Annotated in this window: 51 protein-coding genes, 1 tRNA gene and 1 pseudogene (2 of these 53 only partly in view); 28 read left to right on the top strand and 25 right to left on the bottom strand. The window is 68.2% G+C overall.

From position 1 onward, the window contains the following. Together EKE94_RS04130 and EKE94_RS04135 are read left to right on the top strand one after the other, a co-directional pair. A protein-coding gene (locus EKE94_RS04130) for a DMT family transporter (protein WP_407940863.1) crosses the window boundary here: on the top strand, nucleotides 1–818 show its 3' portion. Its footprint begins 124 nt before the window's first position; the window shows 818 of its 942 coding nt (coding positions 125–942); the start codon falls outside the window, past its left edge; it ends in the stop codon at nucleotides 816–818. Between the two features lie 92 nt (nucleotides 819–910). Then, complete coding sequence (locus EKE94_RS04135; RefSeq protein ID WP_127905307.1) at nucleotides 911–2,014, top strand: OmpP1/FadL family transporter; 1,104 nt, start codon at nucleotides 911–913, stop codon at nucleotides 2,012–2,014. A gap of 207 nt (nucleotides 2,015–2,221) precedes the next feature. Here the strand turns inward: EKE94_RS04135 and EKE94_RS04140 are convergent, their stop codons facing one another. The 4 genes from EKE94_RS04140 to EKE94_RS04155 are packed head-to-tail and all read right to left on the bottom strand — an operon-like array spanning nucleotide 2,222 to nucleotide 5,365. Beyond that, complete coding sequence (locus EKE94_RS04140) at nucleotides 2,222–2,893, bottom strand: alpha/beta hydrolase (RefSeq protein WP_127905308.1); 672 nt, start codon at nucleotides 2,891–2,893, stop codon at nucleotides 2,222–2,224. Beyond that, nucleotides 2,890–3,525 carry a DNA-3-methyladenine glycosylase family protein gene (locus EKE94_RS04145; RefSeq protein ID WP_127905309.1) on the bottom strand — a complete coding sequence of 212 codons (636 nt, stop codon included), beginning with the start codon at nucleotides 3,523–3,525 and terminating at the stop codon, nucleotides 2,890–2,892. The genes EKE94_RS04140 and EKE94_RS04145 overlap by 4 nt, the downstream gene beginning before the upstream one ends. After that, complete coding sequence (locus tag EKE94_RS04150) at nucleotides 3,522–4,304, bottom strand: cobalt-precorrin-6A reductase (RefSeq protein ID WP_235855887.1); 783 nt, start codon at nucleotides 4,302–4,304, stop codon at nucleotides 3,522–3,524. The genes EKE94_RS04145 and EKE94_RS04150 overlap by 4 nt, the downstream gene beginning before the upstream one ends. Continuing rightward, entirely contained in the window at nucleotides 4,301–5,365 is a 1,065-nt protein-coding gene (locus EKE94_RS04155; protein ID WP_127905475.1) for a cobalt-precorrin-5B (C(1))-methyltransferase, read from the bottom strand. The genes EKE94_RS04150 and EKE94_RS04155 overlap by 4 nt, the downstream gene beginning before the upstream one ends. 381 nt (nucleotides 5,366–5,746) lie before the next feature. Between EKE94_RS04155 and cobA the strand changes: the two genes are divergently transcribed. From cobA to EKE94_RS04170, 3 genes are read left to right on the top strand one after another with little or no spacing between them, the layout of a single operon-like run. After that, nucleotides 5,747–6,622: a uroporphyrinogen-III C-methyltransferase gene (gene cobA / locus EKE94_RS04160; RefSeq protein WP_127905310.1), complete on the top strand. Its 876-nt coding sequence runs from the start codon at nucleotides 5,747–5,749 to the stop codon at nucleotides 6,620–6,622. A 5-nt stretch (nucleotides 6,623–6,627) separates the two neighbouring features. Continuing rightward, complete coding sequence (locus tag EKE94_RS04165; protein ID WP_127905311.1) at nucleotides 6,628–7,959, top strand: cobyrinate a,c-diamide synthase; 1,332 nt, start codon at nucleotides 6,628–6,630, stop codon at nucleotides 7,957–7,959. Nucleotides 7,960–7,987: 28 nt separating this feature from the next. Then, entirely contained in the window at nucleotides 7,988–9,211 is a 1,224-nt protein-coding gene (locus tag EKE94_RS04170; RefSeq protein ID WP_127905312.1) for an MFS transporter, read from the top strand. Between the two features lie 113 nt (nucleotides 9,212–9,324). Here the strand turns inward: EKE94_RS04170 and EKE94_RS04175 are convergent, their stop codons facing one another. The 4 genes from EKE94_RS04175 to EKE94_RS04190 all read right to left on the bottom strand — a co-directional run bounded on the left by EKE94_RS04175 (nucleotide 9,325) and on the right by EKE94_RS04190 (nucleotide 14,118). Then, nucleotides 9,325–10,083: a squalene/phytoene synthase family protein gene (locus EKE94_RS04175; protein WP_127905313.1), complete on the bottom strand. Its 759-nt coding sequence runs from the start codon at nucleotides 10,081–10,083 to the stop codon at nucleotides 9,325–9,327. Next, on the bottom strand, nucleotides 10,076–11,704 hold the full coding sequence (gene cimA / locus EKE94_RS04180; RefSeq protein ID WP_127905314.1) for a citramalate synthase: 1,629 nt from the start codon (nucleotides 11,702–11,704) through the stop codon (nucleotides 10,076–10,078). The genes EKE94_RS04175 and cimA overlap by 8 nt, the downstream gene beginning before the upstream one ends. After that, the gene (cysS, locus tag EKE94_RS04185) at nucleotides 11,701–13,095 is read right to left on the bottom strand and encodes a cysteine--tRNA ligase (protein WP_127905315.1); all 1,395 of its coding nucleotides are present in this window, start codon (nucleotides 13,093–13,095) and stop codon (nucleotides 11,701–11,703) included. The genes cimA and cysS overlap by 4 nt, the downstream gene beginning before the upstream one ends. Nucleotides 13,096–13,392: 297 nt before the next feature. After that, nucleotides 13,393–14,118: a GntR family transcriptional regulator gene (locus EKE94_RS04190; RefSeq protein ID WP_127905316.1), complete on the bottom strand. Its 726-nt coding sequence runs from the start codon at nucleotides 14,116–14,118 to the stop codon at nucleotides 13,393–13,395. Between the two features lie 116 nt (nucleotides 14,119–14,234). Here EKE94_RS04190 and dctP point away from each other — a divergent pair, with 116 nt between their 5' ends. The 12 genes from dctP to EKE94_RS04245 all read left to right on the top strand — a co-directional run bounded on the left by dctP (nucleotide 14,235) and on the right by EKE94_RS04245 (nucleotide 25,540). Beyond that, nucleotides 14,235–15,260, top strand: coding sequence for a TRAP transporter substrate-binding protein DctP (gene dctP / locus EKE94_RS04195; RefSeq protein WP_127905317.1), 1,026 nt, complete (start codon nucleotides 14,235–14,237; stop codon nucleotides 15,258–15,260). A 70-nt stretch (nucleotides 15,261–15,330) separates the two neighbouring features. After that, nucleotides 15,331–15,852 carry a TRAP transporter small permease subunit gene (locus tag EKE94_RS04200; protein ID WP_127905318.1) on the top strand — a complete coding sequence of 174 codons (522 nt, stop codon included), beginning with the start codon at nucleotides 15,331–15,333 and terminating at the stop codon, nucleotides 15,850–15,852. Next, nucleotides 15,842–17,158, top strand: a complete 1,317-nt coding sequence (locus EKE94_RS04205; RefSeq protein ID WP_127905319.1) for a TRAP transporter large permease — start codon at nucleotides 15,842–15,844, stop codon at nucleotides 17,156–17,158. Before EKE94_RS04200 ends, EKE94_RS04205 begins: the two co-directional genes overlap by 11 nt. 10 nt (nucleotides 17,159–17,168) lie before the next feature. Continuing rightward, complete coding sequence (locus EKE94_RS18600; protein WP_164870818.1) at nucleotides 17,169–17,330, top strand: hypothetical protein; 162 nt, start codon at nucleotides 17,169–17,171, stop codon at nucleotides 17,328–17,330. Between the two features lie 5 nt (nucleotides 17,331–17,335). Beyond that, entirely contained in the window at nucleotides 17,336–19,069 is a 1,734-nt protein-coding gene (gene araD / locus EKE94_RS04210; RefSeq protein WP_127905320.1) for an L-arabinonate dehydratase, read from the top strand. Nucleotides 19,070–19,078: 9 nt separating this feature from the next. After that, complete coding sequence (locus EKE94_RS04215; protein WP_127905321.1) at nucleotides 19,079–19,804, top strand: ribonuclease activity regulator RraA; 726 nt, start codon at nucleotides 19,079–19,081, stop codon at nucleotides 19,802–19,804. A gap of 214 nt (nucleotides 19,805–20,018) precedes the next feature. Further along, nucleotides 20,019–20,939, top strand: a complete 921-nt coding sequence (locus EKE94_RS04220; protein WP_127905322.1) for a DMT family transporter — start codon at nucleotides 20,019–20,021, stop codon at nucleotides 20,937–20,939. A 28-nt stretch (nucleotides 20,940–20,967) separates the two neighbouring features. Continuing rightward, a complete protein-coding gene (locus EKE94_RS04225) occupies nucleotides 20,968–21,840 on the top strand; it encodes an ATPase (RefSeq protein WP_127905323.1) in 873 nt (290 codons plus the stop codon). A 30-nt stretch (nucleotides 21,841–21,870) separates the two neighbouring features. Further along, nucleotides 21,871–22,800: a homoserine O-acetyltransferase MetA gene (metA, locus tag EKE94_RS04230; protein WP_127905324.1), complete on the top strand. Its 930-nt coding sequence runs from the start codon at nucleotides 21,871–21,873 to the stop codon at nucleotides 22,798–22,800. A 223-nt stretch (nucleotides 22,801–23,023) separates the two neighbouring features. Continuing rightward, nucleotides 23,024–24,001, top strand: a complete 978-nt coding sequence (locus EKE94_RS04235; RefSeq protein ID WP_127905325.1) for an alpha/beta fold hydrolase — start codon at nucleotides 23,024–23,026, stop codon at nucleotides 23,999–24,001. 59 nt (nucleotides 24,002–24,060) lie between these two features. Then, complete coding sequence (ppk2, locus tag EKE94_RS04240; RefSeq protein WP_127905326.1) at nucleotides 24,061–24,930, top strand: polyphosphate kinase 2; 870 nt, start codon at nucleotides 24,061–24,063, stop codon at nucleotides 24,928–24,930. Beyond that, entirely contained in the window at nucleotides 24,923–25,540 is a 618-nt protein-coding gene (locus tag EKE94_RS04245) for a TetR/AcrR family transcriptional regulator (RefSeq protein WP_127905327.1), read from the top strand. Before ppk2 ends, EKE94_RS04245 begins: the two co-directional genes overlap by 8 nt. 296 nt (nucleotides 25,541–25,836) lie before the next feature. On the opposite strand, the gene EKE94_RS04250 is transcribed toward EKE94_RS04245, so the two are convergent. The 6 genes from EKE94_RS04250 to EKE94_RS04275 form a co-directional block, all read right to left on the bottom strand. Further along, nucleotides 25,837–26,340: a GFA family protein gene (locus EKE94_RS04250; protein ID WP_127905328.1), complete on the bottom strand. Its 504-nt coding sequence runs from the start codon at nucleotides 26,338–26,340 to the stop codon at nucleotides 25,837–25,839. After that, a complete protein-coding gene (locus tag EKE94_RS04255; protein WP_235855888.1) occupies nucleotides 26,337–26,630 on the bottom strand; it encodes an antifreeze protein in 294 nt (97 codons plus the stop codon). The genes EKE94_RS04250 and EKE94_RS04255 overlap by 4 nt, the downstream gene beginning before the upstream one ends. A 26-nt stretch (nucleotides 26,631–26,656) precedes the next feature. Further along, on the bottom strand, nucleotides 26,657–27,082 hold the full coding sequence (locus tag EKE94_RS04260; protein ID WP_127905329.1) for a lysozyme inhibitor LprI family protein: 426 nt from the start codon (nucleotides 27,080–27,082) through the stop codon (nucleotides 26,657–26,659). A gap of 353 nt (nucleotides 27,083–27,435) precedes the next feature. Further along, nucleotides 27,436–27,741 carry an urease subunit beta gene (locus EKE94_RS04265; protein WP_127905330.1) on the bottom strand — a complete coding sequence of 102 codons (306 nt, stop codon included), beginning with the start codon at nucleotides 27,739–27,741 and terminating at the stop codon, nucleotides 27,436–27,438. 224 nt (nucleotides 27,742–27,965) lie between these two features. Beyond that, on the bottom strand, nucleotides 27,966–28,268 hold the full coding sequence (locus tag EKE94_RS04270) for an urease subunit gamma (RefSeq protein WP_127905331.1): 303 nt from the start codon (nucleotides 28,266–28,268) through the stop codon (nucleotides 27,966–27,968). A 126-nt stretch (nucleotides 28,269–28,394) separates the two neighbouring features. Further along, complete coding sequence (locus tag EKE94_RS04275) at nucleotides 28,395–29,192, bottom strand: urease accessory protein UreD (RefSeq protein WP_127905477.1); 798 nt, start codon at nucleotides 29,190–29,192, stop codon at nucleotides 28,395–28,397. A 283-nt stretch (nucleotides 29,193–29,475) separates the two neighbouring features. On the opposite strand from EKE94_RS04275, the gene pyrC reads away from it, so the two are divergent. The 6 genes from pyrC (at nucleotide 29,476) to EKE94_RS04305 (ending at nucleotide 35,537) form a co-directional block, all read left to right on the top strand. Beyond that, on the top strand, nucleotides 29,476–30,513 hold the full coding sequence (gene pyrC, locus EKE94_RS04280) for a dihydroorotase (protein ID WP_127905332.1): 1,038 nt from the start codon (nucleotides 29,476–29,478) through the stop codon (nucleotides 30,511–30,513). A gap of 61 nt (nucleotides 30,514–30,574) precedes the next feature. Continuing rightward, a complete protein-coding gene (locus EKE94_RS04285; protein ID WP_127905333.1) occupies nucleotides 30,575–31,252 on the top strand; it encodes an orotate phosphoribosyltransferase in 678 nt (225 codons plus the stop codon). Nucleotides 31,253–31,474: 222 nt separating this feature from the next. Further along, nucleotides 31,475–32,989, top strand: coding sequence for a replicative DNA helicase (locus EKE94_RS04290; RefSeq protein ID WP_127905334.1), 1,515 nt, complete (start codon nucleotides 31,475–31,477; stop codon nucleotides 32,987–32,989). 23 nt (nucleotides 32,990–33,012) lie between these two features. Then, complete coding sequence (locus tag EKE94_RS04295; protein ID WP_127905478.1) at nucleotides 33,013–33,405, top strand: VOC family protein; 393 nt, start codon at nucleotides 33,013–33,015, stop codon at nucleotides 33,403–33,405. A gap of 97 nt (nucleotides 33,406–33,502) precedes the next feature. Further along, entirely contained in the window at nucleotides 33,503–34,546 is a 1,044-nt protein-coding gene (gene alr / locus EKE94_RS04300) for an alanine racemase (RefSeq protein ID WP_127905479.1), read from the top strand. Nucleotides 34,547–34,766: 220 nt separating this feature from the next. Next, nucleotides 34,767–35,537 carry a DNA repair protein gene (locus EKE94_RS04305; protein WP_127905335.1) on the top strand — a complete coding sequence of 257 codons (771 nt, stop codon included), beginning with the start codon at nucleotides 34,767–34,769 and terminating at the stop codon, nucleotides 35,535–35,537. A gap of 100 nt (nucleotides 35,538–35,637) precedes the next feature. Here the strand turns inward: EKE94_RS04305 and EKE94_RS04310 are convergent, their stop codons facing one another. Then, nucleotides 35,638–37,257 carry a DUF6351 family protein gene (locus EKE94_RS04310; RefSeq protein WP_127905336.1) on the bottom strand — a complete coding sequence of 540 codons (1,620 nt, stop codon included), beginning with the start codon at nucleotides 37,255–37,257 and terminating at the stop codon, nucleotides 35,638–35,640. A 113-nt stretch (nucleotides 37,258–37,370) separates the two neighbouring features. Between EKE94_RS04310 and radA the strand changes: the two genes are divergently transcribed. After that, a complete protein-coding gene (radA, locus tag EKE94_RS04315; protein ID WP_127905337.1) occupies nucleotides 37,371–38,741 on the top strand; it encodes a DNA repair protein RadA in 1,371 nt (456 codons plus the stop codon). A gap of 15 nt (nucleotides 38,742–38,756) precedes the next feature. Next, entirely contained in the window at nucleotides 38,757–39,311 is a 555-nt protein-coding gene (locus tag EKE94_RS04320) for a CvpA family protein (protein ID WP_127905338.1), read from the top strand. Nucleotides 39,312–39,750: 439 nt separating this feature from the next. Here EKE94_RS04320 and EKE94_RS04325 read toward each other — a convergent pair whose 3' ends face one another. After that, the gene (locus tag EKE94_RS04325; protein WP_328590462.1) at nucleotides 39,751–41,541 is read right to left on the bottom strand and encodes an ABC transporter ATP-binding protein; all 1,791 of its coding nucleotides are present in this window, start codon (nucleotides 41,539–41,541) and stop codon (nucleotides 39,751–39,753) included. Continuing rightward, nucleotides 41,484–42,182 (bottom strand): tyrosine-protein phosphatase, encoded by a 699-nt coding sequence (locus EKE94_RS04330; RefSeq protein WP_164870819.1) that lies wholly within the window; start codon nucleotides 42,180–42,182, stop codon nucleotides 41,484–41,486. The genes EKE94_RS04325 and EKE94_RS04330 overlap by 58 nt, the downstream gene beginning before the upstream one ends. A 195-nt stretch (nucleotides 42,183–42,377) precedes the next feature. On the opposite strand from EKE94_RS04330, the gene EKE94_RS04335 reads away from it, so the two are divergent. Beyond that, nucleotides 42,378–43,586: a pyridoxal-phosphate-dependent aminotransferase family protein gene (locus EKE94_RS04335; RefSeq protein ID WP_127905341.1), complete on the top strand. Its 1,209-nt coding sequence runs from the start codon at nucleotides 42,378–42,380 to the stop codon at nucleotides 43,584–43,586. A 69-nt stretch (nucleotides 43,587–43,655) separates the two neighbouring features. Here the strand turns inward: EKE94_RS04335 and EKE94_RS04340 are convergent, their stop codons facing one another. After that, nucleotides 43,656–44,768, bottom strand: coding sequence for a pyridoxal phosphate-dependent aminotransferase (locus tag EKE94_RS04340; RefSeq protein ID WP_127905342.1), 1,113 nt, complete (start codon nucleotides 44,766–44,768; stop codon nucleotides 43,656–43,658). A gap of 329 nt (nucleotides 44,769–45,097) precedes the next feature. Next, on the bottom strand, nucleotides 45,098–48,220 hold the full coding sequence (locus tag EKE94_RS04345) for a valine--tRNA ligase (RefSeq protein ID WP_127905343.1): 3,123 nt from the start codon (nucleotides 48,218–48,220) through the stop codon (nucleotides 45,098–45,100). Nucleotides 48,221–48,370: 150 nt separating this feature from the next. On the opposite strand from EKE94_RS04345, the gene EKE94_RS04350 reads away from it, so the two are divergent. After that, complete coding sequence (locus tag EKE94_RS04350) at nucleotides 48,371–49,825, top strand: cobyric acid synthase (protein WP_127905344.1); 1,455 nt, start codon at nucleotides 48,371–48,373, stop codon at nucleotides 49,823–49,825. Nucleotides 49,826–49,846: 21 nt separating this feature from the next. Here the strand turns inward: EKE94_RS04350 and EKE94_RS18850 are convergent, their stop codons facing one another. The 3 genes from EKE94_RS18850 to EKE94_RS04365 all read right to left on the bottom strand — a co-directional run bounded on the left by EKE94_RS18850 (nucleotide 49,847) and on the right by EKE94_RS04365 (nucleotide 53,425). Further along, nucleotides 49,847–50,812, bottom strand: coding sequence for a hypothetical protein (locus EKE94_RS18850; protein WP_235855890.1), 966 nt, complete (start codon nucleotides 50,810–50,812; stop codon nucleotides 49,847–49,849). A gap of 442 nt (nucleotides 50,813–51,254) precedes the next feature. Then, nucleotides 51,255–52,592 carry a TolC family outer membrane protein gene (locus tag EKE94_RS04360; protein WP_127905345.1) on the bottom strand — a complete coding sequence of 446 codons (1,338 nt, stop codon included), beginning with the start codon at nucleotides 52,590–52,592 and terminating at the stop codon, nucleotides 51,255–51,257. 179 nt (nucleotides 52,593–52,771) lie between these two features. Further along, nucleotides 52,772–53,425, bottom strand: coding sequence for a protein-L-isoaspartate O-methyltransferase family protein (locus EKE94_RS04365; protein ID WP_127905346.1), 654 nt, complete (start codon nucleotides 53,423–53,425; stop codon nucleotides 52,772–52,774). A 529-nt stretch (nucleotides 53,426–53,954) separates the two neighbouring features. Between EKE94_RS04365 and EKE94_RS04370 the strand changes: the two genes are divergently transcribed. Continuing rightward, a tRNA-Cys gene (locus tag EKE94_RS04370) sits at nucleotides 53,955–54,028 on the top strand. Between the two features lie 126 nt (nucleotides 54,029–54,154). Here the strand turns inward: EKE94_RS04370 and EKE94_RS04375 are convergent. The 3 genes and pseudogenes from EKE94_RS04375 to EKE94_RS04385 form a co-directional block, all read right to left on the bottom strand. After that, nucleotides 54,155–54,334: pseudogene (locus EKE94_RS04375) on the bottom strand (transposase); the annotation flags it as partial. Nucleotides 54,335–54,511: 177 nt separating this feature from the next. Then, complete coding sequence (locus EKE94_RS04380; RefSeq protein ID WP_127905347.1) at nucleotides 54,512–55,696, bottom strand: DUF3644 domain-containing protein; 1,185 nt, start codon at nucleotides 55,694–55,696, stop codon at nucleotides 54,512–54,514. Between the two features lie 39 nt (nucleotides 55,697–55,735). Beyond that, nucleotides 55,736–56,531, bottom strand: the 3' portion of a protein-coding gene (locus EKE94_RS04385) for a hypothetical protein (protein ID WP_127905348.1). The gene runs 143 nt beyond the window's last position; 796 of the gene's 939 nt are visible here — the last part of the coding sequence; its start codon lies beyond the right edge, outside the window; the stop codon is at nucleotides 55,736–55,738.

The raw sequence follows: 56,531 nt of genomic DNA on the forward strand, positions 1-56,531 counted from the left end.
GCGAGGTGTCGTTCGAGCTCGATACATTCGAGACGATGACCTACCGCTCGGTGATCGGGCTGGCGATCATCTGCACCGTGCTGGTGTTGACCGGGCGCACGGGCGAGGTGCGCAGCCGGTATCTTCCGATGCATGCGCTGCGCAATGTCTTCCATTTCACGGGGCAGAACCTTTGGTTCTTTGCGCTGACGGCGATTCCGTTGGCGCAGGTCTTCGCGCTGGAATTCACCTCGCCCATCTGGGTGGTCCTCCTGGCTCCGCTGTTTTTGTCCGAACGCCTGACGCGCCGCCGTATCGCGGTTGCGCTCGCGGGGTTCGTCGGCATCCTCATCGTCGCGCGCCCCGATCCGCAGCAGATCGACCCCGGTATCCTCGCCGCCGTCACCGCCGCCATGGGCTTTGCCGGGACCGCGGTGATGACCAAGCTGCTGACCCGTCGCGACACGACGCTGTGCATCCTGTTCTGGCTGACCGCGATGCAGACCGTCTTCGGCGTTGTCTGTGCCGGGATCGACGGCAACATCGCCCTGCCCTCGCCCACGACGCTGCCCCTGCTGATCATCATTGGCTGCGCCGGGCTTGCCGCGCATTTCTGCCTGACGACCGCGCTCGGGATTGCGCCTGCGACCATCGTCATGCCGATGGATTTTGCCCGGCTTCCCGTAATCGCGATCGTCGGCATGATCCTCTACGACGAACCGCTCGATATCATGGTCCTGATCGGGGCCGTTATCATCTTCGGTTCGAACTACCTAAACCTTAGGGCCGAGTCGCGCATGCAACCGGTGCGCGAGAGCCGCGATGCGACGACCCCGTGACACGCGACGCAACGTAACTAATTGACGCAACTCGGCCCCCGCCGCCAGCATATCGGCAGGGGCCCGCTCTTCCCGGGCCCGGGGAGGAAATCATGCAATACCTGTTCACGGGCCTTGCCGGCCTTGCGATCGTCAGTGCCGGTGCCGCCGGGGCGGCCGGCATCGAACGCGCCCGCACGCCCATCGACGTCCTTTTCGAAGAGGGCAACCACGTCCAGTTCAGCTTTTCCTACGTCGATCCGTCGGTCGACGGCACCTATGCCGCGCCGCTGGGCGGTGGCGACACGGGCGACGCGCTGGAAAGCTACCTGAACGCCGGGGTCGCCCTGAAATACCAGTTCAGCGATCGGCTGTCGGGCATGGTCGCGCTGGGTCAGCCCTATGGCGCCGACGCCAGCTATAGCGAGGGGATCTATACCGGCCTCGCGGCCGAGTGGGACTCGACCTCGCTTACCGGGATCCTTAAATACGAGTTCAACGACAATATCTCGGTCTATGGTGGCCCGCGCATCGTAAAGTCGCAGGCCGAAATCGACATCCCGCCCGCGCTGATCGGCGCGGCGACCGGGGTGCCCGTGGCCTATAACGCCGGCGGTGATCCCGACACCGACGTGGGCTATGTACTGGGCGCGGCCTATTCGCGGCCCGACATCGCCCTGCGCGTGGGTTTGACCTACGAATCCGCCATCACCCACGAATTCGACAGTGTCGAGACGGTGGGCGGCGTGGCCACCGACACCACGACCGAGGTCGAGCTGCCGCAGTCGCTGACGCTGGACTTCCAGACCGGCGTCGCGCCCAAGACACTGCTTTTCGGGTCGGTCCGCTGGTCCGAGTGGTCCGAGTGGCAGGTCGCCCCGCCGGTCTATCTCGGCGCCGCTGGCCAGCCCGTCACCGGCTTCGACCACGACGTCTTTGCCTACTCGCTGGGTCTGGGCCGCCAGCTGACCGACGACCTGTCGGTCTTTGCCCGCGTGGGCTACGAGACCTCGGAAGATACCGAGATGACGCGGCTGTCGCCCATCGACGGGCGCACCAGCTTCGGCATCGGCGGCAGCTACCAGGTGTCCGAGGCGACCGAGATCACCGCCGGCATCGAATACATCCGCCTCGGCGACGCCTTCGACAGCACCGGCACGACATACGAGGACAACTCGGCCCTCGGCATCGGTGTGCAGATCGGCATGAAGTTCTGAGCATCTGCCGGGCCGCAAGGCCCGGCTCCAACCCCGCGGTGCCGTGCGCAAGCTCCGGGACCCGGGGCCACTTCTGTTCGGGCTCTAACTCCCCGGGGGCCAAGACCGCGTCCGCCCGGTTCCATCCGGGCCTGAGCGGCTTCGGCCCTATGCGGTCGGGTGGCCCCGCGGACCCCGGGCCCGCCGGGCATTGCCCGACCGATCCCCTCAGTCCTCTTCCAGCCCCAGGCGATTGCGCATGAAGGCCAGCGCGACCTGAAGCCCGTCGGGCGCGATGCCGTGGGCCATGCCCTTCATCACGTGCGCATAGACGTCGAAACCGGCCGCCTGCAGGTGCTCGGCCGCCTCTGGCATGGCCGCTGGTGGCACGACCTCGTCCGAATCGCCATGCACCAGCAGCACCGGCGGGCGCGAGACGGCCTCGTCGGCCAAAAGCTCGGGCTGCAAAAGCCGCCCCGAGATGCCGACGATGCCCGCGACCTCGTCCGGCCGACGCGGCGCCACGAACAAAGCCATCATCGTGCCCTGAGAAAAGCCGAAGAGGATCATCCGGTCGGCGGTCAGGCCCTCGTCCTCGAGCACCTGGTCGAGATAGGCGTCGAGGTCCGACACCGCCTGCGCCATGCCCTGCGCCGCCGCCTCTTCCGAAGATCCGTCGATCCACGGGATCGGGAACCACTGGAACCCCATCGGATTGCCGACGCAGGCCTCGGGCGCATCGGGGGCCACGAAGACCGTGTCGGGCATGTAGTCGGTCAGCGGATCGGCAAGACTGAGCAGATCCGCCCCGTCGGCGCCGTAGCCATGCAGGAACACGACGACCTGCCGCGCTGTTCCTGGCGCCGGTCCGCGCCGCTTGGTTTCCAGAACCCGTGTCATCCGATCCCCTTCCGCCCGGTTTCGTGTCGGTAGTAGGCCCAGAGCGCCCGCGCCGCAACGCCCCGCCAAGGCGACCACGCCTGTGCCATGCGCCGCAACTCGGGCTCGCGCGGGCGATGCGGCAGGTCAAAGGCGCGGCGCGCGGCCTCCTGCAATGCCAGGTCGCCCGCCGCCAGCACGTCCGCACGCCCCAGCGCGAACATCGCGTAGATCTCGGCGGTCCAGCGTCCGATCCCCGGCAGCGCGGTCAGCCGGGCCACGACCTCGGCATCCGGCAGATCGCGCAGGGCGTCGTAATCCGGCGCCGCGGCCGCGATTCCCTGCAGGTACCGCGCCTTGGGCCGCGACACGCCGCAGGCGGTCAGCGCCTCTTCCCCGGCCGCGACGATCGCCACGGGGTCGAGCAGCCCCGCACCCTCAAGCCGCGCGCGGATCGCCGCCGCCGCACCGACGCTGATCTGCTGGCCCAGCACCGCGTCGGCCAGCGCACCGAACCCTTCGGGCCTGCGCCGAAGCGGCAGCGGTCCGGCACAGGCAAGTACGTTGGCAAAGCGCGGTTCGACGGCGACCAGCGCCGCAGCGCCCTCCTCCAGGCAGGCGGGCCCCTCGATCAGCCGCCCCACGGCGCTCATTCCCCCACCCCTTCAATCCATGCCAAGGCATCTGCCACGGTACCGACGCCGGGGCCCGCTGGCAGTGTTGGGCGGCGGATCATCGCGACCGGCAGCGCCATGTCGCGCGCGGCGGCAAGCTTGGCCGCGCTCGCCGCGCCGCCCGCGTTCTTGGTCAGCACCCAGTCGATGCCGAGGCGGGCGAACAACGCCGCCTCCTCGCCCGCCGTCGCGCCGGGGCGGCCCAGCACGTAGTCGCCGTCATAGGGAAAGGGCGTATCGGGCCGGGCGATCTGGCGCAGGTAGAGCCGCCGCCCCGGCAGCGCCGCCAACGCCGGCAACGCCTGCCGCCCCAGCGCGGCAAAGACCCGCGCGCCCGGCGGGATCACCGCCGCCGCCCCGGCCACGTCAGCAACCTCGTGCCAGCGGTCGCCGACGCCCGGACGCCACTCTGGGCGCAGAAGGCGCAGGCAGGGAAGACCACGCTCGGCCGCGATCAGGGCGGTGCGCTGCGAGATATGCGTGGCAAAGGGATGCGTGGCGTCGATGATCGCGTGGATCCTTTCTGCATCGAGGTAGGCGGCAAAGCCCGCGGCGCCGCCGAAACCGCCCCGCCGGGTGGGCAGGGCAAGGGCGGCGGGATCCTCGGTCACCCCCGCCAGCGACGCGACCGCCGCGATGTCGCGCGCGGCCAGCGCCCGGGCCAGGGCACGCGCCTCGGCCGTGCCGGCGAGCAGAAGGACCGGGCCGGGCAGCCTGGGACGCGCGTCGTCCCGAAGATCCGGCCGTACCACGGTCACGCCCCGGCCCGCGCGAGAATGGCGCCCCCCCGATCGCAGACCACGACCTCGGCCCCGATGGGGGCGTCGCCGATCATGCGCGACAGCTCGGCCAGCGCGCCATGGGCCACGGCCTCGGTCAGCGGCGGGCCCGCGATGCCGACCGCTTCGAGCACTGTGCCCGCGCCCGCCACCTCGGCCACGCCGCAGCGGCGCGCGAGGTCGGCAAAATCGACCTGCGCGCGTTTCGAATGCAGGTCGCGCGCCCCCTGGGCCAGCTTTGCCAGCTTCGCCACCCCGCCGCCCACGGTCAGTTGCGGCACGGGATGACGAACGAGGTACTTGACCATGCCGCCGACGAAATCCCCCATGTCCAGCATGGCATGATCGGGTAGCCCGTGCAGCGCCTGCACCGCGGCTTCGCTTTGCGCGCCGGTGCAGCCCGCGACGCGCGGCAGGCCCGCAGCACGCGCGACGTCGATGCCGCGATGGATCGAGGCGATCCACGCCGCGCAGGAAAAGGGCCGCACCACCCCCGTCGTTCCCAGAATCGAGATGCCGCCCTCGATCCCCAGCCGCGGGTTCCACGTCTTGCGGGCCAGCGCCGCGCCCCCGGGAACCGAGATCGTCACCCGGATATCCGGCGCGCGGCCAAGCGCTTCGGCAAGTCGCACGACCTCGCCCGCGATCATCTGGCGCGGGACGGGGTTGATCGCGGGCTCTCCCGGCGGGATCGGAAGGCCCGGCCGGGTGACCCGGCCCACGCCCTCGCCCGCCGCGAAGCCGACCCCGCCGGGGGCCGCGGCGACCCGCGCGATGATGAGCGCGCCATGCGTCACGTCGGGATCGTCGCCCGCATCCTTGACGACTCCCGCCTCGGCCCAGGCGGTGCCATCGTCGGCCTCCCCCGCATCGGCATGGGCAAGCGGCCAGACCGGGCGTTCGCCCCGCGGCAAGGTGATCGACACCTCCTGCGGAAACGCCCCGCCCCAAAGCCGCATCAATGCCGCCCGCGTCGCGGCGGCGGCGCAGGCGCCCGTGGTCCAGCCCCGGCGCAACTCTCTGGACGGCGCGTCCTTCATCGCGGGCCAGTATAGTCGCACGGCGGGACGGCGCCAATCGGCTGGCGCCATGGACGGCGCATCTTGGGTCGCACGTCTTGCACCGCATGGCTCGGGCGACCCTCCCACGGTGGGCCCGAGAGCGTACCCGGCGCGGCGGATCCGCGCGTCCCGGCCAGGCGTCCGGACCAGGCGTCGGGGGGAGGTCGCGGCGCGATCGGCACCGGCGGCAGCGTCCTCACCGGCGGGCCTGTCCCCCGGGCGGCATGACCTGCGCGGCCGGCCCCAGTGCTTGCCGGAATGTGCCTGCACGGATTTGCTTGCACGAATGCCGCAGCCGCCCGCCCCGCGGTCGCATCCGGGCTTTGCGCCCGAAGCCTCTGCGGGCATAAGCTATGGCTCATGTCAGACCGCCCGCCCGACTCGCCGCGCTTTCCCGATCGCCTGCCCGCCGGGCCCTGGCCCGAACTGCGCCCCGGATGGGTATGGCTGTGCGGCGCGGGGCCGGGCGATCCGGGACTGCTGACGCTGCACGCACTCAACGCCCTCTCGCAGGCGGACGTCGTGGTCTACGACGCGCTGGTGGAACCCGCGATCCTCGACTGGGCACCGGGGGCCGAGCACATCTATGCCGGCAAGCGCGGCGGCAAACCCTCGGCCAAGCAGCGCGACATCTCGTTGCGGCTGATCGAGCTGGCCCGGGCCGGTCGCCGCGTGCTGCGGCTTAAGGGCGGCGATCCCTTCGTTTTCGGCCGCGGCGGAGAAGAGGCGCAGACGCTGATCCAGCATGGCGTGCCGGTGCGCATCGTGCCTGGGATCAGCGCGGGGATCGGCGGGCTGGCCTATGCGGGCATCCCGGTCACCCACCGCGACGTCAACCAGTCGGTGACCTTCGTCACCGGGCACGACCAGACGGGCGAGGCGCCATCGGCGCTGGACTGGGCCGCGATTTCGAAGGGCAGCGGCGTGCTGGTGATCTACATGGGGATCAAGCATATCGCGCGGATCACGCAGGCCCTGCGCGATGCGGGCCGGCCCGGGGACGAACCCGTGGCCGTGGTCTGCGCCGCCACCACCCGCGACCAGCACGTGATCGAAACCACCCTCGCCGCCTGCGCGGAGGATATCGCCGCGCAGGGGGCCGAGCCGCCGGCGATCATCTGCGTCGGCCGGTCGGTTCTGATGCGGCAGGTGCTGGACTGGCAGGCGCTGGAAGCCGGCGCCGCCCCGCGCGACACCGATCCGCTGGGGCGCGACAGCACCTCTGCCAGCGCCTGAGCGTCATGCCCGGCCTGATCCTGTCCGCCCCCGCGTCCGGCAGCGGCAAGACCACGGTGACGCTGGGCCTTCTGCGCGCCTTCGCCCAGTCCGGTGCCGAGGTGCGTGGCGCGAAATCCGGGCCCGACTACATCGACCCCCGGTTTCACGAGGCCGCCTGCGGTCGACCCTGCCCGAACCTCGACGCCTGGGCGATGGGCTCCGCCCAGATCCGCGCGCTGGCCGCGGGGCCGGGCTTGCTGCTGATCGAAGGCGCGATGGGCCTCTTCGACGGCGCCCCGCCCGACGGACGCGGCGCGACGGCGGATCTGGCCCGCCAGCTGTCCCTGCCCGTCGTCCTGGTGATCGACGCGGGACGCATGGCGCAATCGGTGGCGCCGCTGGCCGCGGGCTTTGCCCGGCACGATCCGCAGGTCCGCGTGGCCGGCGTGATCCTGAACCGCGTCGGGTCGGACAAGCACGCCGCGATGCTGCGCAGTGCGCTTTCCGGTGTCGGGCTGCCGGTGCTGGGAGAGCTGCGGCGCGACGCGGGCCTTGCGCACCCCTCCCGCCACCTGGGCCTGGTGCAGGCGGGTGAGCGGCCCGACCTCGATGCCTTTCTCGACCGGGCCGCGCGGGCGGTCACGGCGGGGGTGGACCTTGCCGCCCTTACCGAGCTTGCGGGCCCCATGCCCGATCTCGGCTCCGCGCACTCGGCGCCTACTTCGGGGCCGACCGCGGGGCCGACCCCGCCGCCGCCCGCCCAGACGATCGCTCTGGCACAGGACGGGGCCTTTGCCTTTGCCTATCCGCACCACCTGGCGGAATGGCACGCCGCTGGCGCCGAGATCCGCCCGTTTTCGCCACTGGCCGACGATTTGGTGCCCGAGGCCGACCTGACCCTTCTGCCCGGCGGCTACCCCGAGCTGCATGCCCCCCGGCTGGCCGCCGCCACGACCTTCCTGTCCAGCCTGCGTCACGTGGCGGCGCGCGGGGCGGTCTACGGCGAATGCGGCGGCTACATGGTACTGGGCAAGGCGCTGATAGACGCCGAGGGCCGGCGCCACCAAATGGCAGGGCTTCTGCCCCTCGTCACCAGCTTCGAACGGCGCAGGCTGAGCCTGGGCTATCGCCGGGTGACGGCGGCGTCGGGGCCGATGCCCGGGGTCTGGCGCGCGCACGAGTTCCACTACGCGACCGAGGTCGAGGCCCGGGGCGCGCCGCTTTTCACCGCGCAGGATGCCGAGGGCACGGCCCTGCCGCCCATGGGCCTGATCCAGGATCGCGTCGCGGGCAGCTTCGCGCATCTGATCGCCCGCGACACCGGCGACCTTCCCTTTCCCGAGGCGGGGAACTAGGCCTTTGGGCGATACGAAAGGCCAGACCATGACGACCACGCCCGCCGACCCGTCCTCGGGGTCCAAGACCGCCCGCCGCAACGTCGCGATCCTCGTCACCGCGCAGGCGGTGCTGGGCGCGCAGATGCCCATCATCTTCACCATTGCCGGGCTTGCCGGGCAGTCGCTGGCATCGAATCCCTGTCTGGCCACGTTGCCGATCTCGATGGTGATCCTGGGCTCGATGCTGTCGGCGCAGCCACTGGCGGCGCTGATGCAGCGCCACGGGCGCCGCGCGGGGTTCTTTGCCGGCGTCACGGGCGGCGCCTGCGGGGCGGCGATCGGGGCGCTGGGGCTCTACCTCGGCAGCTTCGGCATCTTCCTCCTGGGGTCGCTTCTGACCGGGGTCTACCAGTCCGCGCAGGGGTTCTACCGCTTCGCCGCGACCGACACCGCCTCGGACGCGTTCCGGGCCAAGGCCATCTCCTACGTGCTGGCAGGGGGACTCGTGTCGGCGATCATCGGGCCGCAGCTGGTCAAGCTGACGTCGATGGCCTTCGTCGTGCCCTTTCTCGGCGCCTATCTGGCGGTGATCGCGATCAACGCGCTGGGCGTGCTGCTGTTCTGCCTGCTGGACATCCCCAGGCCGCCGGTGCCCGACAAGGACGCGCCGCGGGGCCGCAGCGTGGGGCAGCTTCTGCGCACCCCGCGCATCGCGGTGGCGATCATCTGCGCGATGGTCAGCTATTCGCTGATGAACCTGATGATGACCTCGACGCCTCTGGCGGTCGTGGGCTGCGGCTTTAGCCAGAACGACGCCGCCAACGTGGTATCGGCGCATGTGCTGGCGATGTTCGCCCCGTCCTTCGTGACCGGCCACCTGATCAACCGCTTCGGGGTCGAAAAGATCATGGGGCTGGGACTGGCCGTGCTGGCAGGCGCGGGCGCGGTGGCGCTGTCGGGGGTCGAACTGACGCAGTTCTACGGCGCGCTGGTCCTTCTGGGGATCGGCTGGAACTTCGGCTTCATCGGCGCGACGACGATGCTGGCCGGCGCCCACCGCGCGGAGGAACGCGGCCGGGTGCAGGGCCTGAACGACATGCTGGTCTTCGGCTGCGTCACCATTGCCTCGCTCGCGTCGGGGGGGCTGATGAACTGCTCGGGCGGGACTGCCGCCGAGGGCTGGTTCGCCGTGACGCTGGCGATGGCGCCGTTCCTGGCGCTGGCGGGCGGGGCGCTGATCTGGCTGGCCCTGCGCCCGCGCCGGACCTGAGGGGCCCCTGAATCCCGGAGCCCGGCGCGGGGGGGGGCGGGCCACGGGCGGGCGCCGGGCCGCAACTGTCCCGGGCTGCAACCGCGCTGACCGGTCATCGCGTCAGGTCGTGGCTACCGGCCGACCCAGGCGTAGCGTTGCAACCCGGCGCGGCGCGCGAACTCGGATTGCGCCAGCCGCCCCTCTTCGACCGCGGCTGGATCCTTTGCCGCCTGCCGCAACAGGGGCGACGCCCGCCATGCGGCCAGCGTCGCGGTGCGCGCGGCGCCGCGGGCCGCGCCGGTTCCGGCACGCTGCAGCCCCTCGCGCGCAAGCGCGGCGATGTCCGTGCCCTCGGGCAGCGGACGCTTTGCCCGGGCGCGCAGATCGGGAACCGCCATCAGGTAGTTGGCCAGCCCCATCGCCTGCCCGCGGGCCCTGACCATGGCCTCGGCCGCCGCATCCGCGCCAAGCGCCCGCGCCGCGGCCCAGAGCAGCCCGCCCCCGGTTGCATCGAGATAGGCCCAAAGGGCGCCCGTATCGGCAAAGGGCATCTCTTCGAGATCCGCGCGCCGCGCCTCGATCAGCTGGTCGAGCAGCTGCGCGCCCTCGGCGTCCAGCACCGTGGCCAGCGGCACCGTCACCTCGTGCCGACGCACGACGCCGCCCGAGGCGATTTCGTCCAGCGCATCGCGCCACCATTGCAGCCGCATCTCGGCGATCAGCGGCTCTTCGGTGACCCATGGCGCGCGCGCCACCTCGAGGTTCATGGCGAAGATCGGAAACAGCACCGGCCGCGCCGCGGGGGGCGCGGCCATCACCGCCAGGAACCGATCGGGATCGCCCTTGCGCACGATCTCGGCGGCCGCCTCGAAGCCCAGATCCTCAGCCATGCGGCACCGCGCCGTCATGCACCAGCTTCCATGTGATCGCGTCCAGAAGCGCCTCGAACGAGGCGTCGACTATGTTGGGCGACAAACCCACGGTCGACCAGCGATGGCCGCGGCTGTCTTCGCTGTCGATCACGACCCGGGTCTGCGCCTCGGTCCCCCCTTGGGTGATGCGCACCTTGAAATCGACCAGCGCCATGTCGTCTATATTCGCCTGGAACGGTCCGAGATCCTTGGCCAGCGCCCGGGCCAACGCGTTGACCGGCCCGCGATCCGACCCGCTTTCGTCAAGGTTCTCGCTGACCGACAGCATCCGGTCGGCACCCACGCGGACCACGACGACGGCCTCCGAGAAGGTGGCCATGCGCCCCGCGCTGCCCTGCCGCCGCTCCACCGTGACGCGGTAGCGCTCGACCTCGAAGAACCGGGGCAGCTGCCCCAGCTGCGCCCGCGCCATCAGCTCGAAACTCGCCTGCGCGGTGTCGTAGGAGTATCCCTCGGCCTCGCGCGCCTTGACCTCGTCGAGGATGCGCGACAGCGCCGGATCGCCCTTTTCAACCGCGATGCCCATGCCCGCGAGCCGGGCGCGCAGGTTCGATTGCCCCGCCTGGTTCGACATCGGCACGATGCGCGCGTTGCCCACCGCTTCGGGCGCGATGTGTTCGTAGGTCGTGGCATCCTTTGCGATGGCCGAGGCATGCAGCCCCGCCTTGTGCGCAAAGGCCGAGGCCCCGACATAGGGCGCGCTGCGCATCGGCACGCGGTTCAGGATATCGTCCAGCATCCGGCTGACCTGCGTCAGGCCCGCCAGCGCCTCTGCGCTGACCCCGATGTCGAAGCGCCCCGCATAGGCGGATTTCAGCAGAAGCGTTGGGATCAGCGTGGTGAGGTTCGCGTTGCCGCAGCGTTCGCCCAGCCCGTTCAGCGTGCCCTGGATCTGGCGGACGCCCGCGTCGACCGCGGCCAGCGTGCCCGCGACCGCGTTGCCGGTGTCGTCGTGGGTGTGGATGCCCAGCCGGTCACCGGGGATGCCCGCGGCGATCACTTCTTCGACGACCTGCCCGATCTCGCGCGGCAGCGTGCCGCCATTGGTGTCGCACAGCACGATCCAGCGCGCCCCGGCCTCAAGCGCGGCATGCAGGCAGGCCAGCGCATAATCGCGGTCGGCGCGGTAGCCGTCGAAGAAATGTTCGGCGTCGAACAGCGCCTCGCGCCCTGCACCCGCGCAATGCGAAACCGAGGCGGCGATGTTGGCCAGGTTCTCTTCGAGCGTGATGCCAAGCGCCCGGGTGACGTGAAAGTCGTGCGTCTTGCCGACCAGGCAGACCGCCGGGGTGCCCGCGTTCAGCACCTCGGCCAGCACCTCGTCGTTGGCGGCTGACCGTCCGGCCCGCTTGGTCATGCCGAAGGCGGTGAAGGTCGCGCGGGTTTGCGGAGCGGCGGCGAAGAAATCGCTGTCCGTCGGGTTCGCGCCCGGCCAGCCGCCTTCGATATAGTCGACGCCGAGCGCATCCAGAGCCGCGGCGATGCGCTGCTTCTCCGGCACCGAGAACTGCACGCCCTGGGTCTGCTGCCCGTCGCGCAGCGTCGTGTCGTAAAGATAGAGCCTCTCGCGGTCGCTCATCGCAGGGCCTCCAGCGCCGCGCGATCGAAGCCCGGCGCAAGCTCCCACTCCGCGCCGCCAGCGGTGTCCTTGACCACGACGCCCGCCGCCGCGAACCCGTCGCGCAGGGCGTCGGCCCGGGCGAAGTCCCTGGCCTTCCGCGCCTCGGCGCGTTCGGCCAGAAGTGTCTCGATCAGGTCCGAGACGGCAAGGTCCACCTGCGTGCCCGCCCAGTCCGGCACCGCCGCGCCCAGAAGACCCAGCAGCTGCATGGCCCCGGCCAAGTGGGCGAACCGGCCGTCGCGGTAAAGCGCGTGCATCGCCGTCAGCGCCCCGTGGCCATTGAGGTCGTCGGCCAGCGGCACGACCACCTCCTGCGGGATCTCGGCCGCCACGCCGTCGACGGCCTCGTACCATTTGCGCAGCACCGCCTCGGCCTCGGCGGCCTTCTCGGCGGTCCAGTCCATGGGCTTGCGGTAATGCGTCGACAGGAAGACGTAGCGGATCACCTCGCCCCGTATCCCCTGGTCCAGCAGGTCGCGCACTGTGAAGAAGTTGCCGAGGGATTTCGACATCTTCCGCCCCTCGACCATCAGCATCTCGTTATGCATCCAGATCTGGGCGAAATGTCCCTCGGGGTGGGCACAGCAGGATTGCGCGATCTCGTTTTCGTGGTGCGGAAAGGCAAGGTCGATGCCGCCGCCATGGATATCGAAGCTCTGGCCCAGAAGCTCGGCCGACATGGCCGAGCATTCGATGTGCCAGCCGGGCCGCCCCCGCCCCCACGGGCTGTCCCAGCCCGGCAGCTCGTCGTCCGAGGGCTTCCACAGGACAAAGTCCATCGGGTTGCGCTTGTAGGGCGCGACCTCGACCCGGGCACCGGCGATCATGTCCTCGACCGTGCGACCGGACAAGCGGCCATAGTCCTTGTAGGACTCGACCGCGAAAAGCACGTGCCCCTCGGCCACGTAGGCATGGCCGCGATCGACCAGGTCGGCGATCATCGCGACCATCGCGCCGATGTATTCGGTCGCGCGGGGTTCGTGATCGGGACGCAGCGCACCGAGGGCGTCCATGTCGTCGTGGTACCAGCCGATGGTTTCGTCCGAACGGTCGCGGATCAGATCCTCGAGCGTCCCGGGCGCCCCCGCCGCGCGGCGTTTCTGCGCGGTTTCGTTGATGCGGTCGTCGACGTCGGTGAAGTTGCGGGCATAGGTCACGGCCTCGGCCCCATGGACGTGCCGCAGCAGGCGGTAAAGCAGGTCGAAGACGATGACCGGCCGCGCGTTGCCCAGGTGGGCACGGTCATAGACGGTGGGACCGCAGACATAAATCCGCACATCCCCCGGCGTGAGGGGGTGGAACACCTGCTTTTCGCGGGCGGCGGTGTTGTAAAGCCGGATCTCGGTCATGTCTCGTCCTGTCGCGGGCTTGCCGCGGGTCCGAGGGCGTCTTCTGGATAGGATGACGAGGCCGGCCCGCAGCGAAGCGTGTCAGCGGATAATGCAGCAAATGGTCGGCGCGGTGCACGTCATGGCTCCGCCCCTAGCACGCGGCGCGGGGCACGGCAACGCCCTGCGGGCGCCCCCCGTTACGCAGGACGCCCACGGGGACCGGCCCGCCGCCTGCGCGGGCCCGGTGGCCCGTCGCTGGCCCGGCGAGGGTCGGCGAGGGTCGGCCAGAAGAATCTGGGCGAGAGGGGGCCTGGGTCAGAAGAAATCGGGATAGCGGGCGCGGATCCCTTCGACCTGCTTGAGCGTACCTGACAGGTGTTCGCGCACGGCGGCCTCTGCTTCGGCGGCCTCGCCCGCCCGAATGGCCGCCGCGATGCGCCGGTGAAGCTCGATGATCGAGGCCGACTTGCCCGGTTCGGGCAGGTTGAGGTTGCGCAGCCGATCGATATGGCCCGAGCGCGCGGTCACCAGGTCCCACAGGGCGTCGGCGCCGATCAGGCAGTGCAAGCGGCGATGAAAGGCGCGGTCGAAGCGGGTAAATTCCTCGACATCTCCAGCCTCGAAGGCGCGCGCCTGCCGGTCGATCAGGGCGTCGATGTCGTCGATAAAATTCCGTTCGGGCGCGGTGGCGAGCCTGCGCACGACCTCGAGCTCAAGCGACAGGCGCAGGAACTGCGTCTCCTTGGCGTGGGCGATGTCGATGCGCGCAACCTCGGTCTTGGACTGGGGAAAGATCCGCAACAGCCCCTCGCCCGACAGCCGCTGCATCGCCTCGCGCACCGGCGTCTGGCTGACGCCGTAGGTGTCCGACACCTCGGCCCGCGACAGGGGCTGCCCCGGCGCCAGATCCAGCGCGACGATCCGGGCCCGCAGGGCGTCGTGCACCTGCGCGCTGGCGGAAACACGGCGGACCGGAACCTCGGGCGTGATGTCCCGCAGCTCTCCGATCTCGCCCGGGTCGCTATGCGTCGGCCTCTGCATTGATTTCACTGATCTATCCAAATCTCTACCGCCCTCAGGATACAACGCGCTTGCCTGGCATGCACTAATATATTAGTACCTTACCTGCGGTCACGGCCGCTCAACGGGAGGACATCATGAAACTTAGCATCACGGCGCTTTTCGCCGCGACCGTCGCCTTGCCCGCAGGGCTGGCCTCGGCCGACACCCTGACCATCCAGACCTCGTTCAACGCGGGCGACTTCTCGACCCAGTACCTGACCGACACCTGGCTGCCCAAGATCGCCGAAGCGACCGACGGCCGGATCGAGATTTCCCTGACGCCGAACGGATCGGTGGTGCCGGCCAAGGAGACGCCCGAGGCGGTCGCCGCAGGGGTGCTGGACGGGGACTTCACCTCGGTGAACTACTTTTCGGGGCTTGAGCCGGCCTACGCGATCATGGGCGACCTGATCTCGGGCTACGACACGCCCGAACAGATGCTGGGCTTCTGCCGCGACGGCGGCGGCGAGGAGATGATGCAGAAAGCCGCGGATTCGGTCACCGGCGGCGAGGTCCATGTCGTGGCCTGCGGCCCCTACTCGCGCGAGGCACTGCCCGCCCGGACCCCGATCCGCACCTTCGAGGACCTCAAGGGCAAGAAGATCCGGTCGCCCGAGGGGCTGGCCGCGGCCGTGTTCCAGGCCGCCGGCGCCTCGCCGGTGTCGATCCCCTTCTCCGAGGTCTTCGGCGCACTGGAAAAGGGCATCGTCGATGCAGCCGACGCTTCGGCCTACGTCAACAACGACGCGACCGGCCTGCACGACGTGGCGCCCTACCCGCTTTACCCCGGCATCCACTCGATGCCGTCGATGCAGTTCACCATCAACACCGAAACCTGGGAGGCCCTGTCGCCCGAGGATCAGGACGCGCTGCGCACCTGGTGGTACGACGCGATGTTCGCCATGGCGGCCGAGGTGAGCAAGCTCGACCAGGAGCTGGCCGAACGCGATGCCGCCGCCGGCAAGATCGAGGTAATCGACTGGTCGCAGGAGGACCGGGACCAGTTGCGCGCCGTCGCCCGCGAGCAGTGGGAAGCCTACGCCCAGAAGTCAGAGCTGGCGCAGGAAGCGCTTGAGGCGAACCTCGCCTACATGAAGGAAATCGGGCTCTTCTCCGAATGACGCGCCCTGCGCCGCGCCGGTCCCCGGTGCGGCGCATCTCTTCCCTCGCAATCTCCTACCGGAGGGCCCCATGAGGAACCTTCTGGCCCGCTACGCCGATGGCATGGACCGCGTCAGCGTCTTCATCGGTCAGGGCTGCTCTGTCCTGTTCTTCGCCTGCATCGCGATATCGGCCGCCGAGGTCGTGTTTCGCTACGGCTTCGACCGGCCCACGGTCTGGTCGACCGAACTGGCGATGACGCTCTGCGCCACCGCCTGGGTGCTGTCCGTCGCCTTCGTCACCGAACGCAACCGGCACATTTCCATCACCATGCTGGAAATGCTCGTCGGGCCGCGTGTCTGGCGGCTGTTCCGGCTGTTCCAGCTGCTGATCGCCTTCGGTGCGATCTTCGTGCTCAGCCTCGCACTGTGGGGGCCGGCCCGGAAGGTCATGGAGCGCACCGAATACACCGGCACCGCACTCAATTCGATCCAGCCCACGATCTTCAAGATCCTGATCCTCTTGGGCTGCGTGCTCTACCTCGCGCAGCTTGCCTCGAACATCATCCGCTGGGTCCAGCATACCGAAAAGGACGTGACCGGTGGGCATTGAATACATCACCCTGCTGATCGTCGTCTCGCTTCTGGGCCTGATGGCGCTGGGGGTGCCGCTGGGCATCACCACCCTCACGGTATCGCTGGCGACGGCGCTTCTCTATTTCGGCGAACGCGCCGGGTTCTTCATCGTCGCCGCGAACGTGAGCGAGGTGCTGCACAAGTACGAGCTGATCGCGGTGCCGTTTTTCGTCTTCATGGCCAACGTGCTCGAACGATCCGGCATCGCTAAGTCGCTGTTCGATTCGATGGCGATCATGGGCGGGCGGTTCCGCGGGTCGGTCGGCGTGCAGACCTGCATCGTCGCCGTGGTGCTGGCCGCCATGTCGGGCATCATGGGCGGCGAAATCGTCATGCTGGGGCTGATCGCGCTGCCGCAGATGCTGCGGCTGGGATACGACAAGCGGCTGTCGATCGGCATCATCTGCGCCGCGGGCGCGCTCGCCACGCTGATCCCGCCGTCGGTGGTGCTGATCATCTACGGCCTTGCCGCGCAGGTATCGATCACCAAGCTCTTTGCCGCCTCGGCGGTGCCGGGGCTGATCCTGGCCTCGCTCTACGTCACCTACATCCTGGTGCGGGTGCGGCTGAACCCGGCGATGGCGCCGATCTACGACATCCCCGAAACCGGCCTGCCGTTCCTCAAACGCCTGCGCTACCTCAAGGGCGTGATCCTGCCCGGCGTGCTGATCGGCGCCGTGCTGGGGGTGATCTACTCGGGCATCGCCACGGTGACCGAGGCGGCGGCGATCGGCGCGGTCGGCGCGCTGGTCGTGGCAGCCGTGCGCGGCGAGCTCAGCTGGACCATGGCCCGCGACGCGATGCGCCAGACGGTGCTGACCGTGGGGTCGATCATCTGGCTGGTGCTGGGGGCGGTGTCTCTGATCGGGATCTACAACCGCATCGGCGGCGGCGACTTCCTGCGCGGCGTGCTGACGGGCCTCGATATCGCGCCGATCATGGTCATCGTGGTGATGATGCTGATCATCATGGTGCTGGGCACCTTTCTGGAATGGATCGCCATCATCTTCATCACGGTGCCGATCTTCGCCCCGGTGGTGATCGACCTGGGATACGACCCGGTCTGGTTCGGCGTGCTCTTCGCGATGAACATCCAGATCTACTACCTGTCCCCGCCGTTCGGTCCGGCCTGCTTCTTCCTGAAGTCGGTCGCGCCGAAGGAAATCGAGCTTCAGGACATCTTTGTCGCCGTCATGCCGTTCATCGGCCTGCAGGCGCTGGGCCTGTTCCTGGTGCTTTTCATCCCCGAGCTTGCGCTCTGGCTGCCGTCGATCATGGACTGAGGAGACCGCGATGACAGATCCCCACCTCACCCGCCAGGACGAGGATATCTCGGCCTCCGAATACGCCTCGGACTCGCAGCTTGAACCCTATGCCTTCGGCAACTGGCCCGAGGTCCTCGGACTGGCGCTGACGCTGCTGCTGGTTTGGCTCACCTTCGCATTGACCGGATAACGCCCGTGACACGAAAATCCCCCGCCGACCTGCGATCCGCGCGCTGGTTCTCGAAGGACGACCTGCGCAGCTTCGGCCACCGCTCCCGCATGATGCAGATGGGCTATTCCGAAGAGGAATTCCGCGACCGCCCGATGATCGGGATCCTCAACACCTGGTCCGAGCTCAACACCTGCCACAGCCACTTCCGCGACCGGGTCCAGGACGTGAAGCGCGGCGTCCTGATGGCCGGCGGCATCGGTGTCGAGATGCCGGCGCTGTCGGTCGACGAAAGCAATACCAAGCCGACCTCGATGCTCTATCGCAACCTTCTCGCGATGGAGACGGAAGAGATGATCCGCTCGCACCCCTTGGACGGTGTGGTCCTGATGGGCGGGTGCGACAAGACCACGCCGGGCCTGGTGCTGGGCGCGATCAGCGCGGGCGTGCCGCTGATCTACCTGCCCGCGGGGCCGATGCTGCGCGGCAACTACGCGGGCAAGATCCTGGGATCCGGGTCGGACGCCTGGAAATACTGGGACGAACGCCGCGCCGGCAACATCTCGGACGAGGAATGGCAGGGGGTGCAGGGCGGCATCGCCCGGTCGGCCGGGACCTGCATGACGATGGGCACCGCGTCGACCATGACGGCCATCGCCGATGCGATGGGGATCACGCTGCCGGGGGCGTCGTCGATCCCGGCGGTGGATTCCGGGCACCAGCGGATGTCGGCGGACTGCGGGCGGCGCATCGTCGACATGGTGTGGGAGGATCTGACCCCCGATCGCATCATCACCGCCGCCGCCTGCCGCAACGCGGCGATCGTCGCAATGGCAACGGGGTGTTCGACCAACGCCGTGGTCCACCTGATCGCGATGGCGCGCCGCGCGGGCCACGACCTGACGCTCGACGACCTCGACGCGCTGGGCCGCGAGACGCCGCTGATCGCGAATGTCCGACCCGCGGGCAAGGACTACCTGATGGAGGATTTCTACTACGCCGGCGGACTGCGCGCGCTGATGAAGCAGCTCGAGGAGCGGCTCGACACATCATGCATGACCGTGACGGGGCGGACGCTGGGCGAAAACCTTGCCGGCGCCGAGGTCTACAACACCGACGTCATCCGGCCGCTGTCGAACCCGGTCTACAAGGAGGGATCGCTGGCCGTTCTGCGCGGCAACCTCTGCCCCGACGGGGCGGTGATCAAGCCCGCCGCCTGCGACCCGAAATACTACCTCCACGAAGGTCCGGCGCTGGTCTTCGACAGCTACCCCGAGATGAAGGCGGCGGTGGACGACGAGGATCTGGACGTCACCCCGGACACCGTGATGGTGCTGCGCAACGCGGGCCCGCAGGGGGGGCCGGGCTTTCCCGAATGGGGCATGCTGCCGATCCCCAAGGCGCTGATCAAGCAGGGGTACCGCGACATGCTGCGGATCTCGGACGCGAGGATGTCTGGCACCTCCTACGGTGCCTGCGTGCTGCACGTCGCGCCCGAAAGCTATATCGGCGGCCCGCTGGCGCTGCTGCGCAGCGGCGACGTGGTACGGCTGGACCTCGCGGCAAGGCGGCTCGACATGCTGGTGGACGAGGATGAACTGGCCCGCCGCAGGGCGGCGTGGACAGCGCCCGAACGCCGCTTCGAACGCGGCTACGGACACATGTTCTCGCGCCATGTGACGCAGGCCGACCAGGGCTGCGACTTCGACTTCCTGCAAACCGATTTCGGACGTGCCGCCGGCGAACCCGACATCTTCTGAGGACCGATCATGAGCGACTACACACTTTCCGACGAAACCCGGGACCGGCTGAGGCGGATCTCGACCGCGTCTATCGCGACGCAGCTCTACAAGCGCGGGCTGCGCAACCAGTTCATCCAGGGCGTCGTGCCGGTGGCACCCAAGGCGCAGCGCATGGTCGGGCAGGCCTTCACCTTGCGCTACATCCCCGCGCGCGAAGATCGCAATACGCTCGACGTCTTCCGCAACGCCGATCACCCGCAGCGCGTGGCGGTCGAGACCTGTCCGCCGGGCCAGATCCTGGTGATGGACGCGCGCCAGGACGCCAGCGCGGCGACGGCGGGGTCGATCCTCGTCACCCGGATGGCGGTGCGGGGCTGCGCGGGCATCGTGTCGGACGGCGGGTTCCGCGACGCCGAGGGGATCGGCGCGCTCGAGATGCCGGCCTTCTACGCGGGGCCCTCGGCCCCCACCAACCTGACCAAGCACGAGGCGCTGGACATCAACGTCCCCATCGGCTGCGGCGGCGTGGCGGTGTTTCCCGGCGACGTGCTGGTGGGCGACCGCGACGGCGTGATGGTCATCCCCGCGCACCTCGCCGACGAGATCGCCGAGGTCTGTGCGGGCATGGAGGCGTTCGAGGACTTCGTGCTGGAAGAGGTGATGGCCGGGACCCCGATCATCGGCCTCTATCCCTGCACCAAGGAGGAGAACCAGAAGAAGTTCGAGGAGTGGCGCGACAAGACCGGCCGCTGAGCACGCGCCCCCCGGGGCCGCGGCGGCGCAGGCTCCCGGCCATGCGCCCGGGGGGCAGCCGTGAACAACGCCGCCAAGCTCAGACCGGGCTTGCGCGGGGCTGCGTTGCCCGTGCTGCCCGCGCCAAGTCGCAGGTCCGGGCCGCGGCAAAAGGTGCCGGGGATGCGCAAGCTTCGGGTCGCGCCCGGTCGTCATGGCGGCTAGAGCTTTGCGCATGGCACCGCAAAAGACCCTCACCCCCGCCACCTGGGGCCTTCTTGGCCTTCTCTCCCTGATCTGGGGCGGATCGTTCCTGTCGGTCCGTATCGCGCTGGACGAGATCGGGCCGCTCTGGGCCGTCGCGCACCGCGTCTTCTGGGCGGCGATCGTGCTTTGGGGTGCGGTCGCGCTGATGCGGCTGCCGATGCCGCGCGGGTGGCGTATCTGGGGCACCTTCGCGGTGATGGGCCTGCTCAACAACATCCTGCCCTTCGGCCTGATGGCCTGGGGGCAGTTGCACATCACCTCTGGCCTGACCTCGATCTTCAATGCGGCCACGGCGCTCTTCAGCGTGCTGGTCGCGGCGCTGGTCTTTGCCGACGAGCGGCTGACGCGACGCCGCATGGCGGGCCTCGCACTGGGGTTCGCGGGCGTGGTCTGCGCCATCGGGCCCGAGGCGCTGCACGATTTCGACCTGCGCTCGGCCGGGCAGATCGCGGTGCTGGCCGGCACCGTCTGCTATGCGCTGGCCGCGGCCTGGGGCCGGATTGCCATGACCGGCCTGCGCCCCGAGATCGCCGCCGCGGGAATGCTGACCGCGTCAAGCGTCATGGCCGTGCCGCTGGCCTGGGCGGTCGAGGGCGCCCCCGATGCCAGCCTTTCGGCCGCCACGCTGGGCGCCATCGCCTACTACGCGCTTGTGGCGACGGCCTTGGCCTATCTTCTGTATTACCGGGTGCTGGCCGCGGCGGGGGCCGGCAACGTGACGCTCTGCACCCTGATGATCCCGCCGGTGGCCATCACCCTGGGCGCGCTGGTGCGGGGCGAACGGCTGGCGCCGCTGGCCCTTGCCGGGTTCGGGCTGCTGGCGCTGGGGCTTTTGGTGCTGAACGGGCGGCTGCGCTTGCCCCTGTCCTTTCGCCCCCGCCCCCGCTAGAGACGGACGCGGCGAAAGGGAGAGCCGCATGAAATACGAGACCGCCGCCGACTGGCGCCAGGCCCGCGCGAAACACGTCTGCCTTTTCGGCATGTCGGGCCTGGGCAAGACGCATCTTGCCAACATCCTGCGCGGTTCGGGCGGCTGGTTCCACTACTCGATCGATTACCGCATCGGCACCCGCTACATGGGCGAGCACATCGCCGACAACTTCAAGCGCGAGGCGATGAAGGTCCCGCTTCTGCGCGAGCTTCTGTTGTCCGACAGCGTCTACATCGGGTCGAACATCACCTTCGACAACCTCGCGCCGCTGTCGACCTACCTGGGCAAGCCCGGCGACCCCGAGAAGGGCGGCCTGCCGTTCGACGAGTACCTGACCCGGCAGGAGCAGCACCGCGTCGCCGAAACGGCGGCGCTTCTCGACACCCGGCATTTCATAGACCGGGCGCGCGCGCTTTACGGCTACGAGAACTTCGTCTGCGACACCGGCGGATCGATCTGCGAGGTGGTGGACCCCGAGGACCCCGACGACCCGGTGCTGACCGCGCTGTCCCGCGACATGCTGCTGGTGTGGATCGAGGGGACGGATGCCCATGCCGAAGAGCTGTGCCGCCGCTTCGACCGGGCGCCCAAGCCGATGTACTACCACCCCGATTTCCTGCGCGAGGCCTGGGGCGCCTACCTTGCGCGCACGGGCGACGCACCCGGGGCGGTGGATCCCGATGCCTTCATCCGCTGGACCTACGCGCGCGCGCTGGCCCATCGCAGCCCGCGCTATGCCGCGATGGCGCGGCACTGGGGCGTGTCGGTGACGGCCGAGGCGGTATCGGGCGTGCGCGACACCGCGGACTTCGACCGCCTTATCGCCACCGCACTTGAGACCCGCGCCGCCAGCGTCTAGATCTCTCGCCTCCCTTCGAAGGTTCCGTACATGCCCATCAAGCTTCCCGCCGACCTGCCCGCCTACGAGGTGCTCAGCCGCGAGGGCGTGATGGTGATGGCCGACGCCCTGGCCGCCAGCCAGGACATCCGGCCGCTGCGGATCGGGCTGCTGAACCTGATGCCCAAGAAGATCCAGACCGAGACACAGTTCGCGCGCCTGATCGGGGCGACGCCCCTGCAGATCGACCTGCAACTGATCCGGATGACCGAGCACCACTCCAAGAACACCTCGGCCGAGCACATGGAGGCGTTCTACCGCCCCTTCCAGGAGGTGAAGGCCGACAAGTTCGACGGCCTCATCATCACCGGCGCCCCGATCGAGCACCTGCCTTTCGAAGAGGTGACCTATTGGGACGAACTGCGCGAGGTGATGGACTGGACCCAGACCAACGTGCATTCGACCTTCGGCGTCTGCTGGGGCGGGATGGCCATGATCCGGCATTTCCACAAGGTCAACAAGCACCTGCTTGAACGCAAGGCCTTCGGCTGTTTCCGGCACGAGAACCTCGCCCCGGGCAGCCCGTTCCTGCGCGGCTTTTCCGACACCTTCGTGATCCCCGTCAGCCGCTGGACCGAGATGCGGCAGGACGAAATCGACGCCGTGCCCGAACTGACGACCCTGCTGGGGTCGGACCAGGTGGGCCCCTGCCTGGTGTCCGACCCCGGGCACCGCGCGCTCTACATCTTCAACCACTTCGAATACGACAGCGATACGCTGAAGCAGGAATACGACCGCGATGCCGCGGCCGGCACGCCCGTGACGGTGCCTGTGAACTACTATCCCGACGACGATCCCGACCGACGGCCGCTGAACCGCTGGCGCAGCCACGCGCACCTGCTTTACGGCAACTGGATCAACGAGATGTACCAGTCGACGCCTTACGACCTGGCCCTGATTGGCACGCCCGCGGCGGGATAGGCTACGCATTTCGCGAGGACCTCATCCGAGGGGCCGGGGTTTCGCAAGACCCCCGGCTGGCCCGCCGGAACCGATCAGGGCGGGCCACGGTCGCCGGTTTCGCCCTGATGCCACGCGTCGCGATGCCGGACCTCAGGGCAAAGTGAGGGCCGCGTGCTGGTCCTCGCCGCCCGTGCGGTTATATCGGGCAGAGTTACGCCCCAAACTTCCGGAAGTCGTTTTCATGCAGACCTATGCCTTCGCCCTCCTCGTCCTCGTCGCGGGGCTGTCCGGTTGCGGTCTTATCGTGGATCAGCGCGCCGACAGGCGCGAGGCCGAGGCCGAGGCCGCCTATCCCCCCGAAGGCGAGTTCGTGATCGTGGGCGACCGCCGCGTCCACTACGTGCAGGCGGGCACCGGGCCGGACCTCGTGCTGATCCACGGCGCGTCGGGATCGACGCGCGACTTCACCTTCGACTTCCTCGGGCGGGTCCAGGACGACTACCGCGTCACCATCTTCGACCGTCCGGGGCTGGGCTATACCGACCGCGCTGCCGATTTCTACGGCGGCGCCTTCGACGAACGTGCCGAAAGCCCGCAGGTGCAGGCCGATCTGCTCAAGGCCGCGGCCGACCGTCTGGGCGTGCAGCACCCCATCGTGCTGGGCCAGTCCTACGGCGGCGCCGTCGCGATGGCCTGGGGCCTCGACCACGATCCGGCGGCGCTGGTCATCGTGTCGGGTGCAACGCAACCCTGGGACGGGTCGCTGTCGGCCACCTACCAGACGACGGCCTCGTCGCTGGGCGGGGCGGGGCTGGTGCCGCTGATCACCGCCTTCGCGACGCAGGGCCAGATCCATTCGGCGCTGGAAGGGATCTTTGCCCCGCAGGACATCCCCGAAGGCTATGAGGAGTATATCGGCGCGCCGCTGTCGATCCGGCGCGAGACGTTCCGCGCCTCGTCGCGGCAGGTCAACACGCTGAAGCCGCACCTGAAGGAGATGGCGCCGCGTTACCCCCAGCTCGACATCCCGGTCGAAATCCTGCACGGCACCGCTGACAGCATCGTCCCCTACGAGGTGCACGCCCTGCCGCTGTCGCGCCAGTTGCCCGACGCGAACCTGACGCTGATCGAAAACGGCGGGCACATGATCCACCACGTCGCGGCCGAACAGGTGGTCGAGGCGATCGACCGCGTCGCAAAGCGCGCCGGATTGCGCTAGCGCCCGGCGGCGACTAGCTTCGTAAATCCCAGCCGCACAGTCCCGCGAAAGGTCCGCCCATGCCGTTGCCCTATACCGGCGCGATCACCGCCTTCCTAAACGATGCGGCCCCCGCCCCGATCCGCCGCGCGATCGAGGAGCACGACAAGAAGGACATCCTGTCCGACACCTATCCCTACGACCGCCGGATGCCGGGCAGCGACTACGACCCTCAGATGGAGGCGCTGCAGCTTGAGCTGGTCAAACTGCAATCGCATCTCAAGGCCACGGGCGAGCGGGTGGTCATCGTCTTCGAAGGCCGCGATGCCGCCGGAAAGGGCGGCACGATCAAGCGGCTGCGCGAAAACCTCAACCCCCGGGTGGCGAACGTTGTGGCGCTGGGCACCCCCTCGGACACCGAGGCGGGGCAGTGGTATTTCCAGCGCTACGTGCACCACCTGCCGACCTCGGGCCAGATGGCGATCTACGACCGGTCGTGGTACAATCGCGCCGTCGTCGAACATGTCTTCGGCTTCTGCACGCCGGCCCAGCGGGCGCAGTTCTTCCGCCAGGTCCCGGATTTCGAGCGCATGCTGGTGGACGACGGCATCCACCTCTTCAAGATCTGGCTGAACGTCGGACGCGCGGAACAGTTGCGCCGGTTCCTCAAGCGCGAGCGCGATCCGCTGAAACAGTGGAAGCTGTCGCGCATCGATGTCGAGGGCCTGGGCAAGTGGGACGCCTATACCGACGCCATCTCCGAAACCTTCGAGAAGACGCATACCGACGTCGCGCCCTGGACGGTCGTGCGGTCGGACGACAAGAAGCGCGCGCGCCTGGCGGCGATCCGGTCGATCCTGTCGCAGCTCGACTACGACGGCAAGAGCCCTGATGCCGCCTGCCCGCCCGACCCCGCCATCGCCGGAGGCCCGGATATCTGGGATGCCTAAGCAGGGCTATCATCACGGCAACCTTCGGCAGGCCCTGGTCGACGCCGCGCTGGTCCTCATCGAAGAGCGGGGGCCGACGGGGTTCACCCTCTCCGAGGCGGCCAAGAGCGCGGGCGTGACCCCCGCTGCCGTCTACCGCCACTTCGCCGGGCGCGAGGATCTGATCGCCGAGGCCGCACGGCAGGGCTACGAGATCTTTGCCGATCTCATGGCCTATGCCCACGACAGCGGCGGCGACTCTGACCTCGCCAGCTTCGAGGCGACAGGCCGCGCCTATCTGGCCTTTGCCCGGCGTCACCCCGGCCACTACGTCGCGATGTTCGAAAGCGGGATCTCGATCAACCGCACGCCGGACCTTGCGCGCGTGGCGGGGCGCGCCTTCGCGGTGCTGGATCGCGCGGCAGAGGGTCTTACCCGCCATATCCCGCAGGACAGAAGACCGCCGGCGCGCATGATCTCGTCCCATGTCTGGGCGATGAGCCATGGCGTCGTCGAGCTGTTTGCCCGCGGCGCGCCGGGGACCCGCGCGCCCTATCCGCCCGAGGACCTGCTGGAAAGCGGGATTGGGATCTACCTGCGCGGCCTGGGCCTGATCCCGCCCGACGACTGAGGCCTGCGGCCGGGGGCTGGCGGGCTTCAGGACCCGCCCAATGCCCGATCTTCCTACGATGTCTTGTCGTCAGGCTCCAAGTCAGCCGACCGCCGACACGTCGCGCGCGGGACGTCCCGCGACTGCGCGGCGCGCAGATATCGCCGCCGGCGTGGATGCCGCGGGTGCAGGCACTTGCCACCAGATTGCGGTTCGGTCCCGGACTATGGCGACCGCTTCCGAGGGGCCCGGTCGCGCGGTGTGTTGTGCCCCCCGCCCGGGTCAAGCTGAGCGGATCAGATCCGGTCGGACGACGATCAGTCGACCCATAGCCCGCGGGCCTTGTGCCAGGCCTCGATCGACTCTTCAGGGTAGCGGTCGAACATCTGATCCTCCGGCCCGGGCGTGACCTCGACCCACGGCGCCTTGAAATCCAGCATCATGTGCACGCGGGTGGGCGGGACCGGCAGCGGGGTATCTATGGCCGACGCGAAGGGATGCAGAAGATCCGGCCATGACGGGTCGAACAGCCACAGCCCCGCCCCGCAGCGGGTGCAAAAGTTCCGCTCGCCACTCGACGTCCGGCAGTGACCGTCATCCTCGTGGATCTCGGCGCGGAACACGCCGATGGCGTCGCGGCCGACCTCGCCGCCGATATCCAGCGTATCGGTCAGCGCACTGAGGTTGATGGCATAGCCGCCGCCGCCCTGCTGTTTGCGGCAGATCGAGCAATAACACAGCTGATAGGGCACGGGGGCGTGTGTCTCGACCGAGAACGTCACAGCCCCGCAGCGACAAGAACCTTCAAGGGTCATGGTCATCTGAACTTGGGCCCCCTCTTGGCCAGCCGGACAGAGTTCGCGTGGGTCTTGCGCGAAATGGGGCGCAGCCATGCCGCCATGACCTCGTCCGGGCGGGCCCCGCTCAGCGCCTTGGCCCACGCATCCTGCCCGGCTTGGGCGAAGACCGGTGCCTTTTCGGAAACCATGCGCTGCGTCTCGCCCGGGGCCACGGCCCAGACGCCGGCCAGGCCGAGGCAGCGCAGTCCGACCACCATTTGCGCCTCGGCCATCATCGTCGCCATGGCCCAGCCCGTGGTGTAAAGATCCACTGGCGTTGCGATCTTTTTTGCGCGGGTCACAGGCTTGCCCCGAACTCTGTCAGGTCCTCGGTGCGCTGGCGCGTCAGCCGCTCACGACACGAGAACCCGACGATAGGAGCCATCGTTCCGGCGCCATAGACCCGCGTCTCGGCCTCGCAGGCGCTGTCGCGGAACGATACCCAATCGCGCTGCGCGGCGCGCAATGCCGCCTCGGTCGACGCCGCGCCATCAGGTTCATTCGCGCCGTCAATCTGCCGGGCCCGCTCTACGGCCTCTCGATAGGCTGCATTCAGAGCGTCGTCGGCACTTTGCCAGTCCTGTTTGGCACATTCCGCCATATCGCGTGTGGTCATGGCGTTCGCGCAATCAAGGCCCGCGGCCTTATCATCCGCCGATTGTGCCACCGTGGGCCCGGCCAGGGCAGCGGCGATCAGGAAAGCCGCTTTGGGCAAGTCGATCATGAGTTTCTCCTATGAGGTAACGAATGAGAGACCGGGCCGCCGAGCCGTCAAGCGTGTTGCGCCGATCCTTAGAAACTCTATGCCGCAACGCGCCCGGAATCGGTAGAACGCGACGCGAATTCACGGCCCACGCTTGTTGCATCCGATTGACAGAATGTTGCGGATACGGCACATGGAAATGGCGGCGAGGCGCCGGTTCGCCGATTACCGCGCCGTTTTCCCTCCGGGCCGGTCGAAAGGCCGGCCCGATCTGGAACAAGCCCCGGAAACCATTGGATTTTAGCGAAAGCGGCAAACCGCTCATCCGCGATTCGAATTAGGCTGGATCCCGCCCGTGGGCAGTAAACGGCCTCTCAAAGAGGTCCCATCACAGCTCCGTTGAAGCCATGGACCTCGCGGGCGCCACCGAACGGAACCAAGGTGACATCGCGGGTCTGCCCGGGCTCGAACCGAATGGCCGTTCCCGCCGCGATATCCAGCCTGTGGCCGCGCGCGGAATCCCGGTCGAAATCCAACGCGGCGTTCGCCTCGGCGAAGTGGTAGTGGCTGCCGACCTGAACCGGACGATCGCCAGTGTTTGCGACGGTCACGGTAACGGGCGTGCTCCCGGCGTTGAGCGTCAACTCTCCCGGTGCGGAAATGATTTCTCCCGGTATCACGGGGCGGCTCTCCTTCGGCAGGGCGGCAAGTGTCCGGCGTGGGTCAGCGGCGGTCCCGCACGCGGATCGGAATGGGCTGCGGTGCGGGTTGCGGCGTCAGGGCCTCGAGGATGTCACGCAGGGCGCTTGCAATCTTCGTCACTCTCAATCTCCTCCGGAACCGATTGATGCCAGCAAGGGCGGGCTTGTCCATAGATAATGTGCCCCGCGCCCGATCCAAGATGCTAGCGGATCGGATGGTGCACCGTCACCAACTTCGTCCCGTCGGGAAAAGTTGCCTCGACCTGCACATCGTGGATCATCTCGGGCACCCCCTCCATGCAGTCGGCGGCCGCGACGACGGCGGCGCCCGCCTCCATCAGGTCGGCGACACTGCGGCCGTCGCGCGCCCCCTCGACCACGAAATCGGTGATCAGCGCGATGGCCTCGGGGTGGTTCAGCTTCACCCCCCGTGCTTTGCGGTTGCGCGCCACCATGGCGGCGAGGCTGACGAGCAGCTTGTCCTTTTCCCGGGGTGTCAGGTTCATCTGTGTGCCTTTTCGGTCTGTGGGTCGAAGCGGTGGGGCATCGTCGTGGATGCCACGCCGTCGGTGCTGAAATGATCGGGTCGTCCGCAGACGTGTCCGGCCCCGGGGTGCAGGATCCGCCGCATCCTAAGCCTGCCAGACGCGGGGCAGCCCCGCCTGCCCCAGCCGCGCGATCAGCCGCACCAGCGCCCGGCGCAGCGGCGCGCCGCCGGGCGCCATGGCGCGCAGGATCAGCCGCCCGTCCCAGGAGCTGGCGGCGGCGGCGATACCCGTTGCCTGCGCCAGATCTTCGCGGACCGGGCCCAGGGCATCCTCGGCCCCCGGTGCGACGAAGACCAGCGTGGCCAGCGCTCGGGCGCCGGCCAGCCCCGCCGCGTCGCCGCGCGCCAGAATGCGGTCGTCCAGCGCCACGGGCTCGGCCACGATCGGGCGCCCGTTGCGGCGGATCGTCCGCCGATCGCGCAGCGCCAGACGGCGCACCGTCTCGCCCATTGCGGCACGACCTAGGATCAGCGTCTCGACGCTCAGGCATTGCGCGTCGGGGCCAAGGTCGATTTCGGTCGTGCGGTCCAGTGCCGCCTGGTCGAAGAGGATCGTTTCCTGCGGCAGCCAGTCCAGCACGGCGCCTGCCCCGGCCGTCAGCCGCACGTCGATCCGCCCCGCACCGCCCGAGCTTGCATAGACCCGTTCGGCCGTCTGGGTGGTGGCGACGCAGCGGGCCCCGGCATCCAGGTCCAGCCGGTAGTCGAAGACATCGCCACCCGTGACCCCGCCCGCAGTGTTGAGGAACACCGCCTCGGGTACGGGACCATGGGTGCGCGGCAGCAGCGCCTTGGCGGCGCCCGACTGGTGCAGTCCCGCAAGCCGCACCCCCCGGTCCGAGCTGGCAAAGCGCACCGCGGCGCGGCCTCGGGCACGCTGCATCACGCCCGGCGCGCCGGGCGCGGGGCGCGCGTGCTCGCCCGGCAGGATGTTCAGCCCGTCCTTCATCGCGCCGACGCTACCGGCGGGTAGCGAAAACATGCAACAGCCCGGGGGCATTCTCCCACGGCTTGTGCCGTGCGGCGCGCGGGGGCGCCCGGTTTTTGGGCAAACGCGGCTCTGGCCCCCGCCCGCGTCCCGCGCTATTCGCGGGGGTGCCTGCGGTGTCACCAGCCGCGGCCATCCGCGCCACGCCCGCCCGCCGCCCAGAAGGAGCCCGCAGAGAATGACCGAGACCCTGACCCTGCGCCGCCCCGACGATTGGCACCTGCACCTGCGCGACGGCGAGATGATGACGGCGGTGACGCCGCATTCGGCGCGCGATTTCGGCCGCGCGATCATCATGCCGAACCTCGTGCCGCCGGTGGTGACCGCGGCCGATGCCGAGGCGTACCGCGCCCGCATCCTGCAGGCGGTTCCGAAGGGCGCGGATTTCACCCCCCTGATGACGCTGTACCTGACCGAGACGACGGACCCTGCCGATGTCCGCCGCGCGGCCGAAACCGGCCTGATCGCGGCGCTCAAGCTTTATCCGGCCGGAGCCACGACGAATTCGGACTCCGGCGTGCGTGACTTCGACCGTGTCATGCCGGTGCTGGAAACGATGGCCGAGATCGGCCTGCCGCTTTGCGTCCATGGCGAGGTGACGGACCCGGCGGTCGACATCTTCGACCGCGAGGCGGTGTTCATCGACCGCGTACTGGACCCGCTGCGCGCCCGGATGCCGGGGCTGCGGGTGGTGATGGAGCATGTCACCACAGCCGACGGCGTCGCCTATGCCCGCGCCGGTGGCCCCGACCTGGCCGCCACCATCACCGCGCATCACCTTGTCATCAATCGCAACCACATCCTGGCAGGCGGGATCCGTCCGCACTACTACTGCCTGCCGGTGGCCAAGCGCGAAACCCACCGCCTGGCGCTGGTCGAGGCGGCGACAAGCGGCGAGGCATGCTTTTTCCTCGGGACCGACAGCGCGCCGCATCCCGACGGCGCCAAGGAATCCGCCTGCGGCTGCGCGGGCTGCTTCACGGCCCCGGTCACCCTGCCCCTGCTGGCGCATGTCTTCGAGACGGCCGGCGCGCTCGACCGGCTCGAGGCCTTCGCCTCGCTGAACGGGCCCGGCTTCTACCGCATGGCGCCGAACGAGGCGCGCATCACCCTTGAACGCGGCGCGCCGGATGTGCCCGCGTCTATTGATACCGGGGCCGGGCCGCTCACCGTCTTCGACCCCGGGTTCCCACTGGACTGGCGGGTGCGCGCCTGACCACCGGCCACGCCCGCGACGATACTGACCTGATCACGACGACTGAGGGAGAGGACGCCCGATGGTGCCCACCACGTTTCCACCGAAGGAAGAGATCGCCCGGCTTTCGGCCGGCATGCTGCTTGAAATCGGGGCGGTGCACTTCAACGCGGCCGAGCCCTTCACGCTGGCCAGCGGCCTGCCCTCGCCCACGTATATCGATTGCCGCAAGCTGATCTCCTATCCCCGCATCCGCACCGCGCTGATGGATTTCCTGGCGATCACCGTGATGCGCGAAGCGGGGTTCGAGGCCTTCGACAACGTCGCGGGCGGCGAAACCGCAGGCATCCCCTTTGCCGCGCTGGTGGCCGAACGCCTTGCCCTGCCGATGAGCTACGTGCGCAAGAAACCCAAGGGCTACGGCCGCAACGCCCGGATCGAAGGGGTGATGCGCGACGGCGACCGGGTGCTTCTGGTCGAGGACCTGACGACCGACGGCGGCTCGAAGCTCAGCTTCGTGGACGCGATCCGCGACACCGGGGCCACCTGTGCCCATACGGCGGTGATCTTCTACTACGGCATCTTCCCCGAAACGGTGCCGAACCTCGACCGTCACGGCATTCGCCTGCACCACCTGTGCACGTGGTGGGACGTGCTGGCCGCGGCGCGTGAAAAGGGCAGTTTCGACGCGGCCACTCTGGACGAGGTCGAGACCTTCCTGACCGCGCCGCGCCCCTGGCAGGACGCCCGGCGCCCCTGATCGGCGGGCTTTCGCCCGCCCGGTCCAACTCCTCGGCCTCCCGCAGCACCGGGTCTGCGCGTCTGCGGCGGCGCACCGCAACATGTGGAGCACTCTGGCGCCACCGCCCCGACATGCGGTTGAGGCGGTGGTTTATCCCGCGGTCATCCACAGAGATATACAGTTTGAAACGCCCCCGGTCGGCGGCTATCACCGACACACCCCGAGCAGGAAGGTGGCCCCATGAACGAGATCACCGCGATCCGTGACACGCGCCCGCAGGCAGGCCAGTCCGACGATACGCCGCAGGCCGATGCCCTGCCGCATTCGATCGAGGCCGAGCAGCAGCTGCTGGGCGCGATCCTGACCAACAACGACGTCTACGACCGCGTCGCCAGCGTCATCGACGCCAGCCATTTCTACGATCCGGTCCATGCCCGCATCTACGAAATCGCGGCGGCCCGTATCGCCAAGAACGCGCTGGCCTCGCCCGTGACGATCAAGGCCTTCATGGAAGAGGACGAGGGCCTGAAGGAGCTGGGCGGCGCGCAGTATCTCTTCCGTCTCGCGGGGGCGGCGATTTCGTCCTTCGCGGCGCGCGACTATGCCCAGATGATCCACGATTTCGCGATCCGGCGATCGCTGATGCGGCTTGGCCACGACATCGCGGCCAAGGCCGGGCGCATCGACGTGGAAAGCGAGCCCAAGCAGCAGATCGTCGAGGCCGAGCAGCAGCTTTACAAGCTGGGCGAGGCCGGACAGTCGAACCAGGGTTTCGTGTCGTTCCTGCGCGCGGTGACCGATGCGGTGAACGTCGCCAATGCCGCCTACCAGCGCGAAGGCGGTCTGGCGGGCGTTTCCACGGGCCTTGTCGACCTCGACAAGAAGCTCGGCGGCCTGCACCGGTCCGACCTTCTGATCCTTGCCGGGCGCCCCTCGATGGGCAAGACGTCGCTCGCCACCAACATCGCCTTCAACATCGCCAAGGCCTACAAGCGCGGGCGCATGCCCGACGGCAGCGAAGGCGCGGTGGATGGCGGCGTCGTGGGCTTCTATTCGCTCGAGATGTCGGCCGAACAGCTGGCCGCACGGATCCTGTCGGAAGCGTCCGAGGTGCCGTCGGAACAGATCCGGCGCGGCGACATGAACGAACGCGAATTCCGCCGCTTCGTCGAGGCCGCGAAAAGCCTCGAGGCCTGTCCGCTTTACATCGACGACACGCCCGCCCTGCCGATCAGCCAGTTGGCCGCCCGCGCGCGGCGGTTGAAGCGGGAACACGGTCTCGACGCGCTGTTCGTCGACTACCTGCAGCTGGTCAAGGGCACCGGCCGCGGCGACAACCGGGTCAACGAGATCTCGGAGATTTCCCAGGGCCTCAAGGCCATCGCGAAGGAACTCGATGTGCCCGTCGTCGCCCTGTCGCAGCTGTCGCGCCAGGTCGAAAGCCGCGACGACAAGCGCCCGCAGCTGTCCGACCTGCGGGAATCGGGCTCGATCGAGCAAGACGCTGACGTCGTGATGTTCGTGTTCCGCGAGGAATACTATGTCGAGCGTGAAAAGCCCTCGGACGACCGGCTGGACGAAATGGCCACGTGGCAGGACCGGATGGAGAAACTGCACGGCAAGGCCGAGGTCATCATCGGCAAGCAGCGGCACGGCCCCATCGGTTCGGTCGATCTCAGCTTCGAGGGGCGGTTCACCCGCTTCGGCAACCTCGTGCAGGCCTGGCAGCAGGGCGATACCGAGAACTTCGGCTGACGCCAGTGGGGAGCGCCGTGGGCATCACCGGGGTAAATCACCTGACGCTTGCCTGCCGCGATCTCGACCGCGCGACGGCCTTCTACCGCGATGTTCTGGGCGCCACCCTGCGCGCAAGATGGGAGGCGGGCGCCTATCTGGAACTGGGGTCGCTGTGGCTATGCCTTGCCCGCGGCGACGTGACCCCGCGCGCGGATTACACCCACGTCGCGCTGTCCTGCGCCGCCCCGGATTTCGCGTCGATCGCCGCGCGGATCACCGCCGCCGCACCGCTCTGGCAAGAGAACCGGTCGGAGGGCGCATCGCTTTATTTCCTGGACCCCGACGGCCACAGGCTTGAGCTTCACGCGGGCGACCTCGCGTCGCGCCTGGACCACTACCGGGCCCATCCCGAGGCCGGCGTCACCGTCATCTGAGCGCGCGCCATGGCGCCGCGGCAACGCTTGCGGCGGCGGGCCGCCCGCCCCTTGCGGCATGCTTGACCTTCCCCCGCCTTGGACCGAAACCACCGCCATGGGAACTGCGACGCTTCACATCGATCTCGACGCCATCGTGGCGAACTGGAAAGCCCTTGCCGCGAAATCCGCGCCGGGGGTCGACACCGCCGCCGTGGTCAAGGCCGACGCCTATGGACTGGGCGCGGGCCACGTGGCCCGGGCGCTCTACCGTGCAGGCTGCACGCAGTTCTTCGTGGCCTATCCCGAAGAGGCCGCGACCTTGCGCGAAACCATCGGGCAGAACCCTCAGATCAACGTCTTTTCGGGGCACATGGCCGGCGATACCGACATGATCTCGGACCTCAACCTCGTGCCGATGCTGAACTCGATCGAGCAGATGACCCGCCATTTCGAGGCGCTGCCCGACCAGCCCTTCGGCGTCCAGCTCGATTCGGGGATGAACCGGCTGGGACTGGAGCCGTCCGAGTGGACGGCCGCCCGCGACATCGTGATGGCGCAGGGTCCGAAACTGTTGATGAGCCACCTTGCCTGTGCCGATGAACCCGACTCTCCGTCGAACGCCCGGCAATTGGCGCAGTTCGTCGAGATGACCGAGGGGCTGGGCGTGCCGCGCTCGCTTTCGGCGACGGGCGGTATCCTTCTGGGGTCTGACTATCACTTCGACGTCACGCGGCCGGGTATCGGGCTTTACGGCGGCCTGCCCTTCGGCGACGCGCAATCGGTCGTGCGGCTGTCGGTCCCCGTCGTGCAGACGCGCGACGTCGCTGCGGGCGAATTCGTGGGCTACGGCCGCGCCTTCACCGCCGAGACCCCGACGCGCATTGCCACCATCGCCGCGGGGTATGCCGACGGGCTGATCCGCGCCATCGGCGGTTCGGCCGTGGCATTTGCAGGCGAGGTGCCCTGCCCGCTCGCCGGTCGCGTCTCGATGGACCTGATCACCGTCGATATCACCCATCTCGACGATACCCCCACGCATCTCGACCTGCTGTGCGAGGCGCAAAGCGTCGACGATCTCGCCGCCTCGGCCGACACCATCGGGTACGAGATCCTGACCTCTCTCGGGGCGCGCTACACCCGGCGCTACGGCAACGCCTGAGCGCCCGCGCAGGCCTTCATCCTTTCGTAGTCTCCGCCGCCTAGGCTGCCCAAACGATCCGGCTCCGGGGCGTAAGCGGTGTTTTGCGCATCAGATCTGTCGCGCGTGGCCACAGCAATCGTTGAAGGTTTCGCCGTCGGGGACGTTTTGTGGGAACCATTCACCGCCCACTGCGTAAGGCCGATAGGAAATATTTTGCCGATTGTGCAGGGAGGTATTGATGTCCGGAAGTATCCGACAGGTCCGTGGGTCCGCCGCACAGCAGGCACACTGGATCGCAAGCGCCATCCTGACCCTCGCCGCGATCGCCCTGGTTTCGGCCTGCATTGCCGCCGCTGCAGGTCTGCTTCCCTGGCTCACCCTGCCCCTGACCTTTGGCGAGGTCACCTATCCGCAGGCGGGCCTTTTCGTTCAGCTGGGCGTCACCGCGCTGATCTTCCTTCTGGCCTGCTCCATGCCGTCGGGGCTGCGCGTCCTGCGCCTGGAACAAAGCCATCGGGATTTCTCGATATGCATGTCCGATGTGGCCGAGGCCTACCGGATCTGCCACGCGGCCGACCGCGAGGGGGCCTTTACCCTCAAGGGTGAGTTCGATGCCGTGCGCGAACGCATCCGGTTCATGCGCAGTCATCCCGACCTGGGCGGGCTGGAGCCCCAGATCCTCGAAGCCGCCGCCCAGATGTCGACCACCAGCCAGGAGCTGGCCGACCGCTATTCCGACGAAAAGATCGACCGCGCCCGCACCTTCCTGCGCCAGCGGCAGGAAGAGATCGAGACGTTCCGCGACCGCATCGTCGAAGCCACCGCGCAGTGCCATGAACTGCGCCGCTGGGTCGATCATGTCGAGGTCGAGGAAAGTATCATGGAAAGCCAGCTGGGCCAGCTTGAGGAACAGCTGGGCGACACATTGGCAAAGCTGGGCTTCGTTCGTTCGGCCGGAACCCCGAACGTGGTGCCGATGAAAAGCGGCATGGCCACCGCGGCCGAGTAGCCCGGGATCGACCGTACCCGGCGCCTCTGCCTCCGGACGCGGAAAGCGGCCGCGGCAGCGCAGATTGGGCGCCGGTTCCCCCGGCGCCCAGAGCCATCCGTCAGTCTGCGCAGCTGTAGCTTTCGACCGCCTGTGGATCGCCGGATCCGTCATACACGGCATGTTGCGGATAGCGGCACAGAGGACGCTCGCGCCCTTCGAACGCCGCACCAGTCGCCGTGACAGCCTCGGGCGGCGTGCCCTTCTCTACCCAGGCCATCAGCGGCGTCAGCATGTCGAACCGGTCCAGCCCGGCAGACCCTCCACGGCAATGTGCCATGCCCGGAACAAGGTAGAGCGCCGCGAAATCGCGCGCGCCGCCCTCTGCCGCCGCATCCAGTCGAAGATAGTAATCCCGCGTGTCCCAGGCCGAAAACCACGGGTCGCTCAGCCCGTGATACAGCATCAGCTTGCTGCCATTGCCGGAGAACGACGACAGGTTGGTCCAGCGATCCGCGTTGATCAGCCATTGCTGCGGCCCCGGCGTGATGCTTTGGGCCACCAGATCGTCGACGCTGCTTTCAGTGTCGGTGTTGCCCGCTTGCCGATTGCTTTCGGCATCAAAGCGGAACAGGCCCGGCGCGGCGCCCTCGGGCATGTCCATCACGCCGGTATCCATCGGGTACCCCGGGTAGATCTGCCGCCCGGTCGAGCTTTCGGTCGGCGCGAACATCGTGCGAACCAGCCCGACCTGCCCCACGTTCAGGCACGCACCCTCTTCGCCCGCCTCGCAGGCCAGCACGGCGGGATCGAAGTCGCAGGCGTCGGGCGCGAAGATCATCCCGTCGCGGTTCCCGTCCAGCCCGTCGCAGGCAGCCAGCAGACCGTCTAGGATCGCCTGCCGCTCGGCCCCGTCGAAGACCGCCGCACGGTCGGGGCTGCCATCCGCGGCCTCCGGCGCCAGCCGGTTCATCGCGATGGCCTTGGCGGCCAGCGCGGTGTTGGAGTGGTCGGTGCGCAGCGCGGGCGCCCCGGCCAGCACCCCGTCGAACAGAAGCGGCGTGCGCTGCGCCGCCTGCATCGCCTCGCGGCCGCCGGTCGAGCAGCCGTCGAAATAGGTGTAGTCGGGCGCCGCGTCATAGTAGCCCTCGACCAACTTCAGGGCGAGCGCGGTGACCTTGGGCACCGACTCCTGCGCAAAGTTCAGCGCGGCAATCTGATCGGCCTGAAAGCTCGGGTCGAAAACCGCGCCCTGGTGTCCGCTGTCGCTGGAGACGACGGCAAATCCCCGGTCGACCGCGGATGTCTCGCCGGCCGCCGCCGCGCCTTCGGGCGGGCGCACCGTGCCGTTCAATCCGCCGCCGCCCTGGTAGAGGAACCGCCCGTTCCAGTCGTCGGGCAGTGCCAGCGCAAAGCCCAGGGCATAGTCGCCGCCGACACCCGACCGACGCTCGAAACTCCCCTCGATCAGGCAGCGCGCGCGCCCCGCGTCGACATGCGACGTCGTGAAGGTCAGGTCGGGATAGTCCGGCATCGCGGCCGTGAACCCTGCGCATGCCTCGGCCGAGCCGCCCCCAGCCGGCCCTGTCGCGTCCTGCGCCGCGGCCCCCTGCGGCGCCAGCATCGCGCAGAGCGCCAGGGCCGACGCCGTCGCGATCCGTCCCCCCCTGCGCCCGCGCGCCCCTGTCCTGGCCGCATCCCCCGCGCCCGCATCCCATGGGCTGTCTCTGTGATCAGTCATGATGGCCTCCCCGCCGTTCTGTGCGCAGATCAGGCTAGGGGGCGCGCGTGTGGGGGGCAAGCGCAGCCTCGGTTGCCCTTGCCCTCGGGCCCCGGAGGCGGCAGGAAGCGGGGATGGCCCGAAAGACCTCAACCTTCGTCTGTGCCGAATGTGGCGCGGTCTATACCAAGTGGTCCGGCCGCTGCGACAGCTGCGGCGCCTGGAACTCGATCCACGAGGAAAAGCCGCTTTCCGCCAGCGGCCCCGCATCCAAGACGCTGGGCGCGCAGCGCGGCAGCGGCATGGTCCTGCATGACCTCGCGACCGAAGAGCTGCCGCCGCCGCGCACCTCCTCCGGCCTGGCCGAGCTTGACCGGGTGCTGGGCGGCGGGTTGGTGCCCGGCTCGGCGATCCTCGTCGGCGGCGACCCGGGGATCGGCAAGTCGACGCTGCTTCTGCAGGCAGGCGCGCGTTTCGCCGCCGCGGGGCTGAAGACGATCTACGTCTCCGGCGAGGAAGCCTCGGCCCAGGTGCGGATGCGGGCGCAGCGACTTGGGCTGGGGCACGCCGACGTCGCGCTTGCGGCCGAAACCAACCTGCGCGACATCCTGACCACGCTCGATGCCGAGCGGCCCGACCTTGTCATCATCGACTCGATCCAGACGATGTGGGCCGACATGGTGGAAAGCGCGCCGGGATCGGTGGCGCAGGTGCGGTCGGCCGCGCACGAACTGACGCGGTTTGCAAAGACCAAGGGCGCCGCCGTGGTGCTGGTGGGTCACGTCACCAAGGAGGGCCAGATCGCCGGCCCCCGCGTCGTCGAGCACATGGTCGACACCGTGCTTTATTTCGAAGGTGAACGCGGCCACCAGTTCCGAATCCTGCGCGCGGTCAAGAACCGCTTTGGCCCTGCCGACGAAATCGGCGTCTTCGAGATGACGGGCGATGGCCTGTCGGAGGTCGAAAACCCCTCGGCCCTGTTCCTGTCGGACCGCGAGGATCCGGCGCCCGGTTCCGTCGTCTTCGCCGGGATCGAGGGGACGCGCCCGCTGTTGTGCGAATTCCAGGCGCTGGTCGCGCCCTCGCCGCATTCCCAGCCGCGCCGCACCACCGTGGGGTGGGACGGCGGGCGGCTGGCGATGATCCTCGCCGTGCTAGAGGCGCGCTGCGGCATCCCCTTCACCGGTCTCGACGTCTATCTCAACGTCGCGGGCGGCATGCGGATCGGCGAACCCGCGGCGGACCTGGCCGTTGCCGCGGCGCTTCTGTCGGCCCGCGAGGACACCGCCCTGCCGCCGCAGTCGGTGGTTTTCGGTGAAATCTCGCTCTCGGGGGCCCTGCGTCCGGTAGCACAGACGGAAAACAGGTTGAAAGAAGCGCAGAAACTTGGTTTCTCGGCGGCGATTGCGCCCGCCCGCAGCAAGACCGGGGATCATCCCGGACTGACTTTCCGATCCTACCCGGATCTGGCCGGTGTGGTGGGCGACCTGTTCGGCGCGGGCTAAGAAAGGCTAATACGTATGGAGGGTTTCACCGTCATCGACGGGGTGGTGGCCGCGGTCATCATAATCTCGGCGATCCTCGCCTATTCCCGCGGGCTGGTGCGCGAAACGCTGGCCATCGCGGGCTGGATCGCCGCCGCCATCGTGGCATTCATCTTCGCGCCAGCCGTCGAACCCGTGATGCGCGAGATCCCGGTGTTGAACAAATTCCTCGACGACAGCTGCGAATTGTCGGTCATCGCGTCCTTCGCGGTGGTCTTCGCGCTGGCACTTGTGGTCGTGTCGATCTTCACACCGCTCTTCTCGGGCGCCATCCAGCGCTCGGCACTGGGGGGGATCGACCAGGTTCTGGGCTTTCTCTTCGGGGTGGCGCGGGGCATCCTCCTGGTCCTCGTGGCCTTCGTGGTCTACGACCGCGTCGCCACCGGCTCGGCCATCCCGATGGTCGACGATAGCCGCTCGGCCCGGATCTTCGAACGCACGCAGGGTTCGATCGACGAGCAGATCCCCGAAGACGCGCCGGGCTGGATCGTCGGCCGCTACGAACAACTCGTGGGCTCCTGCGGCGCCTGAGGCGCAGCGGAGCACCCGACAACGCAAAGGGGGCCGGTTCCGGCCCCCTTTTTCGTGCGAGTGGGGCGGTGCGGGGAGACGAGGCCTTGCGCGGGCGGGGCCCGTCGGCCCCGCAGGTCCCAAGGCCGCGTGTCAGTCGCCGACCATACGCCCGCACACATCGGGTCCCCTACTCTTGCCCCCGACCCCGGGCCTGGCGGGACCGGACCGCGCCCGGGCCCAAGGCGTCTCCTCGGGTGCCACCACGCACCGCGCCGCGGTATCCCAGCGGTTCACCCGGTCCGGCCGGCCACGCGCGCTGTTTGATCATGCACTGCCGCCCGTTGATCAGACGCCTGTGCAATCCTGCCACGCACGCCCGGGCATGGTGGCGACCGTTTCACCCGGTGCCAGCGCATGGCGGCCGGCACGGGTCACTCGGCCTGGGCCTTCAGCCTTTTCACGAGTCCTGGTCGCTGAACTGCAACCGGTAGAGCCGCGCGTAGGCGCCGCCACGGGCCAGCAGCTCGTCATGCCGCCCCTCCTCGATGACGCGACCGCGGTCCATCACAAGGATGCGGTCGGCATTGCGGATCGTCGCCAGCCGGTGCGCGATGACCAGCGTCGTGCGGCCCCGCGCGAGGCGGTCCAGTGCCGCCTGAACCTGCGTCTCGGACTGCGCATCGAGGGCCGAGGTCGCCTCGTCCAGCAGCAGGATCGGCGTGTCGCGCAACAGTGCCCGCGCGATGGCCACGCGCTGGCGCTGCCCGCCCGACAGGTTCGTCCCCCGCGTCCCCGCGGGACTGTCGAGCCCCTGGGGCAGAGCCGCCGCGAACTCGGTCACGTGCGCGTCGGCCAGCGCGGCCTCAAGCTTTGCCTGCGGCACGTCGCGGCCCAGCAGGATGTTGTCGCGCAGGCTGTCGTCGAAAAGCGCGGTCTCCTGCCGCACGACCGACAAGGCGCCGCGCAGCGCGGACAGCTCCATCCGGTCCACACCGGTGCCGCCGATGGCGATGCGGCCCGCCTGTGGCTCGATCAGCCGCGCAATCAGGGCGAAGACCGTGCTCTTGCCTGCGCCCGAGGGGCCGACGATGGCGGTCGTCTCACCCGCCCGCGCGGTGAAGGTCAGTCCGTTCAGCACGGGATCGCTGCCATAGGCGAAATGCACGCCCTCGAACACCACGTCGCCCCCCGCGGGGACAGGCTCGGGCGCGTCGGGAGACAGGATCGTGGGCCGCTCCAGGCTGACCGCGTGCAGCCGCTCCAGGCTGGCCGCGGCCACCTGCCACGCGCCCGACACGTTGCCGATGCGGCGCAAGGGTTCGAACACCAGCGCGATGGCGGTGAAGAAGGACATGAACTGGCCCACGCTCTTCTCTCCGGCAATGATCTCGTACCCGCCGTAGGTCAGCACGCCGAAGAAGCCGATCGCCGCGACCACGTCGATCAGCGCGGGGATCGCCGCCTGCCCCGCCTCGGTGCGGATCTCGGCATTGACGAACCGGTCGAGCGCGCCGGAGAAGCGGGCGTGATCATGCGCCTCGATCCCGGCCAGCTTGATCGTATCAATGCCGTGGAACGTTTCGTCCAGCCGGGTGGCCAGATCGGCCGCCGCCGTCCGCGCGGTGCTGGTGGTGCGGCGCACCTGCCGTTGCAGCCAGGCCATCGGCGCCATCAGCAGCGGCGCACCGGCGACCGCGATCAGCGTCCAGAGCCAGTCGACCGACAGGGCGACGGCCAGCAGCGACAGAAGCGAAACCAGATCGCGTCCCGCCGCGCCGAACACCGTCTTCCACACGGTCGAGGCGACAACGGTGTCGCCGCGGATGCGTTCGATCAGAAGCCCCGGCGCATGGGTGTGAAAGAACGCGCTGTCCAGCCGCAGCATGTGGCCCACGAGATCGCGCTGCAGGTGCGCCGCGACGTTGCGGCCCACCACGGCCATCAGCACCCTGTGGCCGAAGCCCGACAGCGCGCGGATCAGGAACACCCCCGCCACGGCGGCCGAGACCCAGACCACCGCACCGCGGTCGCCCGCGACGAAGACCCGGTCGAACATCGGTTGGATCAGCCAGCTGAGCAGCCCCAGCATCGCCCCTTCGAGCGACATTAGAAAGACCGCCGCGAGCACCTTGCCCTTGTGGCGCGACAGGTAGCCGCGCCAGACCCAGCGCATCAGATCCCGGCCCGAGGTCATCGCGTCGCCCTTTCCGCCCGAAAGCTGTCGGTCAGCCGCGCGGGGTCGTAGCACGTCTCGATCCACTGCCGCACGGACATCCGCCCACCGTCGCTTTCTGCCTCGTAGACGTCGAGAAGATGGTCGAGGATGCCGGCCTTCGATCCCTTGCGGTGCAGGTAGCGCCAGTGCAGCTCGGCCCGCGCACGCTCAAGGCTCGCCCCCTGCTGGTCCAGCAGGAAGAGCGCGGCCGCCAGCCCGGTACGGTCGGCACCAGACTTGCAGTGCATCAGGAACGGCCGCTCGACCGTGTCGAAAAGGTGCAACAGGTGCAAAAGCTTCTCGCGCGTGGCCAGTTTGCGCGCGCCCAGATGGGTGAGGTGCAGCGTCACCCTGTGCTGCGCGCAGGCCTCCCGCTCGAACAGGGTATAGCTCCACGAGGCATCGCCGCGCAGCGAGATGATGGACCTGATCCCCATCCGGGCATAGGCCCCGATCCGGCGCGGCGACGGCTGGTTGGCCCGCCAGGCACCCGGCGCGATCTCGTGCAGGTTGGTCCAAAGCAGCCGGACGAAGGCATGATCGACAAGGTGGAAATGGCGCCATGCCGCGCGCCGCCCGGCCGGGGTCGAGATATCGTCACCGAAGGACCAGCTGACGCGCCGCTCCCATGCCTTGACCCGCTGCGTGGCCCGCCCGAGCCAGTTCTCGCCCATATCCACCCTCATTCTCTGAGGTCGCGGGATACCGCCCCCCGGGGCCCGAGACAAGCGTGGGCGGCCGGTCCGGGCGCAACGGCCCGTCCGCGGGGGCGGCGGGGCGCCCGGGCAGACGTGCCGGGGCAGATTGACCTTTCCGCCGGGCGGCGGTTAGCTCGGCACGCCGATCCTGATCCCCTGGAGATTTCGCCGATGTCGCTTGCCCATGGCCGCCATTACCTTGCCATTCCCGGCCCGTCGGTCATGCCAGACCGCGTGCTGCAGGCGATGCACCAGGCCGCACCCAACATCTATACCGGCGCCCTGACCGACATGGTCCCGACCATCGTCGCCGATCTCAAGGCCATTGCCGGCACCACCGCACATTGCGCGATCTACATCTGCAACGGCCATGGCACGTGGGAGGCGTCGCTGTCGAACCTTCTGGCGCAGGGCGACAAGCTGCTTGCGGTCACGACGGGGCGTTTCGGCATCAACTGGGCGCTGCATGCCCGCGCGATGGGGGCCGAGGTCGAGGATCTGGATTTCGGGCTGCGCAGCCCGGCCGATCCCGCCGCGCTGGAAACGCGGCTGCGCGCCGACACGACCCACGAGATCCGGGCGGTGCTGGCAAGCCACGTGGACACGGCGACCGGCGTGCGCAACGATATCCCCGCCCTGCGCGCCGCGATGGACGCGGCCGGGCATCCGGCGCTGCTGATGGTCGATTGCGTGGCGTCCCTGGGCTGCGACCCGTTCGAGATGGACGCCTGGGGTGTCGACGTGATGATCGCCGCCTCGCAGAAAGGCCTGATGACGCCCCCGGGGCTGGGGATCGTCTTCTTCTCGGACAAGGCGGCCAAGGCGCAGGCGCGGGCCGACCGCGTGACGCCCTACTGGGACTGGGCGCCGCGCGCCAATCCGGCCGAATTCTACCAGCATTTCGGCGGAACTGCGCCCACGCACCACCTGTTCGGCCTGCGCGCCGCGCTCGACATGATCGGCGAGGAAGGGCTGGCGAATGTCCATGCCCGCCACGCGACACTCGCCCGCGCGGTCTGGGCGGCGATCGACCACTGGGGGGCCGAGGGCGGCACGACCGAGCTCAACATCGCCGATCCGTCCTTCCGCAGCCACGCTGTGACGGCGGCGCGGATCGCGCCCGAGCACGGCACCCGCCTGCGCGACTGGCTGACGGCCAACGCGGGCGTCACGCTGGGGATCGGCCTTGGCATGGCGCCGGCGGGCGATCCCGCCTGGCACGGGTTTTTCCGGGTGGGCCACATGGGCCACGTCAACGCGGGGATGACGCTGGGCCTTCTGGCGTCGATGCAGGCGGGCATGGATGCGCTGGGGATTCCGCGCGGCCCCGGCGCGCTCGACGCCGCCGCCGCCGTCTGCGCCGCGCATCCGGGGGCCTGAGGGCTACCGGGCCGCGGGGGCTCTGCTTCCGGCCGGGCTCGGCTTCGGCGCAGGCTCGGCAGGGCCACCCTAGTCGGTCGCCCGCGCCCGTTTCAGCGCCGCCGGCAGGGCGGCGGCGAGGCGGTCGAGGTCGGCCTCCGTGCCGCAGCTGATACGGATCGCGCGGTCCTGCGGGGCGACAAAGGGCATCCGCACGAAGATGTCCTGTGCCGCAAGCTCGACCAGCACACGCCGCGCCAACGCGCCGTCTCCGCCGCAGTCGACAGCCACGAAATTGGCGGCCGAGGGGATGGCCGTGAGCCCTGTTTCGGCCGCGATGCGGGCGATCCGGCCGCGGGCCCGCGCGACCTCGTCGCACACATGGGCCAGCCAAGGCGCATCCTCCAGCGCCGCCAGGGCCCCCGCCTGCGCGGCGCGGTTCATGCCGAAATGGTTGCGCACCCTTTCAAACGCCGCGATCAGCGCCGCGGGCCCGATGGCGTAGCCGACCCGTGCCCCGGCCATCCCGTAGGCCTTTGAGAAGGTGCGCAGCCGGATCACCCGGGGATCCGAGGGATCGAGCGGCGGCGCGGTGCCCTCGGGCGCGAATTCGACATAGGCCTCGTCGAGCACCAGAAGCCCGCCCGACGGCACCGCCGCGATGGCCGCCAGAATCGTCTCCGCGTCGTGCCATGTCCCCATCGGGTTGTCGGGGTTGGCAAGATAGGTGAGCTTTGCCCCCGCCGCGCGGCTGGCCGCGATCAGGGCCTGCGGATCCTCGTGGTCCCGCGCATAGGGCACGGTCAGCAACCGGCCGCCATAGCCCGCGACATGGTAGCCAAAGGTCGGGTAGGCCCCGGCCGAGGTGACGACGGCGTCGCCCGGCGCCACGATCAGCCGCACGAGATAGCCCAGTAGGCCGTCTATCCCCTCGCCCACCACGATGCAGTCGGGCGGAACCCCGTGGTGGCGGGCCAGCGCGTGGCGCAGATCGTGGCTTTCGGGATCGCCGTAGCGCCAGATCTCGGCGGCGGCGTCGCGCATCGCCGCGATCGCGCGCGGGGACGGGCCGAAGACGTTTTCGTTGGCGCCGATCCGCGCGGCAAAGGGCCGTCCGCGCGCCCGCTCCTGCGCCTCGGGGCCGACGAAGGGCACTGTGGCGGGAAGACTGCGGGCAAGAGCGGTGAGGCGCGGATCGGTCATGCGCGCGATATGGCCAGAGAGATCGCAACAGGGCAAGGGCCCAGAAGGCCGAGAGGAGACACCCTGTGCGGCAAACTCATAAGCAAATAGCGCCGGGATCCCCGCGCCCTATGCTACGGCTTCCCGGCCCTCGGCACGATCACGCGTCTCTGGCGCCACGCGCCCCCGGCGGCATTGGCCGACTGGTTGAAGGGCAGTTGCGCCTGAAGGCGGGCTAACAAGGAAAGCGACATTTTGGGAGCAAAGCCCCTCGGCCACGGTCCCCGAGTGGGATCGCGAGGGACGCGCGGACGAAGGACGGGCGGGCGGCCGCGGCCGCCCTGCCCGGGTCAGCCGATTTCGTCCAGCCGCGCCAGCGCCGCGCGCAGCTTGGCGGCGTCGGCCTCGCGCCGTTCGAGGTTTGCGCGGGTCTCGGCCACCACCTCTTCGGGCGCGCTTTGGGCGAAGTTCGGGTTCGACAGGCGTCCGCGCAGGCCGCCCAGCTCCTTTTCCAGCTTCTGGACCGATTTCTGCAGGCGCGTCCGCTCGGCGCCCACATCGATCAGGTCGGCAAGAGGCAGCGCAAAACTGCCACCGCGCACGGGGATCGTGGCCGACCCCTTGGGCGCCTCGGCGACCTCGGTGATGGTGTCGATCCGCGCAAGCCGCCGGATCAGCGCGTCGTTCTGCCCAAGCGCGGCGCGGCCGGGCGCGTCAAGCTCCACCAGCAGAAGCGGCACGTCGGCGCCTGCGGGCACGTTGGTTTCACCGCGGACCGAGCGCACCGACTCGATCAGCTCGATCACCCAGCCCATCTCGGAATCGGCCTGCGGATCGACTAGATCCGCCGCGGTGTAGGTGGGCCAATCGGCGTGGATCAGCATCTTGGCGCGCTTGGCCGTGGTCCCCCACAGCTCTTCGGTGACGAAGGGCATGATGGGATGCAGCAGGATCAGGCACTGGTCCAGAACCCACGCCAGCGTCGCCCGCGTCTCTTCGATCACCGCGGCGTCATCGGCACCGAAAAGCGGCTTCGACAATTCCAGGTACCAGTCGCAGACCCGCCCCCAGACGAAGCCGTAGAGCGCCGAGGCAGCCTCGTTGAACCGGTACCCGTCGAGCGCCGCGTCGACCTCTTCGCGCACCTTCGCCGTTTCGCCGATGATCCAGCGGTTGACGGTCGCGGTGGCGGCGGGCGGCGCGGCCTGCGGGCTGCGGCCTTCGAAGGTGCCGTTCATCTCGGCAAAGCGGAAGGCGTTCCAGAGCTTGGTGCCGAAGTTGCGGTAGCCCTTGATCGTGTCGCGGCTGAGCTTCAGCGTGCCCCCCAGCGCCGCCATCGCGGCGTTGGCGAACCGCAGGGAGTCGGCGCCGTACTCGTCGATCAGCTCCAGCGGGTCGATGACGTTGCCCAGCACCTTGGACATCTTCACGCCCTTCTCGTCGCGGACGAGACCGTGCAGGTAGACGGTGTCGAAGGGTTTTTCGCCGACGACAGCGTATTGCATCATCATCATTCGCGCCACCCAGAAGAACAGGATGTCCTGCCCGGTCACCAGCACGCTGGTCGGGTGATAGCGGCGCATCTCTTCCCACTCGGGCCCCGGCCAGCCCAGCGTTCCGATCGGCCAGAGGCCGGACGAGAACCAGGTGTCCAGCACGTCGGGGTCGCGCCAGACCGGGTAGACCAGTTTCGACGGGTCCTGATCGGTGGCGTAATGCGCCAGGCTTTCGGCAAGCGCGTGCAGCGCGGCGTTGCGATCCTCGACCTCGACGATGCGCGCATGGCTCAGGGGGGACGGCAGGTCGGCGATCTCGTCCTGGAACCCGCCGGTGACCTCGGGCAGCTCGGCGCCCACTTTCTGCACGTCGCCGGAATGGACCATCCCGCCGTCGAGCAGAAGCTTCAGCAGGTCGACCTCGTCCAGGTCGCCCGTGCCGCCCGACATCGGCGTGCCCAGGTCGAAGCCGTACCAGACCGGAATCCGGTGGCCCCACCAGAGCTGGCGCGAGATGCACCAGGGCTCGATATTCTCAAGCCAGTGGAAATAGACCTTTTCGCCCGACTCGGGGATTATCTTAGTCTCGCCCGAGCGCACGGCGTCCAGCGCGGGGCCCACGACCTTTTCCGCATCGACGAACCACTGGTCGGTCAGCATCGGCTCGATCACCACCTTCGACCGGTCGCCGAAGGGCTGCATGATCTTCTTGGGCTCGACCAGCGGCACGAGGCGGTCGTCGGGGGCGACGTCGGCGCCCTCTTCCGGCTCGACCTTGCGCTGCGCCGGCTGGCCCAAGCGCGGGTCGGAGCTGGGCACCTCGACGGCGAGGCCGGCATTGGTGATGTCCTCGACAACCAGCTTGCGCGCTTCGAACCGGTCCAGCCCGCGGTACTTCTCGGGGACGAGGTTCAGGCTGTCGATCTCGGCGGCGTCAGCCTCGGCGCCGGCGGCGATCTCGCGCGCCCGTTCGACGGCCTCGGCATAAGGGGCGCCGTCGTCGCGCATCGTGGCCGACATATCCATCAGCCGGTACATCGGCAGCTTGTTGCGGGCGGCGACCTGGTAGTCGTTGAAGTCGTGCGCGCCGGTGATCTTGACCGCGCCCGAGCCGAAATCGGGGTCGGGGTACTGGTCCGTCACGATGGGGATCACCCGGTCGCACAGCGGCAGGTGCACCATCTTGCCCACGATCGGCGCATAGCGGCTGTCCGAGGGGTGGACGGCCACGGCACCGTCGCCCAGCATCGTTTCGGGCCGGGTCGTGGCGATCGAGATGTAGTCGCGCGTCTCGCGCATGATCTCGGTGCCGTCCTCGTCGGTCTCGACGTATTCATAGGTTTCGCCGTCGGCCAGCCGGTACTTGAAGTGCCACATGTGGCCATCGACTTCCTTGTTCTCGACCTCGAGATCGGAAATCGCGGTTTCGAAATGCGGGTCCCAGTTCACCAGCCGCTTGCCGCGGTAGATCAGGCCCTTTTCGTACATGTCGACGAAGACGCGGATCACCGCCTCGTGAAACGCCGGGTCCATGGTGAAGGCTTCGCGCGACCAGTCCATCGAGGCACCCAGGCGCTTGTCCTGCTCGATGATGGTGCCGCCCGACCGCGCCTTCCACTCCATGACCTTTTCAAGAAACTTTTCGCGCCCCAGCTCGCGGCGCGAGGGCTGGTTCGTGCGCGCCAGTTCGCGTTCCACCACCAGCTGCGTGGCGATGCCCGCGTGATCGAGCCCCGGCTGCCACAGCACGTCCCGGCCGCGCATCCGGTGCCAGCGCACCAGGATGTCCATCAGCGTGTGGTTGAAGGCATGGCCAGCATGCAGAAAGCCGGTGACGTTGGGCGGCGGCAGCATGATCGAGAAGGGGCTTGCCCCCGGCTTGGCGTTAGCGCCCGCGGTGAATGCGCCGGCCTGTTCCCATTCGGCATAGATGCGCGGTTCGGCCGAGGCGGCGTCGAATGTCTTTTCCATCGGCATGGGGTGTCCCTTTCTCGTGTCCCGGCTGATCTAGCGAAGGGGCGCGGGAAGGGAAAGCCCCGCGCTTTCCCGCGCGCCCCGGTGGGGCTATGGCTGGGCATACCCGGGCGCCCGCGCCCGGTCAGAAAGGGCACAGGCAGAGGGCAGCAGATGGCCAGGGCGATCATGATCCAGGGCGCGGGATCGAACGTCGGCAAGTCGCTGATCGTGGCGGGGCTGGCGCGGGCCTTTGCCCGTCGCGGCCTGCGTGTCGCCCCGTTCAAGCCGCAGAACATGTCCAACAACGCGGCGGTGACCGCGGATGGCGGCGAAATCGGGCGGGCGCAGGCATTGCAGGCCCGGGCGGCGGGGCGCGCGCCGATCTGCGACATGAACCCGATCCTCCTGAAACCGGAAAGCGAGACCGGCGCACAGGTCGTCGTCCAGGGCCACCGCGTCGCGACGCTGAAGGCCCGCGACTATGCCGCCCGCAAGGGCGACTGGTTGCCCGCGGTCCTGCAAAGCTTCGGCCGGCTTGCCGCGACCGCCGACCTGGTGCTGGTCGAGGGCGCGGGCTCGCCGGCCGAAACCAACCTGCGCGCCGGCGACATCGCCAACATGGGGTTCGCCGAGGCCGCGAACATCCCCGTCGTGTTGCTGGGCGACATCGACCGGGGCGGCGTGATCGCGCAATGCGTAGGCACGCACGCCGTCCTGTCGGATGCGGATCGTGAACGAGTGAAATCCTTCGCTATCAACAAGTTCCGGGGCGATCCTGATCTTTTCTCGGACGGCATGACCGATATAGCCACGCGCACCGGGTGGGCGCCCCTGGGGGTGATCCCGTGGTTCGACGGCGCGTGGCGCCTGCCAGCCGAAGACGCGCTCGACATCCGGTCAGGGCCCCGTGGCGGTGGGATCAAGATCGCGGTTCCGGTGTTGTCGCGGATCGCCAATTTCGACGACCTCGACCCGCTATCCTCCGAGCCGGGGGTCGAGGTCACGATGGTGCGCGCGGGTCAGGCCCTGCCCGGAGACGCGGACGTGGTGCTGATCCCCGGGACCAAGGCAACACTGGCAGACCTTGCCTACATTCGGGCGCAGGGCTGGGATATTGACGTGAAGTCCCACGTCAGGCGCGGCGGGCAAGTCATTGGTATCTGCGGAGGATACCAGATCCTTGGCAGACAGGTGAACGATCCCGAGGGGTTGGAGGGCCCGGCGTCGTCGCACGAGGGGCTGGGGCTGTTGGACGTCAGCACCGACTTGCGGCCGGCCAAGCGGCTGGCCCTGTCTCAGGCACAGCATCGCGCATCCGGCGAGCCCCTCGAAGGTTACGAAATTCACCTGGGCGTGACCGATGGGCCGGACCGTTCACGCGGGTGGCTTGAGGTGGATGGCCGGATCGAGGGCGCGGCCTCTCCCGACGGGCGCGTCAGGGGCACCTACCTGCACGGGCTTTTCGCCGCCGACGGGTTCCGGCGGGCCTTTCTGGCCGAGCTCGGCGCACCGCACAGCGGGATGGCATGGGACGATACTGTCGAGAGCGCGCTCGACGATCTTGCCGAGCATGTCGAGGCTCATCTTGATCTCGACGCCGTTCTGGCGCTGGCGACCGAGGTCTGAGGCGGCGGGGCAGCCCCGCGCCTACTGGAAGTCGCGGATCGAGATTGCGCGCATGATCTCGCGCCGGACAAGCTTGCGCACGTTGCGCGTGATGCGCTCGCCCAGGGCACCCTGAAGCTCTTCGCGCACGATCTCGGCCACCATGTCGCGCAGCGTCTCCTCGTCCAGCACAGCCTCTTCGGACATGTCGACCTCGGGCTCCGCGGGCGGGCTTGGAACACCGGGCGCCGCATCCAAAGCGTCTTGCCGATGCGTGGGCGCCTCGGCCTCGAACGACCGCGCAAGGGCCGCATCGAAGCGGCGCGCCTCGGCCCGATAGGATTCTTCGGCATCGGCGAACAGCTCGGCGTCCTCGGCCCCCTCACCCACGTCCGCATGGGCCTGCGCACCGGGCGCCGCGCCGTCGTCACCGCCATAGATCAACCCGGCGATCAGGTCGTCGGTCTCGTCCCACTCCCCCTCATCGGCCGCCTCGGCCGTCGTCGGGGTCCAATCTATCGAAGACTGTGCGTCTCCTTCCCACGACTCTACCTGCCATTCCGCCGCTTCCCAGGCCGCGTCGTCGTGGCCATCCGCGTCGGTCGGGCCTTCCTCGACTGCCCCGGAAGCATTCACGTTGCGGGCGGCGGCCTCTTCAAAGTCAATGACGGTGTGCAGAACGCTGCGCGTTTCCCGTTCGAGCAGCTCGCGAAAGCTCGGAGCATGGGTCGCGTCGGGATCCCCGACAGGGGCGGCGGGGTCGTTGGCCCCCTCGGGATGACCTGCGGACGAAGCCTCGGGGCCGGGATGGTCGTCGCGCGGCGCCTGGGGCGTGCGGGACAGAATCCGGGTCGGGCGGTGCTGTTCGGTATCCTCGCTTCCGTCCGGCTCGAACTCGAAGGCACGGGCGTTGACGGCCGCCTCAAGCTCGGCAATGCGGTCCTCAAGCGTCTGTACCCGACGCGCACGCTGCGCCTCGGCATCGTCGTCCGTTCCGGCGCCAGCCAAGGACCGTTGCGAAACGAATTGCGGCGGAAGGAAATCGCTGTCGGGCTCGTCAGCCGCAGGAAAATCCGGTTGCCCGGCCGCCCCATCCGCAGTCCGGGCCACTTGGCCTGCCGACACGTCATCGGTTTTGGCATCGGTGTCCGTGTCCGTGTCCGTATCAGAGTCAGAGACGCGGAAATCCGGGGTCAGAACCAGTCGGGCGGCAGGTTCGGGGTCTGCACGACCGTGGCGCGTCGACATGTCCGGCCACCGGCGGTCGGGACGCACGCCCCCATCGGTGGAGACGAGCCGGCGCACGGACGCCAGCACATCTTCGATTTCCGCACTGCTTACCCTGTCGGACATGGTTCTGCCTCTTGCTGCTCAAGAGGAAGTCTACCCGTTCAGGCGTTAGCGCACAATGTATTGTGCCCTTCGCCCTACGGAGTGCCGGGTGTTGCCGTCAGTTGCGGCCCAGCCCCTTCAGGACACGGTCCAGTCGTTCGCCCTGCGGGCTGACCTCGCGCAGGGGCGCGTCCTCGACCGCATTGTAATAGGCCGAGGGGTCGTAGGTCACGATGCCCAGCCCCAGATGATCGACGGTCAAAAGCCCCATGGATCGCAGAACGGCATAGATCGCGACGTAGCGATTGATCTCGGCCGTGATACGGGTTTGCCGCGCGTCAAGAAGGTCCTGTTCGGCGTCGAGAACGTCGAGCGTGGTGCGCGCGCCCAGCGTCGCCTCTTCCTGCACGCCGCGGAAGGCCAGCGTGGCGGCCCGCACCTGTTCGTCGGTCGCGCCAAGGCTCGCGATCGACACCGAAAGCTGCGCCCAGGCATTGCCCACGGCCTGTTCGACGTTCTGGCGCGTCACGTAAAGCGCCGCGCGCTGCGAATCCCGGTTGGCCTGCGCCTGCCGGATGCCCGAGCTGATGGCGCCGCCCTGGTAGATCGGGCCAGACAGCTCGATCCCGACCGAGGATGTATCGTCGAAGTCCTGATCGACCGACACGCGGGCATTTCCGGACAGCGACGGACGGGTCGCGGCCTCGGCCCGGTCGATGTTGATCTCGGCCACCGTAACCTGCCGCATCGCCTGCCGGATCTGCGGGTGGGTGCGCACCGCGACGGAGAGCGCCGCGGCCTGGGTGTCGGGGATCTGCGGTGCGGCGGGGGGCTGCGCCAGCGCGCCGGGATAGTTGCCGACGGCGGCCTTGTATTCCTCGCGCGCGACCTGAAGGTCGCCCTGCGCCGCTGCCAGACCGCTGCGTGCCTCGGCCAGCCGGGCCTCGGCGAGCGACACGTCGGTGCGCGTGACCTCGCCCACCTCGAACCGGTCGCGCGCGGCGTCCAGTTCGCGGGTGATGAGGCCCAGGTTGTTCTGCCGCAGGTTCACGACCGCCGCCGCCTGCCGCACCGACATGTAAGCATCGACGGCCCGGAACAGCACCTGCTGTTCGATGTCGACCAGCGCCTCGCGGGTGGCCAGCACGGTTTCCTTGGCCGCGTCGATCGCCAGCTGGTTGCGCCCGAAATCGTAAAGCGTCATCGACGCCGAAAGCGCCGCGGACGAGGACAGCTCGTCCCCCAGCTGGGTGTTCGTGTAGGTGCTGCCCAGGACATAGCTTATCACCGGACGGGTCGCCGCGACGGCCTGTGCAACGTCTTCGTCGGTCGCGCGCAGAAGCGCCCGGTTCTGATCCAGCAGCCCGCTTTGGCGATAGGCCGCGATCAGCGCATCGGTCAGCGTTTCCGCCCCTGCGCGCATCGGGGCAAGCGCCGGAAGCGCGATCAGCGTCATGGCGCAGGCGGTGCGTGCCAGCCGGCGTGCCAGGCTTGGCCGTCGGGGACGGCCAAGGGAAGCGTCGGGAATGGTCCCCCCGACTGCGGGGTCAGCGGCGATCTGCCCGGCGGCGGGACGAGAGAAGGTCTGCAGGGTCACGAGTTTCGGCATCCCAGCTTTGCGCGATGAGCGCGTGATCAGAAGACGAAGGCGGCCTCGGCCTCGAAGCCCGGAAGAATCGGGGCCCCCGCGTTGAAGGCGAAGCGCCACGTGATGGCGCCATCGATCTTGTGCCCGACCCGGACCACGCCAAGACGCCCCTCGACGAAGATCGCGACGATGCGCCCGCCCTCGGCCAGCTGGTCGGTCAGCGCCTGCGGGATCCGGGCCACACCGCCTTCGACGATGATCGCGTCATAGGGGCCGTGCTGCGGCGCGCCATCGGCCAGCGGCCCGGTGACGACGGCGACATTGTCGGCTCCGAATTCTGAGAGAGCGCCCTCGGCCTCGGCGGCCATGGCCTCATCCGGTTCGACGGCGACAACGGCTTCCGCCAGCCGCGACAGGACCGCGGCCGAGTAGCCGAACGCGGGCCCGAGATCGAGCACCAGCTCGTCAGGGCCCACGTCGATCGCGTCGAGCATCTTGGCGAAGGTACGCGGTTCCAGGATCGCCCGTCCCTGCCCCAACTCCATGTTGGCGCCGGCATAGGCGGATTCGCGTTTTTCGGACGGCACGAAATCTTCGCGCGGAACTGTTAGCATCGCGTCGATGATCGGAAATTTGGTCACGTCCGAGGGACGCACCTGAGTATCCACCATCATCACCCGGCGGCGCGTGTAATCTGTCATGGGACTGAACTCTTCGGTTCAAAGTACTGCTTGGGCCGGTTTGACACATCCCACCCGGACGGGCAACCTCGCAGACGCTGCATCGGGTGCGGGAGCGCGGATATTGTGCGAAGTATCGGCTCTCGGCGCCCTTGTCGGGGCAAAGGTTACTGACCATTCCAAGCCTGAGTTTCTCCGGCCCCTCGCCGGCCGCGGCGCCGGAACCGCCCTTCGGGCGGCGCTCTCGCCTCCAGCCGAAACTGCAGACTGGCTGCACACCGACGTATTTTCGCTGCAAGCCCACCCCGCATCTGCACGATCGCAAGCAGCCGGTGCGCGCAAGCTGACATCTCTCGAAGGCGGCGAGGCCTCCATAATGTGGCGCCAGTCATTGGAGAGGCACGGCAATGCAGCGTTAACCGAGCAGCCGGAGGGCATCGGATGACCCTCGCTGACTGCCGCCAAGGGCCCAGCCGACGCCCCCTGTTCAGAAACCGGCTTGAAGCCCGTCTGGATGGCAGCTAAGAGACGCGGCATTGGCACGGCCTTCGGCGAGTTGGCGGAGTGGTTACGCAGCGGATTGCAAATCCGTGTACACCGGTTCGATTCCGGTACTCGCCTCCAAAATCCACCCCAAGATGTTGTTGTTAAGAGATATTTTGAGTGGATCAGCTTTGAACCAGCCATCCTACCCGCCAAAATCTATGTGCTCAGATTTTCTCGATTGTTAGGCTCTGGACTCATTGAGTTTCACAGCCAGTAGATGACGACTGCTGCGAGAGCGATGGCGGAGAAGAATGCCTTGGGGCACCTGTCGTATCGGGTTGCTACGCGGCGCCAGTCCTTGAGCCTACCGAACATGATTTCGATACGGTTGCGCCGTTTGTAGCGACGCTTGTCGTATTTCACGGTCGTCTTGCGTTGCTTTCGACGTAAGCGTTGCATCTGACCCCGCGAGTGGCATCTAGCTAGCACACTCCATTGCTCGTATATTGGCGCGCAGCGCCAATATGAAACAGTAAATGCTAGACATTCCCGGCCCTGATCCGACCCTCGCGCTCGGCACGGTAGATGGCCTGTATCAGATCACTGCTCCTTGACGCCCAGCTACACTTTCTTCGGTCGCGTCCACCCTTCGTCGAGCTTCTCGAGCACCTTCTCCAGCCAGTTTTCGTACCAATACCAAGTGTTCGCGACCTTCACGCCATAACCTTTGCCGGGATTGCGGGCATCAAGCTGCTGGAAGAGCTTGGTGTGATCGTACATACTGAACGCGGCGTGTCCTGCCGCCTTCACCTTCGTGACGATCTCGCCAGGCAGATATTTCGGTCGCTCGACCTCCTTCAACAGAACCCGCTCGACGGCCTCTGCTTCCGGAGAGCCTGGTTTGATGAACTCCACCGCGAGATCCGCCTTGCTGGCTTTGCTTGCGACCTTCGGGACGAAGGCGACGCGGAACCGGAATTTCGGGTCCTTCTGCTCATGCTCCGAAAGCGCCTCATGGAAGGCGTCCATGGCAGTCGCAATATGCGCCGGTAGGTCGGTAGCGATCAGGCTTTGCCGCTGTACACCGTCGAAAGTTACAAATTGCAACGCGATAGGAAGCCGCTTCTCTAGGGCGAATTCGCGTCCGAAGAGGTCCTTGATGGTATCGTTGAAGTTGATGCAGCAGGCCTGCAGTTTCGCGCTAAGCGCATCGTCGATCCTGTTGGTGGACCGATGCTCGATCTCGTTCCTGATCTCGATCAGGAATTTGAGATTATTGACGACGCCGCTTTGGAGGGGACAGGCACCAGTCGAGATGCACTGGCTCAGTTCCCAGTATTTCTCGGCTCCGGATGGCGTGCGTTCAACAACGCCGGCCTTCTTGTGCCGGTAGTCGATGCCTTCGCGCTTATAATAGGCGTGCATTAGATAGGTCCACGCGATGATCGCGGTGACTATGAAGAGTTCGGCCCTAAAGTAGAGACCGGCGCTATTGAATGTGTGGACGGCAGCGATCATGGCTTCACGCGCTTTGACAAGCAGCTCGTCGCCTTGGAGGTGGAGGCCGGTTTTGGGATCAATGTCCGGCCAACTGTCCAGAAAGGTATCGAGCTCATCATCAGACGCGGCCTTGATGGCCTTGTGCTTCGTGCCGTCCTTTATCTCGGAAATGCGTGCGTTGTTGATCGAGCGCGTCGGTCGGGAGAAGTACGCTTGGATATCCTGGGGCACGAATTTGCGGGACAACATCGCCTTGACGATCGCGACCTCCCACTTCTCAAGCGTATTACCTGGTCGCCTCGCCAAATTAGTGCCCCCCATACCTTGTCTGAATTGTTCGTGTTTTCAATCGTTGCCGTAGTCCGGCTCGTATTCCATTTCGCGTTCCTGCTGGTCTTCATGGATGTAGCTGAGACCGGAGGCATCAATTTCGTCGCTTCCCATGAGCATCAGGTCGCACGTCGGGCAGCGGAACTCCTCGCCGAGAAACTCCCGGTCGACGATTTCCCAGATCGCGTACTCATCGCGCTCCTCGCTAATCTCCTCGCTGGACTGCTCGCCCGTCATGAAGGCACGGCATTTGCAGGCCGGGCAGCTTTCGACCCAAATCTCGTCGTAGCGTCCCTTGAAAAGCTCCACCTGATGGTGCGGCTCGCGTAGATCAGCCTCGGCGGCCAAGCGCTCCCGCTCAGACTTCTTCAGTGCGCCGAACCGCTCCTTTGCGGCTTCAACGCGTATTTTGACCGCAGCATCGAGGGCGTTTGCTGCCTCTTCGAGTAACTGGCGAGGGGCCTTTGCGTCCGCGGCGCCGAGCCATTTCTCCAGAGATGATCCCATCTGGTGCAGAATCGTGTCGCACGCATGCCAATAGCGCGCCTCCCAGGCGTCGAGCCGCATGGTCCTAAATGGGAGGTCTGCTGAGTGCAGCTCCGCGTTTCGACGCTCGGCAATATCTTGGCAAAACTTCTGCACCGTTTTGTCGAAACGGGGGACAAGGTGAGTGAGCCGTTCGAAAAGAGTCTTTGCGGCGATCGTCTTGACGTCGGTAGTCACGTTGATGCCGGCAGCGACGAACATCGATTGCCAGTGTGTCGGATCAACCACGAGGCTGGGGTGTTTCCGAGCCAGCGCAGCCTTACCG

This window comes from Mesobaculum littorinae, from assembly GCF_004011175.1.
GTDB classification, from domain to species: Bacteria; Pseudomonadota; Alphaproteobacteria; order Rhodobacterales; family Rhodobacteraceae; genus Tranquillimonas; species Tranquillimonas littorinae.

Excerpts from the sequence above, each read along its gene's own strand:
- EKE94_RS04135 (WP_127905307.1), top strand. The coding sequence starts at position 911 with ATGCAATACCTGTTCACGGGCCTTGCCGGCCTTGCGATCGTCAGTGCC.
- EKE94_RS04140 (WP_127905308.1), bottom strand. The coding sequence starts at position 2,893 with ATGACACGGGTTCTGGAAACCAAGCGGCGCGGACCGGCGCCAGGAACA.
- EKE94_RS04145 (WP_127905309.1), bottom strand. The coding sequence starts at position 3,525 with ATGAGCGCCGTGGGGCGGCTGATCGAGGGGCCCGCCTGCCTGGAGGAG.
- EKE94_RS04155 (WP_127905475.1), bottom strand. The coding sequence starts at position 5,365 with ATGAAGGACGCGCCGTCCAGAGAGTTGCGCCGGGGCTGGACCACGGGC.
- cobA (WP_127905310.1), top strand. The coding sequence starts at position 5,747 with ATGTCAGACCGCCCGCCCGACTCGCCGCGCTTTCCCGATCGCCTGCCC.
- EKE94_RS04165 (WP_127905311.1), top strand. The coding sequence starts at position 6,628 with ATGCCCGGCCTGATCCTGTCCGCCCCCGCGTCCGGCAGCGGCAAGACC.
- EKE94_RS04170 (WP_127905312.1), top strand. The coding sequence starts at position 7,988 with ATGACGACCACGCCCGCCGACCCGTCCTCGGGGTCCAAGACCGCCCGC.
- EKE94_RS04175 (WP_127905313.1), bottom strand. The coding sequence starts at position 10,083 with ATGGCTGAGGATCTGGGCTTCGAGGCGGCCGCCGAGATCGTGCGCAAG.
- cimA (WP_127905314.1), bottom strand. The coding sequence starts at position 11,704 with ATGAGCGACCGCGAGAGGCTCTATCTTTACGACACGACGCTGCGCGAC.
- cysS (WP_127905315.1), bottom strand. The coding sequence starts at position 13,095 with ATGACCGAGATCCGGCTTTACAACACCGCCGCCCGCGAAAAGCAGGTG.
- EKE94_RS04190 (WP_127905316.1), bottom strand. The coding sequence starts at position 14,118 with ATGCAGAGGCCGACGCATAGCGACCCGGGCGAGATCGGAGAGCTGCGG.
- dctP (WP_127905317.1), top strand. The coding sequence starts at position 14,235 with ATGAAACTTAGCATCACGGCGCTTTTCGCCGCGACCGTCGCCTTGCCC.
- EKE94_RS04200 (WP_127905318.1), top strand. The coding sequence starts at position 15,331 with ATGAGGAACCTTCTGGCCCGCTACGCCGATGGCATGGACCGCGTCAGC.
- EKE94_RS18600 (WP_164870818.1), top strand. The coding sequence starts at position 17,169 with ATGACAGATCCCCACCTCACCCGCCAGGACGAGGATATCTCGGCCTCC.
- EKE94_RS04215 (WP_127905321.1), top strand. The coding sequence starts at position 19,079 with ATGAGCGACTACACACTTTCCGACGAAACCCGGGACCGGCTGAGGCGG.
- EKE94_RS04220 (WP_127905322.1), top strand. The coding sequence starts at position 20,019 with ATGGCACCGCAAAAGACCCTCACCCCCGCCACCTGGGGCCTTCTTGGC.
- EKE94_RS04225 (WP_127905323.1), top strand. The coding sequence starts at position 20,968 with ATGAAATACGAGACCGCCGCCGACTGGCGCCAGGCCCGCGCGAAACAC.
- metA (WP_127905324.1), top strand. The coding sequence starts at position 21,871 with ATGCCCATCAAGCTTCCCGCCGACCTGCCCGCCTACGAGGTGCTCAGC.
- EKE94_RS04235 (WP_127905325.1), top strand. The coding sequence starts at position 23,024 with ATGCAGACCTATGCCTTCGCCCTCCTCGTCCTCGTCGCGGGGCTGTCC.
- ppk2 (WP_127905326.1), top strand. The coding sequence starts at position 24,061 with ATGCCGTTGCCCTATACCGGCGCGATCACCGCCTTCCTAAACGATGCG.
- EKE94_RS04245 (WP_127905327.1), top strand. The coding sequence starts at position 24,923 with ATGCCTAAGCAGGGCTATCATCACGGCAACCTTCGGCAGGCCCTGGTC.
- EKE94_RS04250 (WP_127905328.1), bottom strand. The coding sequence starts at position 26,340 with ATGACCATGACCCTTGAAGGTTCTTGTCGCTGCGGGGCTGTGACGTTC.
- EKE94_RS04260 (WP_127905329.1), bottom strand. The coding sequence starts at position 27,082 with ATGATCGACTTGCCCAAAGCGGCTTTCCTGATCGCCGCTGCCCTGGCC.
- EKE94_RS04270 (WP_127905331.1), bottom strand. The coding sequence starts at position 28,268 with ATGAACCTGACACCCCGGGAAAAGGACAAGCTGCTCGTCAGCCTCGCC.
- EKE94_RS04275 (WP_127905477.1), bottom strand. The coding sequence starts at position 29,192 with ATGCAGCGTGCCCGAGGCCGCGCCGCGGTGCGCTTTGCCAGCTCGGAC.
- pyrC (WP_127905332.1), top strand. The coding sequence starts at position 29,476 with ATGACCGAGACCCTGACCCTGCGCCGCCCCGACGATTGGCACCTGCAC.
- EKE94_RS04285 (WP_127905333.1), top strand. The coding sequence starts at position 30,575 with ATGGTGCCCACCACGTTTCCACCGAAGGAAGAGATCGCCCGGCTTTCG.
- EKE94_RS04290 (WP_127905334.1), top strand. The coding sequence starts at position 31,475 with ATGAACGAGATCACCGCGATCCGTGACACGCGCCCGCAGGCAGGCCAG.
- alr (WP_127905479.1), top strand. The coding sequence starts at position 33,503 with ATGGGAACTGCGACGCTTCACATCGATCTCGACGCCATCGTGGCGAAC.
- EKE94_RS04305 (WP_127905335.1), top strand. The coding sequence starts at position 34,767 with ATGTCCGGAAGTATCCGACAGGTCCGTGGGTCCGCCGCACAGCAGGCA.
- EKE94_RS04310 (WP_127905336.1), bottom strand. The coding sequence starts at position 37,257 with ATGACTGATCACAGAGACAGCCCATGGGATGCGGGCGCGGGGGATGCG.
- radA (WP_127905337.1), top strand. The coding sequence starts at position 37,371 with ATGGCCCGAAAGACCTCAACCTTCGTCTGTGCCGAATGTGGCGCGGTC.
- EKE94_RS04320 (WP_127905338.1), top strand. The coding sequence starts at position 38,757 with ATGGAGGGTTTCACCGTCATCGACGGGGTGGTGGCCGCGGTCATCATA.
- EKE94_RS04330 (WP_164870819.1), bottom strand. The coding sequence starts at position 42,182 with ATGGGCGAGAACTGGCTCGGGCGGGCCACGCAGCGGGTCAAGGCATGG.
- EKE94_RS04335 (WP_127905341.1), top strand. The coding sequence starts at position 42,378 with ATGTCGCTTGCCCATGGCCGCCATTACCTTGCCATTCCCGGCCCGTCG.
- EKE94_RS04340 (WP_127905342.1), bottom strand. The coding sequence starts at position 44,768 with ATGACCGATCCGCGCCTCACCGCTCTTGCCCGCAGTCTTCCCGCCACA.
- EKE94_RS04345 (WP_127905343.1), bottom strand. The coding sequence starts at position 48,220 with ATGCCGATGGAAAAGACATTCGACGCCGCCTCGGCCGAACCGCGCATC.
- EKE94_RS04350 (WP_127905344.1), top strand. The coding sequence starts at position 48,371 with ATGGCCAGGGCGATCATGATCCAGGGCGCGGGATCGAACGTCGGCAAG.
- EKE94_RS04360 (WP_127905345.1), bottom strand. The coding sequence starts at position 52,592 with ATGACGCTGATCGCGCTTCCGGCGCTTGCCCCGATGCGCGCAGGGGCG.
- EKE94_RS04365 (WP_127905346.1), bottom strand. The coding sequence starts at position 53,425 with ATGACAGATTACACGCGCCGCCGGGTGATGATGGTGGATACTCAGGTG.